The sequence below is a fragment of the Mucilaginibacter terrenus genome (genome assembly GCF_003432065.1).
GTDB classification, from domain to species: domain Bacteria; phylum Bacteroidota; class Bacteroidia; order Sphingobacteriales; family Sphingobacteriaceae; genus Mucilaginibacter; species Mucilaginibacter terrenus.
The window spans coordinates 230,686-287,564 of the sequence record NZ_QWDE01000004.1 but is presented as its reverse complement, the minus strand read 5'-3'; the positions used below and the strand labels follow the sequence as shown (position 1 = coordinate 287,564).

General features: G+C 44.7%; 58 protein-coding genes and 1 riboswitch (1 of these 59 running past the window's edge). Of the genes, 29 read left to right on the top strand and 29 right to left on the bottom strand.

Annotated elements, in window-relative coordinates; all coding sequences use genetic code 11:
- Positions 1-136: 136 nt before the first annotated feature.
- A complete protein-coding gene (locus DYU05_RS18690; protein ID WP_117384668.1) occupies positions 137-448 on the bottom strand; it encodes a hypothetical protein in 312 nt (103 codons plus the stop codon).
- Positions 449-886: 438 nt separating this feature from the next.
- On the opposite strand from DYU05_RS18690, the gene DYU05_RS18685 reads away from it, so the two are divergent.
- Together DYU05_RS18685 and DYU05_RS18680 are read left to right on the top strand one after the other, a co-directional pair.
- On the top strand, positions 887-1,582 hold the full coding sequence (locus tag DYU05_RS18685; RefSeq protein WP_117384667.1) for a ferritin-like domain-containing protein: 696 nt from the start codon (positions 887-889) through the stop codon (positions 1,580-1,582).
- 7 nt (positions 1,583-1,589) lie between these two features.
- Entirely contained in the window at positions 1,590-2,453 is an 864-nt protein-coding gene (locus DYU05_RS18680) for a ferritin-like domain-containing protein (protein WP_117384666.1), read from the top strand.
- 190 nt (positions 2,454-2,643) lie between these two features.
- On the opposite strand, the gene DYU05_RS18675 is transcribed toward DYU05_RS18680, so the two are convergent.
- From DYU05_RS18675 to DYU05_RS18660, 4 genes are all read right to left on the bottom strand, one after another.
- A complete protein-coding gene (locus DYU05_RS18675) occupies positions 2,644-3,309 on the bottom strand; it encodes a hypothetical protein (protein WP_117384665.1) in 666 nt (221 codons plus the stop codon).
- A 271-nt stretch (positions 3,310-3,580) separates the two neighbouring features.
- Positions 3,581-4,174: a YciE/YciF ferroxidase family protein gene (locus DYU05_RS18670; RefSeq protein WP_117384664.1), complete on the bottom strand. Its 594-nt coding sequence runs from the start codon at positions 4,172-4,174 to the stop codon at positions 3,581-3,583.
- A 145-nt stretch (positions 4,175-4,319) separates the two neighbouring features.
- The gene (ku, locus tag DYU05_RS18665; RefSeq protein ID WP_117384663.1) at positions 4,320-5,090 is read right to left on the bottom strand and encodes a non-homologous end joining protein Ku; all 771 of its coding nucleotides are present in this window, start codon (positions 5,088-5,090) and stop codon (positions 4,320-4,322) included.
- Between the two features lie 65 nt (positions 5,091-5,155).
- Positions 5,156-6,496, bottom strand: coding sequence for an APC family permease (locus tag DYU05_RS18660; RefSeq protein ID WP_117384662.1), 1,341 nt, complete (start codon positions 6,494-6,496; stop codon positions 5,156-5,158).
- Positions 6,497-6,663: 167 nt separating this feature from the next.
- Here DYU05_RS18660 and DYU05_RS18655 point away from each other — a divergent pair, with 167 nt between their 5' ends.
- Positions 6,664-7,956: an HAD-IB family phosphatase gene (locus DYU05_RS18655; RefSeq protein WP_117384696.1), complete on the top strand. Its 1,293-nt coding sequence runs from the start codon at positions 6,664-6,666 to the stop codon at positions 7,954-7,956.
- Positions 7,957-7,978: 22 nt separating this feature from the next.
- Here DYU05_RS18655 and DYU05_RS18650 read toward each other — a convergent pair whose 3' ends face one another.
- Positions 7,979-8,491 (bottom strand): universal stress protein, encoded by a 513-nt coding sequence (locus DYU05_RS18650; RefSeq protein WP_117384661.1) that lies wholly within the window; start codon positions 8,489-8,491, stop codon positions 7,979-7,981.
- A 68-nt stretch (positions 8,492-8,559) separates the two neighbouring features.
- Positions 8,560-9,882, bottom strand: coding sequence for a voltage-gated chloride channel family protein (locus tag DYU05_RS18645; RefSeq protein WP_117384660.1), 1,323 nt, complete (start codon positions 9,880-9,882; stop codon positions 8,560-8,562).
- Between the two features lie 27 nt (positions 9,883-9,909).
- A riboswitch (Fluoride riboswitch) is annotated at positions 9,910-9,976 on the bottom strand.
- Positions 9,977-10,133: 157 nt separating this feature from the next.
- Between DYU05_RS18645 and DYU05_RS18640 the strand changes: the two genes are divergently transcribed.
- The gene (locus DYU05_RS18640) at positions 10,134-11,651 is read left to right on the top strand and encodes an ArnT family glycosyltransferase (protein WP_117384659.1); all 1,518 of its coding nucleotides are present in this window, start codon (positions 10,134-10,136) and stop codon (positions 11,649-11,651) included.
- A gap of 13 nt (positions 11,652-11,664) precedes the next feature.
- Here DYU05_RS18640 and DYU05_RS18635 read toward each other — a convergent pair whose 3' ends face one another.
- The 3 genes from DYU05_RS18635 to DYU05_RS18625 are packed head-to-tail and all read right to left on the bottom strand — an operon-like array spanning position 11,665 to position 12,854.
- Complete coding sequence (locus DYU05_RS18635) at positions 11,665-12,027, bottom strand: nuclear transport factor 2 family protein (protein ID WP_117384658.1); 363 nt, start codon at positions 12,025-12,027, stop codon at positions 11,665-11,667.
- Between the two features lie 34 nt (positions 12,028-12,061).
- Positions 12,062-12,331 (bottom strand): hypothetical protein, encoded by a 270-nt coding sequence (locus DYU05_RS18630; RefSeq protein ID WP_133300262.1) that lies wholly within the window; start codon positions 12,329-12,331, stop codon positions 12,062-12,064.
- Positions 12,312-12,854, bottom strand: a complete 543-nt coding sequence (locus tag DYU05_RS18625; protein ID WP_117384656.1) for an RNA polymerase sigma factor — start codon at positions 12,852-12,854, stop codon at positions 12,312-12,314. The genes DYU05_RS18630 and DYU05_RS18625 overlap by 20 nt, the downstream gene beginning before the upstream one ends.
- A 180-nt stretch (positions 12,855-13,034) precedes the next feature.
- On the opposite strand from DYU05_RS18625, the gene DYU05_RS18620 reads away from it, so the two are divergent.
- Complete coding sequence (locus tag DYU05_RS18620) at positions 13,035-13,889, top strand: SDR family NAD(P)-dependent oxidoreductase (protein WP_117384655.1); 855 nt, start codon at positions 13,035-13,037, stop codon at positions 13,887-13,889.
- 71 nt (positions 13,890-13,960) lie between these two features.
- Entirely contained in the window at positions 13,961-14,884 is a 924-nt protein-coding gene (locus DYU05_RS18615; protein ID WP_117384654.1) for a helix-turn-helix domain-containing protein, read from the top strand.
- Here the strand turns inward: DYU05_RS18615 and DYU05_RS18610 are convergent.
- On the bottom strand, positions 14,881-15,489 hold the full coding sequence (locus DYU05_RS18610) for a Crp/Fnr family transcriptional regulator (RefSeq protein WP_117384653.1): 609 nt from the start codon (positions 15,487-15,489) through the stop codon (positions 14,881-14,883). The genes DYU05_RS18615 and DYU05_RS18610 overlap by 4 nt on opposite strands.
- A 166-nt stretch (positions 15,490-15,655) precedes the next feature.
- On the opposite strand from DYU05_RS18610, the gene DYU05_RS18605 reads away from it, so the two are divergent.
- The gene (locus DYU05_RS18605; RefSeq protein WP_117384652.1) at positions 15,656-16,240 is read left to right on the top strand and encodes a hypothetical protein; all 585 of its coding nucleotides are present in this window, start codon (positions 15,656-15,658) and stop codon (positions 16,238-16,240) included.
- Positions 16,241-16,301: 61 nt separating this feature from the next.
- Here DYU05_RS18605 and DYU05_RS18600 read toward each other — a convergent pair whose 3' ends face one another.
- The gene (locus tag DYU05_RS18600) at positions 16,302-17,396 is read right to left on the bottom strand and encodes a S41 family peptidase (RefSeq protein WP_117384651.1); all 1,095 of its coding nucleotides are present in this window, start codon (positions 17,394-17,396) and stop codon (positions 16,302-16,304) included.
- A 219-nt stretch (positions 17,397-17,615) separates the two neighbouring features.
- On the opposite strand from DYU05_RS18600, the gene DYU05_RS18595 reads away from it, so the two are divergent.
- Complete coding sequence (locus DYU05_RS18595) at positions 17,616-18,038, top strand: hypothetical protein (protein WP_117384650.1); 423 nt, start codon at positions 17,616-17,618, stop codon at positions 18,036-18,038.
- Between the two features lie 10 nt (positions 18,039-18,048).
- Here DYU05_RS18595 and DYU05_RS18590 read toward each other — a convergent pair whose 3' ends face one another.
- The gene (locus DYU05_RS18590) at positions 18,049-19,215 is read right to left on the bottom strand and encodes an FAD-dependent oxidoreductase (RefSeq protein ID WP_117384695.1); all 1,167 of its coding nucleotides are present in this window, start codon (positions 19,213-19,215) and stop codon (positions 18,049-18,051) included.
- 88 nt (positions 19,216-19,303) lie between these two features.
- Here DYU05_RS18590 and DYU05_RS18585 point away from each other — a divergent pair, with 88 nt between their 5' ends.
- From DYU05_RS18585 to DYU05_RS18555, 7 genes are all read left to right on the top strand, one after another.
- Entirely contained in the window at positions 19,304-20,263 is a 960-nt protein-coding gene (locus DYU05_RS18585) for a helix-turn-helix transcriptional regulator (RefSeq protein WP_117384649.1), read from the top strand.
- Positions 20,264-20,365: 102 nt separating this feature from the next.
- Entirely contained in the window at positions 20,366-20,794 is a 429-nt protein-coding gene (locus DYU05_RS18580; RefSeq protein ID WP_117384694.1) for a thioredoxin family protein, read from the top strand.
- Positions 20,784-21,740 carry an FAD:protein FMN transferase gene (locus DYU05_RS18575; protein ID WP_235854060.1) on the top strand — a complete coding sequence of 319 codons (957 nt, stop codon included), beginning with the start codon at positions 20,784-20,786 and terminating at the stop codon, positions 21,738-21,740. The genes DYU05_RS18580 and DYU05_RS18575 overlap by 11 nt, the downstream gene beginning before the upstream one ends.
- Positions 21,741-21,744: 4 nt before the next feature.
- A complete protein-coding gene (locus tag DYU05_RS18570) occupies positions 21,745-21,975 on the top strand; it encodes a DUF4266 domain-containing protein (protein WP_117384648.1) in 231 nt (76 codons plus the stop codon).
- Between the two features lie 13 nt (positions 21,976-21,988).
- Complete coding sequence (locus DYU05_RS18565; RefSeq protein WP_117384647.1) at positions 21,989-23,218, top strand: DUF3570 domain-containing protein; 1,230 nt, start codon at positions 21,989-21,991, stop codon at positions 23,216-23,218.
- Positions 23,219-23,426: 208 nt separating this feature from the next.
- A complete protein-coding gene (locus tag DYU05_RS18560) occupies positions 23,427-23,837 on the top strand; it encodes a hypothetical protein (RefSeq protein WP_117384646.1) in 411 nt (136 codons plus the stop codon).
- 192 nt (positions 23,838-24,029) lie between these two features.
- On the top strand, positions 24,030-26,411 hold the full coding sequence (locus DYU05_RS18555) for an ABC transporter permease (RefSeq protein ID WP_117384645.1): 2,382 nt from the start codon (positions 24,030-24,032) through the stop codon (positions 26,409-26,411).
- Positions 26,412-26,571: 160 nt separating this feature from the next.
- Here the strand turns inward: DYU05_RS18555 and DYU05_RS18550 are convergent, their stop codons facing one another.
- Both DYU05_RS18550 and DYU05_RS18545 read right to left on the bottom strand, forming a co-directional pair.
- Positions 26,572-27,108, bottom strand: a complete 537-nt coding sequence (locus DYU05_RS18550; protein ID WP_117384644.1) for a hypothetical protein — start codon at positions 27,106-27,108, stop codon at positions 26,572-26,574.
- Positions 27,109-27,217: 109 nt separating this feature from the next.
- On the bottom strand, positions 27,218-27,649 hold the full coding sequence (locus DYU05_RS18545; RefSeq protein WP_117384643.1) for a DUF1801 domain-containing protein: 432 nt from the start codon (positions 27,647-27,649) through the stop codon (positions 27,218-27,220).
- Positions 27,650-27,775: 126 nt separating this feature from the next.
- Here DYU05_RS18545 and DYU05_RS18540 point away from each other — a divergent pair, with 126 nt between their 5' ends.
- Positions 27,776-28,729, top strand: a complete 954-nt coding sequence (locus DYU05_RS18540) for a tryptophan 2,3-dioxygenase family protein (RefSeq protein ID WP_117384642.1) — start codon at positions 27,776-27,778, stop codon at positions 28,727-28,729.
- 369 nt (positions 28,730-29,098) lie between these two features.
- Positions 29,099-30,163, top strand: a complete 1,065-nt coding sequence (locus DYU05_RS18535; protein WP_117384641.1) for a branched-chain amino acid aminotransferase — start codon at positions 29,099-29,101, stop codon at positions 30,161-30,163.
- Between the two features lie 70 nt (positions 30,164-30,233).
- Here the strand turns inward: DYU05_RS18535 and DYU05_RS18530 are convergent, their stop codons facing one another.
- The 3 genes from DYU05_RS18530 to DYU05_RS18520 form a co-directional block, all read right to left on the bottom strand.
- Entirely contained in the window at positions 30,234-30,926 is a 693-nt protein-coding gene (locus DYU05_RS18530) for a PAS domain-containing protein (protein WP_117384640.1), read from the bottom strand.
- Positions 30,927-31,018: 92 nt separating this feature from the next.
- Positions 31,019-31,174, bottom strand: a complete 156-nt coding sequence (locus DYU05_RS18525) for a lmo0937 family membrane protein (protein WP_117384639.1) — start codon at positions 31,172-31,174, stop codon at positions 31,019-31,021.
- Positions 31,175-31,346: 172 nt separating this feature from the next.
- Complete coding sequence (locus DYU05_RS18520; protein ID WP_235854059.1) at positions 31,347-33,101, bottom strand: M61 family metallopeptidase; 1,755 nt, start codon at positions 33,099-33,101, stop codon at positions 31,347-31,349.
- A 312-nt stretch (positions 33,102-33,413) separates the two neighbouring features.
- Between DYU05_RS18520 and DYU05_RS18515 the strand changes: the two genes are divergently transcribed.
- From DYU05_RS18515 to DYU05_RS18495, 5 genes are read left to right on the top strand one after another with little or no spacing between them, the layout of a single operon-like run.
- Positions 33,414-34,547 (top strand): efflux RND transporter periplasmic adaptor subunit, encoded by a 1,134-nt coding sequence (locus tag DYU05_RS18515; protein ID WP_117384637.1) that lies wholly within the window; start codon positions 33,414-33,416, stop codon positions 34,545-34,547.
- Between the two features lie 5 nt (positions 34,548-34,552).
- Positions 34,553-37,681 carry an efflux RND transporter permease subunit gene (locus tag DYU05_RS18510; RefSeq protein ID WP_117384636.1) on the top strand — a complete coding sequence of 1,043 codons (3,129 nt, stop codon included), beginning with the start codon at positions 34,553-34,555 and terminating at the stop codon, positions 37,679-37,681.
- A 3-nt stretch (positions 37,682-37,684) separates the two neighbouring features.
- Entirely contained in the window at positions 37,685-38,998 is a 1,314-nt protein-coding gene (locus DYU05_RS18505; RefSeq protein ID WP_117384635.1) for a TolC family protein, read from the top strand.
- Positions 38,999-39,035: 37 nt separating this feature from the next.
- Entirely contained in the window at positions 39,036-39,419 is a 384-nt protein-coding gene (locus DYU05_RS18500; protein WP_117384634.1) for a response regulator, read from the top strand.
- Positions 39,416-40,267 (top strand): N-acetylglucosamine kinase, encoded by an 852-nt coding sequence (locus tag DYU05_RS18495; RefSeq protein ID WP_117384633.1) that lies wholly within the window; start codon positions 39,416-39,418, stop codon positions 40,265-40,267. Before DYU05_RS18500 ends, DYU05_RS18495 begins: the two co-directional genes overlap by 4 nt.
- Positions 40,268-40,355: 88 nt before the next feature.
- On the opposite strand, the gene DYU05_RS18490 is transcribed toward DYU05_RS18495, so the two are convergent.
- From DYU05_RS18490 to rsmI, 4 genes are all read right to left on the bottom strand, one after another.
- Positions 40,356-40,799 carry a hypothetical protein gene (locus DYU05_RS18490; protein ID WP_117384632.1) on the bottom strand — a complete coding sequence of 148 codons (444 nt, stop codon included), beginning with the start codon at positions 40,797-40,799 and terminating at the stop codon, positions 40,356-40,358.
- A 63-nt stretch (positions 40,800-40,862) separates the two neighbouring features.
- Positions 40,863-42,479, bottom strand: a complete 1,617-nt coding sequence (gene lnt, locus DYU05_RS18485) for an apolipoprotein N-acyltransferase (protein WP_117384631.1) — start codon at positions 42,477-42,479, stop codon at positions 40,863-40,865.
- A complete protein-coding gene (locus DYU05_RS18480) occupies positions 42,479-43,015 on the bottom strand; it encodes a DUF1572 family protein (RefSeq protein ID WP_117384630.1) in 537 nt (178 codons plus the stop codon). Before DYU05_RS18480 ends, lnt begins: the two co-directional genes overlap by 1 nt.
- A gap of 12 nt (positions 43,016-43,027) precedes the next feature.
- Positions 43,028-43,738 (bottom strand): 16S rRNA (cytidine(1402)-2'-O)-methyltransferase, encoded by a 711-nt coding sequence (gene rsmI, locus DYU05_RS18475; protein ID WP_117384629.1) that lies wholly within the window; start codon positions 43,736-43,738, stop codon positions 43,028-43,030.
- 116 nt (positions 43,739-43,854) lie between these two features.
- Between rsmI and serS the strand changes: the two genes are divergently transcribed.
- Positions 43,855-45,126, top strand: coding sequence for a serine--tRNA ligase (gene serS, locus DYU05_RS18470; RefSeq protein ID WP_117384628.1), 1,272 nt, complete (start codon positions 43,855-43,857; stop codon positions 45,124-45,126).
- Positions 45,127-45,432: 306 nt separating this feature from the next.
- Here the strand turns inward: serS and DYU05_RS18465 are convergent, their stop codons facing one another.
- The 7 genes from DYU05_RS18465 to uvrB form a co-directional block, all read right to left on the bottom strand.
- The gene (locus DYU05_RS18465; RefSeq protein WP_117384627.1) at positions 45,433-47,928 is read right to left on the bottom strand and encodes a YfhO family protein; all 2,496 of its coding nucleotides are present in this window, start codon (positions 47,926-47,928) and stop codon (positions 45,433-45,435) included.
- Positions 47,929-48,014: 86 nt separating this feature from the next.
- A complete protein-coding gene (locus DYU05_RS18460) occupies positions 48,015-48,311 on the bottom strand; it encodes a hypothetical protein (RefSeq protein WP_117384626.1) in 297 nt (98 codons plus the stop codon).
- A gap of 3 nt (positions 48,312-48,314) precedes the next feature.
- Positions 48,315-48,569, bottom strand: coding sequence for a DUF4834 family protein (locus DYU05_RS18455; RefSeq protein ID WP_117384625.1), 255 nt, complete (start codon positions 48,567-48,569; stop codon positions 48,315-48,317).
- A gap of 88 nt (positions 48,570-48,657) precedes the next feature.
- On the bottom strand, positions 48,658-49,257 hold the full coding sequence (locus DYU05_RS18450) for a Uma2 family endonuclease (protein ID WP_117384624.1): 600 nt from the start codon (positions 49,255-49,257) through the stop codon (positions 48,658-48,660).
- Positions 49,258-49,290: 33 nt separating this feature from the next.
- Positions 49,291-49,554, bottom strand: coding sequence for a Txe/YoeB family addiction module toxin (locus DYU05_RS18445; protein WP_117384623.1), 264 nt, complete (start codon positions 49,552-49,554; stop codon positions 49,291-49,293).
- A complete protein-coding gene (locus DYU05_RS18440; RefSeq protein WP_117384622.1) occupies positions 49,539-49,745 on the bottom strand; it encodes a DUF2683 family protein in 207 nt (68 codons plus the stop codon). Before DYU05_RS18440 ends, DYU05_RS18445 begins: the two co-directional genes overlap by 16 nt.
- A gap of 52 nt (positions 49,746-49,797) precedes the next feature.
- Positions 49,798-51,825 carry an excinuclease ABC subunit UvrB gene (uvrB, locus tag DYU05_RS18435; protein ID WP_117384621.1) on the bottom strand — a complete coding sequence of 676 codons (2,028 nt, stop codon included), beginning with the start codon at positions 51,823-51,825 and terminating at the stop codon, positions 49,798-49,800.
- Between the two features lie 234 nt (positions 51,826-52,059).
- Between uvrB and upp the strand changes: the two genes are divergently transcribed.
- The 6 genes from upp to DYU05_RS18405 all read left to right on the top strand — a co-directional run.
- Entirely contained in the window at positions 52,060-52,704 is a 645-nt protein-coding gene (upp, locus tag DYU05_RS18430) for a uracil phosphoribosyltransferase (RefSeq protein ID WP_117384620.1), read from the top strand.
- Positions 52,705-52,784: 80 nt separating this feature from the next.
- Positions 52,785-53,519 (top strand): YjjG family noncanonical pyrimidine nucleotidase, encoded by a 735-nt coding sequence (locus DYU05_RS18425; protein ID WP_117384619.1) that lies wholly within the window; start codon positions 52,785-52,787, stop codon positions 53,517-53,519.
- The gene (locus DYU05_RS18420; RefSeq protein ID WP_117384618.1) at positions 53,516-54,049 is read left to right on the top strand and encodes a DinB family protein; all 534 of its coding nucleotides are present in this window, start codon (positions 53,516-53,518) and stop codon (positions 54,047-54,049) included. The genes DYU05_RS18425 and DYU05_RS18420 overlap by 4 nt, the downstream gene beginning before the upstream one ends.
- A gap of 348 nt (positions 54,050-54,397) precedes the next feature.
- On the top strand, positions 54,398-55,252 hold the full coding sequence (locus DYU05_RS18415) for a UDP-2,3-diacylglucosamine diphosphatase (RefSeq protein WP_117384617.1): 855 nt from the start codon (positions 54,398-54,400) through the stop codon (positions 55,250-55,252).
- 81 nt (positions 55,253-55,333) lie between these two features.
- A complete protein-coding gene (locus DYU05_RS18410) occupies positions 55,334-56,323 on the top strand; it encodes a glycosyltransferase family protein (RefSeq protein WP_117384616.1) in 990 nt (329 codons plus the stop codon).
- 55 nt (positions 56,324-56,378) lie between these two features.
- A protein-coding gene (locus DYU05_RS18405) for a DUF6427 family protein (protein WP_117384615.1) crosses the window boundary here: on the top strand, positions 56,379-56,879 show its 5' portion. It continues 486 nt past the right edge of the window; 501 of the gene's 987 nt are visible here — the first part of the coding sequence; it begins with the start codon at positions 56,379-56,381; its stop codon lies beyond the right edge, outside the window.

Here is a 56,879-nt window from a genome sequence, read left to right as displayed (position 1 = left end):
CCAAATAGATGCTATTTAGCGGATTTTTTGACCAGTTACGTTGTATGGGCCTGCAGGTGTTCAAATCCTTTGGGCTCAAAAAACGCTGAACACTTTAATACAAATGGGGGCTTTTTGTTAATGTTCCGAGACGGTGTTACATGGCTATTTCGTGGCCGGGGCGCGGGTCCTCCGGCAGGATTTCCATATCCGGAAATTCTATATAGTCTGCATACCATTGTATAGCGCCAACTACGTCAAGCGCATCCTCGGCAGCTATGTTTATAGTCTCGAAAGCGTATAATTTATCGTGAGCGTACCCATACAACTGGATCTCGCCGTCGTTAGGGGTAAATTGATCATAGTTTAAGCAATAAACCCTGATCTTCAGATTAGTATCTCTGGAGTGGATTACGTCCCTGCACGGATCATTAGGATCGGTAGCCAATAAATATACATTGTAATCCATACTGCTATAATATTGGGAGTTATTAATTTACGAATATCTTATTGATAACTAATTACACGCTATTGTGTTTTGGATATTATTATTTTGCCCATGGGGAAAACTTCCCCATGTATTGAGAATGTTTCTCTACATAAATAAACTAATGGTTGAGAAAAAGAGCGTTCTGCATCAAAATACAGCTGTTTTCGTTTTCGGCACAGCAATTGAATTAAACTTAATACCCTTCTCAAAGGGTGTTTTTCATAGGTAGATGTAGGGCCGAACGACTGCGAGAGTTTTTCGGCCTTTTTTGTTTTAAAAAGCCTACTCTTATTAAGCTTACTCCTGTTATTGCTACTCTGATTACAGCTAACAACTTTACTGGTTAGCTCAATCCTTTTACTTCCATTGTTCGTTAGTTCATGTAATTAACACCTATAAGCTAATAACTTACTAACTATGGAAACAAACATTAACCCTACAACAGGCGGAGCAAACATGGCCAGACGGTCGTTCTTGCGTTATGCTGGTGCCGGGGCAGCTGCAGTAGCCGTTTTTGGCGCAGCGTCATGCGGTAAAGATTATATTAAAAACCCTGATGGCACTTACATTGATATTGGTGCCGGCGACGTGGGTATCCTTAACTATGCCTATGCGCTTGAGCAACTAGAGGCGGCGTTTTACCTGCAGGTTGTTGCAACACCATACAGCGGCATTAGTATAGCAGAAACTGCTTACCTGACTGACATTAAGGATCATGAGGTATTACATCGCGACTTCTTTAAAACGGCGTTAGGTTCGGCTGCAATCCCTGCACTTGAGGTAGATTTTAGTTCTATCAACTTTAGTGACCGTACTGCTGTACTTGCTGCTGCTAAAACTTTTGAAGACACAGGCGTAAAAGCTTATGATGGTGCCGGATACCTTATCCAGAGTGCTGATTACCTGACTATAGCTGGTAAAATTGTTTCTGTAGAGGCAAGACATGCAGCTTTGATTGCCAATCTTATTAGCCCGGGAAGCTTTGCAAATCCCGATCAGGTAGATGAGAATGGTATAAACCGCTCAGCAACTATTGCAGAGGTACTGGCAGCTGTAAACCCTCTCTTAAAGAAGAAAGTGTATGCAGCCAATTTTAATTACCCTATAGCTTAACATCACCATGAATTTATTTAACATAATAGACGAAATACAAAAAGTAGATCCGGAAATAAACGACAGGTTTAATCCTCGCCGTGCCGCGATCAAAAATATAACCAGCTTCGGCTCTAAAGTTGCTGTTGCTGCATTACCTTTTGCTTTGGGTACAATGTTTAAAAAGGCTTATGGCGCCGCAACAACTCCGGTTGTAGATGTGCTTAACTTTGCATTGACACTGGAGCACCTGGAAGCTGGCTTTTATAACAAGGGCTTATCTATAGGGGGCTTTGTACCCGCTGGTGGTATCGATGCAAAGTTTGTAAGTCAGATTGCTGCGGACGAGAATAAGCACGTAGCGTTTTTGAAAACAGTGATAACTCAATTGGGTGGTACGCCGGTAGCCCCACCTACAGTTGACTACACAGGTGGTAATAACAAAGGGAATGGTCCTTTTAAGGATGTATTTACCAATTACACTACTTTTCTTACGGTAGGTGCTGCATTTGAAGATACAGGTGTACGCGCTTATAAGGGCCAGGCTCCCAATTTGTTGGGTAACCAGGTAGTACTTACTGCAGCCCTTGGTATTCACGCTGTAGAAGGTCGCCACGCATCGGCTTTGCGTTACCTGATTAATTCTCATAAGGTAGGTACCACAGCGACACCGGCTATAAAGCCATATATTGTAAGCTCTGCATCAAAAGGCAACGATACCGGAGCTGGTGCAGCAGATGGTAACTATGCTGGTGAAGAAAACACTACGCAAGGAGGGGTAAATCTAAGTTCTTTAGCTTCTATCGGCGTTGTAACAGCTTCGTTTGACGAGCCGCTATCTAAAGATGAAGTACTGAAATTATTGGTAGGATCATTTATTGTTACTCCGTAATCTGTACTTACTATAACAAAAAAGCCACCGTTCAAGGTGGCTTTTTTGTTATAGTAATATTCCGGCCTTAACACCTCCTGTTTCTGATCTGTTCTATATCGTGCCTGCCTGTTTTGGTAATGCAATATAAGTAAAGGGTATTTCATACAAATAAATATATAAAAATACCTCAGCATAACGCCAGGCTTAATTACTTGATCGCGTAGCTTAATAATTTAAGCTTCCCTAAGTCGGTTCCATCTGCCTGCACTCCATCGTTCTCAATGACGCCGACTCCCATGTTTATATAATAATCATAGGTGGCTACAGTTGTAAACCCTGCTCCGTGATCTTGCTGGATTTGTATACGGGTATGTTTCACCCTCGGATAGGTAATTCCGTTAACAGTTCGTGTAATACTGTCGGCAACTGCTGTTCCAATCATCCTTGCCGGAACACCCTGCAGCAAACCATTGTCAGTTACATTAGCTGTCCAGCTTTGGCCTACCTTAACTGTATCATTTACATACTGCAGCTCCAAAAGCTCATTGTATATTAGCGAATTTGTCCTTATAGAAATAATATGATCTGCGTTATAGATATATCCTGGGCCAGCCACCGTTTTAGATGCACTGTAAACAGTATGGTAAACTTTATTATTAATAACCGGTTCCTCGCCGGTAACCGTAAGTGTGGCAGTATCTGGTGCGTGCCCTTCTGCATCGATAGAATACTTCCAAAAGCTGCCGGGACTAAGTGGCTGATAACTTCGCGACCAATCTGCCTTTGGCGGAGGTCCATAAATAGGGGGGTCAAGCTTACAAGCCTGTGTAAACAGCGCAACTATAGCAACTATATAAAGTAAGGATCTGTTCATTGTCGTATAGATTGATATACGTTAGATGTACAAAGTAGGTTGCAAACTTGCTAATTATTTGTAAATTTTTATTGCTAGTTACTTAATTACTTTAAATAAATGCATTAAATACATGTAAAAAGCTATAATTAATAAGTATTTTTCTGCAAAATAAGTGCCAAAAATAAATACTATGAGGTGATTGAATAGCTATTGCCAGACGGCTATCATATTTTAACACACAAAAAAAGGGCAGCTTTAAAGCTGCCCTTTTCAAAAGATTAAAAGAGAATTATTCTTTTTCGCTTTTAGCGGGTTGGTTAATGGCGCTTACCGCTATTTGAGTTAGCAATTCATCTGTTTGTTTCTCTTCCTGCAGTGTTGCGTCAAGAAGTTCAACAGCTTCGGTGTAACCCAACACACCAGCAAGGGTTTTCAAAGTACCATATGAAGCTATTTCATAATGTTCTACCTTCTGACAAGCAGATATGATACCTGCATCACGGGTAATGCTGCCATCTTCAGTGTCGCTTACAATCTCTTCTGATTCTTTGATCAACCCAGCCATTGCTTCACATTTTTTAGCTGATGCTTTTTCTTCAATAGAATCAAAAACGCTCTCCAGGCGGGTAACCTGATTTTCGGTTTGTTCTATATGTGTTTCAATTGCCTGGCGCAGTTCATCGGTAGTTGCTTTTTTAGCAAGTTTAGCCAAAGCTTTTACCAGGTGAGTTTCTGCCCAATAGATATCTTTTAATTCGTCGATGAATAATTCGTTCAAAGCAGACTCTTCTACGTTTTCCGTAGTCTCAGGTGCTTTTTTAGTTTTTGATGCCGATTTACTGGCGGTTGATGCCGTTTTTGCGGCTGTTTTAGTAGTTGCCATGATAGTAGATGTTTTAAATTTTCTATTATATCAACACTACCATATCTAAGAAGTTTTAATTTTAGTAGATAAATTTAATTTAAACGACCGTTTTCTGACATGGGTAAAAATGAACGGAAATAAAGTTTCGTATAAATACTTTATACTAAGCGCCCTTTTTCACCTTCAGGCTGCTCATTAGTTGCTCGTACAAATCGTCGCTCTTGGCTTTTTGCGGTTTAAGTTTCTTTATGGTAGCGCGTTTACCCTTAGATTTTGCTTCTATTATTTTAAGTAGTTCGGCATGATACTCATCCTTGTATTTTGAAACATCAAATTTCTCTGCATACTGGTTAATAAGTGCAAGCCCTACATCAAGTTCTTTCTTGCTTACGTTTACATCTTCGGCAATATTCAATTCTTCTGTGTCGCGTATTTGCTGACCAAAGCGTATGCGAGTAACCACAAGTACATTGCCTTGAGGATGCACAATACAAAGGCTTTCGGTACTGCGCAGTACAAAGCGGGCTAATCCCGCTTTTTTAGATTGCTGCAAGGCTTTTAGCAGCAGAGCGTAAGCCTTATTATTCTTGGTATCAGGTTCGGTGTAATAAGATGTTTCGTAAAACATCGGGTTTACATCCGCAATGTCAACAAAGCTTTCAATTTCAATTACCTTGCTTTTTTCAGGAGCGGCATCTTCGTAATCTTTGTCGTCAAGAATAACGTAGTCGTTATCCAATTTATAACCTTTTACAATTTTATCGTAAGGGACCTCCTTTTTCGTATTCTCGTTTACCCTTTGAAAACGTATGCGGGCATGATCGCGGGAATCAAGCATGTCCATGTCAAGTGAGGTGGTTTGCACCGCCGAATAAAGTTTTACCGGTATACTTACAAGCCCGAAACCGAGCGAGCCTTTCCAAATGGATCTCATAAATAAAATATTGCAGGGATGAGTATAACCACCGGCTACGCCAAACGGTTTTAAAGTACAGGTATTTAACTATTTGCTTTTAGCCTAAGATGTGGTTTTCTCCAGCTGACAAGCAGCCACATACCTTCGGCAGTTGATAAAACAATAATGGCAAACAATGCGGCAATTATACCTCCGCCCTCAGAAGCCAAGGCGCCGGAGAGCGCGAGGAAATAAATACCAAACGGTATAATAGCGGCAATTATTAGCCCGGTTGTACCAAGCCGTATTTTAAATGGCCGCTCGGTATTGGGATGGCTGATGCGGAGCTTGATAAGAGAAATATACTCCAGCGACAAACCTGCGCCATAAACGGTTACATCAATAACTAATAGCTCGGCCAAAGGCCAAAGAATCATGAAACTAACTACAACCGAACATAGCAATATAGAAACATAAGGTGTTCGAAACCTGGAATGTAGTATGTTAAGTCTGCGTGGCAGTAGTTCATCATCGGCCATTGCTTTGGGTACCCGCGATACGGATAGAAGTATCGCCGCGTAAAGGCCCAGCGAACTAGCCATTCCGCCGGCAGCCAACGCTGCTCCCAGCCAGCGCCCGGCAATTAATTCGCCCAGAGCCGGGAAGCCACCTTCGCTAAATAGCTGCTGGTTTATGCCAGTGTTTATTGCCACCGTAATCACTAAAAAGTAAATTACCATTACCAGCGCGAATGCCGTGAAAACCGAAACAAGGTAAGAGCGTATAGGTTTTTCTACCTCGTCTGCATAGGTGGTTACGTTGTCCCAGCCGAGGCAGTTCCACATAATTGTATAAAGGGCCATCCCAAACGAAGAATGAGTTAGGCCATGGATGGTTTGATTCGGTACGTTTATACCACCATTATACTTAGCCAGAGCCATCACAAACATTACTATCAATGGCGCCAGTACGGCAGCACTTAAAAAAAGTGCAACCTTGCCTACGGGCACAATACCCAAAATGTTAAGCCCGGCAGATAACCATACAATAACCAGGCATACAAGTATGCGGTATTCTTCTATCCCCGGGAAAAAGTAAGATGCATAGCCGACAAAAAGTACCGGATAAATCGCAAGGTCTACAAAGGTGTATATCCAGGTCCACCAGCCTTCGTAAAAGCCCCAGCGGTTACCAAGCGCATATTTTACCCAACGGTAATAGCCGCCGTTTACGGGCATCATGCTGTTAAGTTCAAGCACGGTAAATATTGCAGGAACATCCCAAAGCAAAGGCACTACTAACAACAGTAAAACTGCCGAGTGTTCACCAGCGTAGGCTAGTAGCGGCTCCAGACCGTACGGCCCGCCGGATACCGTAAAGAAGATAAGCGCAACCAGCTGATAAGGTTTTATTTTACGGTTAGCGGCAGGCTGGTGCATCGCCATAAAAATATCAGAAATTATGAGATGGTGAAAGGGGAATGTTTCGCGAAGGGGTAGTGCCGCAATCCATCCTTTTGGACTTGGAATGTTTGATATATGATAAAGCAACCTTTATCATGAACACTTCAGCCAAAATTTGCACATTTGCGGATAAGCATTCCGCACATACTATGCAGCAGTACTTCATAATAGATTTCGACAGCACGTTTACACAAGTAGAAGCCCTGGATGAACTTGCCCGCATTTCTTTAAAAAATCATCCAGACAGAGAAGCTATCTACAAGAAAATAGAGGACCTCACCAATGCTTCTATGGAAGGCCGCCTTTCTTTTACCGAAAGTCTGCAGCAACGCGTAAAACTGCTTTGTGCCAATCGTGATCATCTTAAACAGCTGATTACACACCTCAAGAAAAAAGTATCTGTCTCTTTCTCCCGTAATACTGCGTTTTTTAAAGATCACCAGGAAGAGGTGCTGATCGTATCAGGCGGTTTCAAGGAGTTTATCATTCCAGTGGTTACCGAGTATCACATCAAAAGAGAAAATATATACGCCAACACGTTTGAGTTCGACGAAGAAGGTAACATAGTTGGCTACGACAAAACCAACCCTTTATCGCAGGAGGGCGGCAAAGTAAAACTTTTGCGCGAAATGAACCTGCAAGGCGATATCTACGGCATAGGCGATGGGTATTCCGACTTTCAGTTGAAAGAATCCGGTCTGATTAAGAAGTTTTTTGCTTTCACTGAAAACATCGAACGTAAATCAGTTGCTGAAAAAGCTGACCACATTACTCCGAGTTTCGACGAATTCCTGTACATCAACAAGCTGCCGCGGGCTATTTCATACCCCAAAAACAGGATTAAGTGCCTGGTAGTTGGAGATATTGACGACGAAGCGTTGGCATTGGTAAAGAAGGAAGGCTATAATATCCGCCATCGAGATAGCATAGAAGATAAGTACTTGCAGGAAGCAGGTGTTTTGTTCTGCGACGAGGATAATCAACCGACGCCGGAACAGGTGCAGCAGGCGGGTAAGCTAAAGGTAATCGGCTGTTTTGGCCGGGTGGGTAGCCGCAAACTTGCGGAAGCTGCCTGTGCGAATGGTATTATTATATTCGACGACCCCAAGGATAACCCCCGAAATTCGGACTTTATACCGCGCCGAGTAACGGCTTTTATGAATGAAGGGCGCACGCACACCAGCTGCAATTTCCCCGACCTGCAACCCCCAAGGAACAATCATGCGCATCGTTTAATACACATTCACCGTAACGTGCCCGGGATACTGGCTAAAATAAATGATGTATTCGCGCGGCATAACATCAACATTGTTGGCGAATTTTTGGTAACCAACGCGCAAATAGGTTATGTAATAACAGATGTTGATGCCGGCTACGATCCGCAGGTATTAAACGAGTTGAAAGCTATAGAACAAACTATAAAGTTCAGGCTGCTATACTAGCCACACCGGTATCAGTTTACCGTTATTTTGGTTCCCTGGAATCAAAATTTGGATGCCAATCCCTGTTCTCCTCTGCCAATGGTACCACCAGCACCGGTATATGCGATGTACGTATCACGGTTTCGGCAACGTTGCCCATCAGTAAACGGTCTATACCTGTACGGCTATGCGTGCCCATTACAATCAGGTCGGCACCAAACTCTTTACTGCAGCTAATAATGCCATCGGCAGTCGCGCCAAACTCGTTAAAGTGGGTCACCTGCAGCTCACCGGCATATTTCTTTATGGTGCGGTCCACAATATTGTCCGAAAGTTCGTTCTGTATATTTATAACTTCCATCTCTTCTAACCCTGTTCCTGCAAAGGGAAGGCCAGTCATAGAGTCAACAGTTGAGACTGGCATAACCGTTGGTTCCACAATATGTACCAGCCCTACATGGGCGTTAAAAGATTTAGCTAAATCGAAACCATAGGAAGCGGCGTACTCAGCGTATTTACTGTCGTCTATGGCAATGAGTATTTTACTGATCTTCATGTGTAGAGGGTTGTTGGTGATCAATTACTATAACAATATCGGTGCAATATGTTTTTAAAAGATAACACTTAAGGTTTGTACCTGTTGAAGAGTTTGCCTGTGTACTTACCCAGGCTAAGCTTACCTTCTATGTTTCGTTGTGCCGAATAAATGCCGCTTGCTCCGCTGAAAAAATATGCCGTAAAGCAGGCAATAGCAAAGAAAATGGCGTACTCGCCGCCGAAAAGTTCGACCCCCATTATTGTGCAAGCCAGGGGAGTATTAGTTGCACCTGCAAACACCGCTATAAAACCTAATGCTGCAAATAAACTTACAGGGGCATTCAGTAAACCGGCCAAGGTATTACCAAGTGTGGAGCCAATGTAGAATAACGGAGTAACCTCGCCGCCTTTAAAACCGGTCCCTAGCGTTATAGCTGTATAGATTAGCTTCCACGCCCAGCTAAAAAGATCTGCGCCACTTTGCTGAAAAGCTGATACGATAGTAACAGCGCCAGGGTGCTCCGCTTGTACGCCGAGGCTCAGGTAATCGGGCTTGCCAAGCATAAATGTTAGCCCTATAATAACAATGCCCCCCATAAAGGGAATAAGCCAACTCTTTTTAACCCACTTTAATGCTGTAGCCTTAACAATGTGCACAGTTTGCGCAAATAGCATACTCACCAGCCCGAATATTGCTGACGATAAAAGTACTTTAGCTAGTAGTAATAAACTTACAGGTAAGTGAACACTGTAAAAATCTTGCCCGGTGTTCACCACATCAATGTGATAGGGTGTATGATGAACGCCCCAAACAGATACAGTAATATCTCCTATTAGACCCGCGATAAGGCAGGGAAACAATGCGGTGTATTTGAGTTGGCCAATGGTAAGCACTTCAAGCGCGAAAATAGTACCCGTAAGCGGCGTGCCAAACACTGCGCCAAAGCCTGCGGCAACCCCGGCAGTGAGCATGGTTTTTTTGTCAGCCTCATCCAGCTTAAACCATGCTGCAAAAAGATGCGCTATGCTGCCGCCGATTTGTACAGCAGTGCCCTCACGTCCGGCAGAGCCGCCAAACAAATGCGTGATAACCGTAGTGAAGAGTATGAGTGGTGCCATTCTTTTAGGTACGCCGGCACCGGGCTCATGTATTTCATCGATGATTAAGTTGTTACCCCGCTCGGCAGAGGTGCCATAAAGTTTATATAAAAAATAAATAAGAACACCAGCAGCGGGAAGTAAGTATAGTAGCCAACTATGCGCGAACCGGAACAAAATAGCCCAGTTGAGGAGCCAAAGGAAAAATGCTACCATGCTGCCAATAGCAACGGCTACAGGAGATACAATTACAATCCACCGGAGTAAATATTTAGAAAGAAGAAGAGTGTTGCTAAGCGCGTTTTTAAACATAACCTACATGCAAATAAATGAAAACTTATTTGAGTAGGCGCCATCAGCTTTTTAGGGCGGTTCAATTAGGCGGAGCACCATCGCCTGTGTTGTATGATGTAAATATAACATCCTGCGTTGATATTAACAATAGTACGCAGCCTATCATCAACAGTATAAAAGTTTTTAATACATCAACCATTTTGTAATTGGCGGGTTCATTTATTGAACGAATGCTAACGACAACTATAGCATGAGAATCGCTTTAGAGCATGCCAAAAAATTTAATTCTGCTTGTTGTTACTTTTTCCGTAGCTAAGATTTGCATACACCTGGTTGCTAATTGCAATTACGGATTACACGCGGATGAGCTGTACTATATTGCTTTAAGCAAACACCTGCAATGGGGATATCTGGATACTTCACCGTTAATAGCGTTTGTTGCGAGGTTTTCCAGCGTGTGCTTCGGCGATTCTGCATTCGCTTTCAGGATTATCCCAACCTTGGTATCTGGATGTACCGTGTTCATGACTGGCCTTACAGCCTACCATCTTGGGGGCAAAAGGCTGGCAATAACTATAGCCTGTATGGCAGTTATTTGTTCGCCAGCGCTGCTGGCTACATCTTACTTTCTTCAGCCTGTTGTTTTCGAGCACTTTTTCTGGACTTTAGGTGCCTTCCTCATCATTCGCTATATGCAGACATCACGGCCCGTGTTCTTGTTTGCTTTTGCGGTGGTAATTGCGTTCGGCATATTAAACAAGTACACTATCCTGATCTACTTTTTTGCAATAATACTGGGCATCATCATTTCAGGTCGCCTAAAAGGTATATTGAATAAAGAAGTCATTCTGTCGGCATTGCTTTGCTTGCTGATAATAGCTCCAAATTTGCTCTGGCAGATCATGAATCACTTCCCGGCAGTTCAATATATAGGTATTGTAAAGGAGAGCGTCATGAACAACGGGTTAAAGATATCCTTAATTCCGTTTCTCTTTTTCAATGGCGGGGGACTGGCAGTATGGCTAGCGGGCATCGGCTTTTTCCTTTTTAGTAAACCACATAAAAGCTACAGCTTTATCGCCTGGACGTTAGTGATTACCACAGTCTTGCTAATTGTTTTGCAGGGCAAAATATACTATGTATTAGGTGCATTTCCGGCCGTATTTGCAGCGGGTGGGATTTGCTGGGAAAAGATATTAAAAGGCAGGAACTTTGCCTGGCGAGTTGGTTTAGCGGCATCGCTCATTTTACCGGCTGTGATTGCCTTGCCTGCCGTTATCCCGGTTTTACCTTTTAAAACTGCACTGCGATATTTCAGGTTGATGCGCACCTATTCTGACGTGACAGCACCATTAACATGGGACGACGGCAGGGTTCATGATATACCGCAGACCTATGCCGATATGCTGGGCTGGGAAGATGTAGCTGCAAAAGTAAAGCAGGCTGCTTTGTTGCTGAACCCACAGCAACAGCGGGGCGCTGTGATACTCACCGAAGATTACGGCCTTACGGGTGCACTTGCATTTTATAACAGGAGTGGAGTACCAGTCATATCCCCAAACAATAGTTTTATGTTATGGTCGCCAGGAACTTTGAATGCTGAAAACATAATTTATGTTACAGACAAGCCAATTAGCGAAGTCAGCTTACCGGCAAATGAAGTTACGCTGATAGGAAAGTTAAACAACCGCTTTGCCCATCATTACGGTTGTGGCATATATCTGTTAAGAAAACCATCAGCTTTGTTTAAACTCAGCTATCGTCGGCAGCGGGAGAAGTTTCTTTGAGTTTTGTTAAAGCTTACTTTTCAATGTTCATCTGCTGTATCAGTCCGTTGCTTATTGTGTATAGGTGCTTTACTTTACCCTCAAACAGAGTATTCCCGGCCAGGCCCTTCACCAGCTGATCAACATCAGCCTCTAAAGTGCCGTTCTCTCTTTCGCGAAACCCCACAGGTGTTACCTTCGGGTTAATCTCAGTCCATTGCCGTTGCCAATATGCTCTAACCTCAGCGTGCCCGTGTGCATAGTCGCCTTCCCATGCCCTGAGCCATTTAACTTCCGGATGCATCACCTGTAATATACTGTCAATATCCCTAGCGTTAAAGGCGGTGTAAGCATGTTTAATCAATTCCTGGTTCTCATTTATGTCTTTCTGGTCCATTGTTTTATACGTAGCGGTAAGTTATAATGGCCTGTTATTTTTTAAACAGGTGAGCAATGCGCTGCATAAAGTTTCGGTGCTGCGGCGCTTCAGCCAAGGTTTTTTGTACGGCTATAATTTCTGCCTTTATGGCTTGCCGGCCATATTCCCGTACCATTGAATGTGTATTTTGCTGATGCTTTACATCTGCAGCCAGATCGACGTTCAAAAGGGTGTTTGCTTCAAACAAGAGCGCGTCTGCAGGAGCTAGACGATTTAATAGATAATCGTCAATTGCTTTGATGTTATTCAACGAAGTCCGCATAGCTTAGTGATTTTTGTTTAACCGTTTCTCTTACTTTCTCCAGGCATTTGTACTTTGCCACCGTTACCGAATGTGTACCCGAGTAGCCAAACAGCGCAGCTACGTCGCCGGCCTGCAAACCATCGTAGTAATAAGCTTTAAGCAAGTCCATGCATTTTTTACCGGCAGTTGCAAGGTAGTGCAGTAATTTGCCGGTCGCCGCTTGTTCATCGGTTACATCTTTCTGGTCGATGTCGTGCAAAGGCTCATTTTTACTGCTGACCTTATAGTGCTGAAGCCACAACTTTTTAGCAATACCAGCCAGGTAAGTTTTCTCATTAACAATTACCTCGTGCTTTGCCGATGTAAGCTTTTCATAATAGATCACCAAAGCATCCTGGAAAATGTCTTGCGCTTCTTCCAGGCTGCCGCCCATCCGCGCCACCTGGCGCGCTACGTTGGGGAAACCCTTTTTATAAAGATTTAGGAAGAACGCCTCCCGCAGTTCTGCCGTTTGCAATCTGTTGTTATCGTTGTTTTCCATCGCTGTTTTATACTATGTGTAATGTAGGCGCGAAATATCACCCGTGAAAATTGAAATTTTTTTACGGGTCGTAAGGTCCTTAAATACGGTACCTCATTTTGGCTACAAATGTCCTCATTTGAGCTACATTAGGCTAATGTTGCCTGCCGATATTTGCTACTATAATTAAAAGCAAAAAACATGACACAACAAGTTAATACCGCCGGTACACAAAAAGTTTGGTTTATAACCGGCAGCTCCAGGGGATTTGGAAGAGTTTGGGCCGAAGCAGCGTTGAAACGTGGCGATAAAGTAGCTGCAACGGCGAGACAATTGGACAGCATTGCCGGGCTTAAAGAACAATATGGTGAAAACGTGCTTACGCTGGAGCTGGATGTAACCCGGCCCGACCAGGTGAAGGCAGCCGTTGAGCAGGCCCACGCTCGTTTTGGCAGGCTGGACGTTGTATTAAACAACGCCGGATATTCTTTAGTAGGTACGGTAGAAGAAGCCAGCATTGACGATGTAAAGGCAATGTACGATACCAACATATTTGGTGCTATCTCTGTGATACAGGCGGCTTTGCCGTTACTGCGTGAGCAAGGCAGCGGCCACATCCTGGGTACATCCAGCAACCTGGGCCATGTTACCCTTCCGGTAATTGGTTATTATTGCTCCTCCAAGTGGGCATTCGAGGCTATTCACGAGAGCCTGGCCCAGGAGGTTAAACAGTTCGGGATTAAAGTGACCATTATAGAGCCGGGAGCTTATGCTACCGAGTTTGGTAGCCCGGAGTCGTTAAAGTTTGCAGAAGGCCTCGATGTTTACAAGGATTATAAGGATGAGTTTTTTGTCGGTTTACGCAATTCTGAAAGAGGTGACCCTAATGCAACACCCGACGCTGTTTTAAAAATAGTGGATGCCGAGAACCCACCATTGCGAATTAACTTAGGCAGCAACAATTTAGCCTCGACCAAAGCGGCGTATAACGAGAGAATAGCAGTTTGGGAGGAGTGGGATGAAGTAGCTGCGTTGGCCCAGGGCACAACAAAATAATTATCTTGTAAAATTTAATTATAGCCGGCGAAGTAGCTGCTTACCGGTTATAATTACTTTATTTTTATTAAATGAAAAAGGAAGAGTTAGCCGCTAAACCAATAGAATCGCTGGTGGACATGCACCGGGCCTTTGGATTACCGGCACCAGCACACCCGCTTATCAGCCTGGTAGACGGAGCCACTAACCGTATCATCACATCTAAATTGCCGCAACCGCATGTGCTTACTTTTTACAAGATAGCCTACAAACCAAGTATTGGCGGCAAGCTAAAGTATGGACAGCACTACTACGACTTTGATGAAGGCGGCTTGTTATTTGCCGCTCCCGGTCAGGTTATTGGTAACCATGGCAACAACGAAGGTGAAATATGTTCGCAATACACCCTGCTGATACATCCTGATTTTTTGTGGAACTATCCGCTGGCAAAAAAGATAAAACAGTACGGCTTCTTTTCCTATTCGGCTAATGAGGCTCTTCACCTGTCTGACAAGGAGAAGGCGACGATTATGTCTATTTTCGGGATTATTGAAGAGGAATTAAACAGCAGGATAGATGATTTTAGCCAGGATGTTATAATCTCGCAAATTGAGTTGTTGCTAAATTACGCCAATCGCTTTTACAAAAGGCAGTTTATCACGCGTAAAGTGGTCAACAATACCTTGCTGGAGAAGCTGGAAGAACTTTTAGACGAGTACTTTGCCAGCAGCAGATCGTTAAGTAATGGCATACCCACTGTACAGTATCTGTCAGAAAAGCTCAATGTATCTCCAAGTTACCTGAGCGATATGCTGAGGTCACTTACAGGGCAAAATACCCAGCATCTTATTCATACAAAGATTATTGAAAAGGCTAAAGAGAAGCTATCTGCCACAACACTGTCGGTAAGTGAGGTGGCGTACGAGCTGGGGTTTGAGCACCCGCAATCGTTCAATAAGTTGTTTAAGGCAAAAACTAACTTTTCTCCTTTAGCGTTCAGGAGATCTTTCAATTAAGTATCCTTATTTACCTTTTTGCTCTCGACACGTTTCCTGATCCTGCTTAAAGAAGGGTTGGTAATACCCAGGTACGACGAAATGTGGTAAGCCGCTATACGCTCAATAATTTGAGGGTGTTCGTCCAGCAGCCTTAAATAGCGTTGTTCATGCGAAAAGAAAATAAACTCCTCGGTACGGGTTTGTGCAACAGAAAAAAAGTGTTCGGCCAATAGCCGTCCAAATTTCCCCCAATTAGGGTGTGTCTCGTAAAGACTGTTAAGGTCATGATATGAGATAAAGAAAATCTCAGAGTCTTCCATTGCCTCTATAAAGTACCAGCATGCGTGGCGGGAAACAAAACTCCTGAACGATACAACAAACTGGTTTTCCGAAAAAAAGAAGAGGTTCTTGTCCTCCTTCGTGTCCGGGTTGCGGTAATAGATCCGGAATATACCCTTTACGATCAGCCCCAAATCATTGCAAACCATGCTCTGCATATTAAAGAAATCTCCTTTATTAATCTTCCGGGGTTTCCAATACGGTTGACTGTCAGTAAGGTCTTTATCGTTTAGTTGAGCAAAATCTTTCAGATGTTGGTATACAGCGTCGTTCCTGTTGGTCATAACGTCCTCAATTTAAAGCTAAGACAAGGTGCTTATTCAATGCTAAGTAAGAACTTTCAATGGTAATAGAACTGCAATATTTACATTCCCTTTTAACTTAAGTTAAAATCACGCCAGGCAATCTCCCGCAAATTTGCAGCAACAAAGACACTTAAATTTTTACATCATGACATCAAGTACTTCAATCAATGCAGCAGCTGCCGGGCAGGCAGTTATAACTGCAAAATCATTACGCAAGCTCTATTTCATTCGGGCTGCATTTTCTATAACATGGGTTATCCTGGTAGCTCTCCTGGCAAAAACGTCAGCAACAGCAGCCAGCGTTTTACTGGTGATTTATCCTGTGTGGGACATAGTTGGCACCTTCCTGGATATCCGCGCAAACCAAGGCAATTCTTCTTCTAAATTACCACAGTATATCAACGCCGCAATCAGCACCGTTACAGCCGTAGCAGCAGGCATTGCTTTGCAAAAAGGTGTCCCTGAGGCGTTGATAGTTTTTGGTGTATGGGCAATCGCCACCGGTTTGATACAATTTATTCTTGGTTTACACCGAAGAAAAGTATTAGGCGGACAATGGCCGATGATCATCAGCGGAGCCCAATCTGTACTGGCAGGCGCGTCTTTCATCATTCTGGCGCATGACCCTACAAAAGGGATTGCCAGTTTGGGAGGGTACGCCGCTTTCGGTGCTTTTTATTACCTGCTTGCCGCCTTCCGGCTTTCTAAAACTGCAAACACGGGTGCATAATATTAGCGATGCAGCAGGTTGCGACTATCTGCTTACGGCGGCGGTAAGGGCTTCGTGGTCTTTACCGCTGCTTTTTAAGCGCAGTTTGCAAAACAGGATCTTCACTTTTTACAAGATCTTTCCGAGTGTTTTTAACATTGATATTTACAGGTGTACCAGCTCCTTCATAACAAACCATCTGGTTGTTGTAGTAACGCTGATGTGAAAGTGATACCAGCCACCCGTTGGGTAAAGTAAAGCCGTACATATCTGAGTAAATACCACGGGTATTTTCACCTACTATTTTTACGCCCGGCAGCTCTTTCATGATCATGGCAAAAACATCTCCGGCACTTACGGTTTTATCATTTGTAAGAACAAATACATCAGCTACCCTTTTATTTGTCCCTTTTGGCTCTATGTACCAAGTTTCTTTATTGCCGAAATCTTCATAGCCGCCTTGCCGGGTGCGTTTGTACATCCCGATTATCTTTTTGCTTGCAAACCTTCCCGCAACTTCAAAAGCAAATTCATCATTCCCGCCAATGTTGTCCCTAACATCTATAATAATGTGGTTTTTGTTTTTAAATGCGGCAAAAACGGTATCTAGTATGTGTGAGCATTGTTTAGCATCCGGGATGTTGTCTGCTTCCTGTGATACAAAACAGCGGTTAAAACGCAGGTAGGCGGTTTTTACAGATGTAGTGTACGCGAACAGTGGTCTTCCGTTGAACGATGGCCCGGCGTACCTGACAGGCCCAAAACCTTGTCTCAACAGGGTCCGATCCACCATTTTCCAGAACATACTTATCAACGAATCGGTGCCGAACTCTGCCTGGAACCGCGACGGCTTTATAGATCTAAATTGCTTTACAGAAGGAACTATCAGGTTGATGTGATTATCATGAAATGGGGCCAGCATTTTAGTAAAAACGCTGTAAAGCGTGTCGTTAGACGTGCTGGAGTTGATTGCAGGGCGATACTGCTTATAAACCGAATGCCAGTCTATTCCCCTTAGCTTAAAAAAAGCGTAATGGTCTTCAAAGGTCAACCACAATGCTTCGAAGTTCTCTTCCGGTGACGACAAGGTAGTATCCTTAGGAAGCGACACAGGATTTTGCGCGTTTGCACAGGCAAAATACAAAAGTGCAACAATCAAAAATAAAAGCTTCTTCATGGGCAATGTAGTGGCTGTATCTTCTTTAAAGATATAAATATATCCCGAGTGATGACAGCTGACATCTCTGCAGCCACAGATTAGTTTGAGTTGACCCTGAAACACAACTTTGTACAAATAGTTAAACTGTTTAGCAGCAGAAGTTGTTAAGGGTCTTAAGTCATCGTAAACGGTCAACTAAACAAACTGATCCACCGAGCACATTTATAAGAACATAGCATGTTAAAGATAGTAGCCTACTTTATTTACTTTACCATTTTTACCTATTGCTATTATGTTCTTAATAGAAAGCTGGCAAACAAGTGGATCTTCATCTTATACCCGGCTATCTTCTGCGCATCTATATACCCCATTAAAATATGGTTTGATTACATACGGCCAAGATACGGTGACGCTTTTGCCGGCACCTGGCTTAAGATAATCCTGATGATGTTTGCCAGCCTTTGCTTGTTCAATGTCGGATACGAGATTGTTAATTTTACAGTAAACAAACAGGTGAGGTTTCAGCAAAACTATGGTCAGCCAAATGTTGGCTTTGTAAAATCCTTTGTAGACAATGCTTCGAACATTAAAGCCATGGCACACTTCTTTTTTTACGTTGGAGGTGTTGTATTAATGTATATCGCCGTTACTAAATATTGAGATTTGTTGCTTATAGTTCGTTTTTGGTGTGAAAGAAATCTACCATGAATTGGAGGTTGTTTTCGGCGGTCATTGCGTTTACAAGCTGCATGGCTTCTTTGGTTACTACAGATGCCCTGGCGAGCATTTTGCTTTCGTAGAAGGCAATAGCTTCAGGTACCGTGGCATGACCTTCCGTACAAAGCGACTCATACAGATCAACCGCGTCCAGCATGGCCTGGTTCACACCATCTCCCGACGGCGGCGTTTGATGCGCTGCATCGCCCAGTAGGGTTAAGTTAGCAAGTGGCTGCCAGCTTTGGTTTGCCGGGCAATAATACTGCGGACGATGAACAAAGTACGATTCATCACCAGCAAATATCTCATGCCAGTCGTTGCTCCAATTGTTAAAGCGCTGCTTGAACCAGCCAAATACCTCGTCTTTCTGGTTAAAGTTAATACCCGGCGACTTTATCCAGCTCTCAGGTTCTTTGGTAATAGTATAAAAAGACAGTGAGCCCTCGCCCTTTGCACTTAGTACAATGGTTTTACTGTTCCAGTGGGCAAACACTTTGCCACCGTTGGTTAACTCCCATAAGCGGGGCGCATTGGTAGCAGCGTTATACACATTACCTTCAACTATGGTAAGACCCGAGTAAACGCGCGCTATATCGGTAACGTATTTTCTCACGCGGGAATTTGCTCCGTCGGCAGCAATCACCAGGTCAGCGTAGGCGATGGTGCCGTTGTCAAAAACCAGTGTCCAGCCAATGCCGCTTTCCTTTAGCTCCAAAAACTTCGAGTTCCATACTACAGTATCGGCCTGCAGCGATGCAATAAGCATGTCACGCAAGGGGCCACGGTCAATCTCGGGACGGGCATATACATCGTCCAGGTTGGAAACCGGCTCAGCATCGCGCTCGGTGTAACGCACCTTGGCGTTATTATCTGTAATGGTCACCCTTTCGGCACCCGGGCGATAGGCGTTCTTGAACTCCCCCATCAACCCGGCCGCGCGCAGCGCTTTTAGCCCGCTATCGTAATGCAGGTCCAGCGTGGCACCCTGCTGGCGGTAATACTGGTCGGCATCGCGCTCGTATACCTTTACGTTTACACCCTTTTGCTGTAAGAGCCTGGCGAGGGTTAATCCGCCGGGGCCGCCGCCTATTATGGCTACTTGTTTATCTTTTAATAACATGTCTTTTTTGTTGAAGTGAATTAATAGTCCAAAGCTCTGCCTATATTCGTGATTAAAATAGCCCGGTTTGCTCATAAAATAGTCCTGAATGAAAATATCCCTTACCGACACAGGCTCCGGCATTGCGCAAAAGTTTGCCCAGGCAATAGGCGCAACCGTTAAGGGCCGCTTCATCTACATCCCCGAAGGTAAGGGCGGCGGTTACCTTACCGGCTTTGCCTGGGGAAAGGACCTGCGCATGATGATCAGGAACTACTACCTCAAGGAGGACGTTCACATAGAGCGCACCAACGAACTGGCCGAGGGACAGGAAGATGTTGTTTTTATGCTGCGCGGAATTTTACCGGTACAGCACCAGCCTGCGCAGGCCCTGCTGCCCGAGCAGGCCAACCTGTTCATCTGCCGGCATGCGGTGTCGTCCGTGATGACCATGCCGCGCGATACCACCTTTGGCAGCGTAACCATAGCGGTATCCAGGCAGCGCCTTAACAGTATGTTCGGGCATATAGAGCACCCGGTGGTGGCCAGCGTGCTGCAAGCCGGCAACAACCTGGTATTTGAGACCGGCATCTCTGCCGAAATTGTAAATACCGCCGGCGAAATGCTGTTGCGCACGGTTCCGGAAACCATGGAGAGCTATTACTACAAACTAAAGTGCGAAGAGCTGCTGTGCTTTATTTTTGCCATACTGATGCAGCGGGATGCCGTGCCCACCGGCGCCATGCACATAAACGACATTAAGGCTATATACGCTATAAAAGCGCAGCTACAACAGCAATTGGACCAACCGCCCAACATTGCCGCGCTGGCGAAAGAAGCCGGCATGAGCGAGCCCAAGCTGCGGAAGCTTTTTAAACAAACCTTTGGTAAGGGCGTGTTTGAGTACTATCAATCCGTGCGGATGCTTAAAGCAGCGCAGCTGTTGAGGGAAAAGCACCTGAGCGTGTCGGAAGTTGGCTATCAGCTGGGCTTTACCAACCTGAGCCACTTTGCCCGGGTGTTTGAACAGCACCACGGCATCAAACCGAAGAAGTATTCGGTTTGCTAAGAAAATACATAAACTCTTATACTATAAAATATTATAACAAGATATTTCGTTTACACAAAGGCAATCTCCACGTAAGTGACGCTACGGTATATAACAGATATTATGAAACTATTATTAATCAGCTTTTTTCTTTTTGCGCAGGTCATCTGGTCTGGCAACTTTGATGAGGCACAGCAGCAGGCCCATCAAAGCCATAAAATGATAATGGTGAACTTTTCGGGGTCTGATTGGTGCGGGCCGTGTATCCGTTTGCGTAAGGAAATACTGGAAACCTCGGCTTTTAATGACTATGCCCAGGATCATTTGGTGCTGGTACGCGCGGATTTCCCCCGGTTGAAGAAAAACCAGCTCAGTAAAGAGCAGGTGAAACGAAACGAGGCTCTGGCAGAAAAGTATAATGCCGAAGGAAAGTTTCCGTTTACTTTACTGCTTGATGAAAACGGAAAAGTGTTAAAAACCTGGGACGGCTACCCGGACCTTACCACCCCGCAGTTTGTAGCGCAAATTCAGGCGTTTGAACATGGTAAATAACCGGGAGGCCATAGCTGCACCTGTTGCTGTTAAACGGGGCATGCGCTTAATGGGCAACCACTTCGAGATAAGCGTAGTAAGCGATGATGAAACGTGGGCGCAAAGCCGTATTAACGACGCGGTTGCAGAAATAAAGCGTATAGAGGCCTTGCTTACTACCTTTAGCGATGATAGCCAAACCAACCAGGTTAATCAAAATGCAGGTATTGCCCCGGTAAAGGTAGACCAGGAAGTGTTCGACCTGATAGAACGGTCGGTGAAGATCTCGCAGCTTACCCAGGGAGCGTTTGATATTACCTATGGTTCTATAGATAAAAGTCTTTGGAACTTTGATGTGAATATGAAGCAATTGCCTCGGGCTGATATCGCTATGGCATCGGTACGCCTGATAAATTACCAAAACATTGTTTTAGACAGGCCGAATAGCACGGTGTTTTTAAAAGAGCCCGGTATGCGAATTGGCTTCGGCGGGATTGGCAAGGGATATGCCGCTGATAAGGCTAAAATGCTGCTCCAAAAAGCCGGTGTGGAAAGTGGCATAGTGAATGCCTCCGGCGACCTTGTAACTTGGGGCACACAGCCCAACGGTAAACCATGGACCGTTGCCATTGCCGACCCAAACCGCGAGGTTCCTTATTTTTCGAAGCTTAATATCAGTAACACTGCCATTGCAACATCTGGTAATTATGAAAAATATGCTATTATTGACGGTAAACGATATTCGCACACTATTAACCCTAAAACGGGCCTGCCGGTAACCGGTATTAAAAGCGTAAGCATTATATGCCCAAGCGCCGAACTGGCCGATGCGCTGGCCACCCCGGTAACCGTAATGGGCGTAAAGGTGGGGTTAAACTTAATTAACCAGCTTAAAGGGGTAGCATGCCTTATTATAGATGATCACGACCGATTGTACACATCAAAAAATATTAATCTGCACCAGTAAATACATGAAAGTGAAATATCAAACCTTTGCATTGCTGGCTCTGGCCATTGTGTGCAGCAGCACGTTTGCCTCGTGCGTGTCGGTAAAACCTTACCAGAAAAACAGGCTGAACGATTCGGAAATGGAATTGCGCGCGCGTACGGCTCAAAAGTTCGAACAAAGCTTTCAGCTATACCGCGAGGGTGCATCAGGAGCTAACGGGGGCAAAAGTGGCGGCGGTTGCGGCTGTAATTAATAAAAGAGACTAAATGAGAAAATTATACTTACACGTCGCCTTTTTTTACCTGGGCATTTTAGCATCACATGCGCAGGTTACGCCTGCAGTACCCGCCAAGGCCGATAGCACCGGCTATCACGCTCAAAAACTTACAATAGACGAGGTCAATTTTGTTTCGGCCTATTATCATCAGGATGGCAATCACTCGGCGGTAACGGGCGGTATCGGCACCGAACGGTTAACCGATTTTGCCAACACTTTTGATATACAACTATCTAACTACAACAAGCGCGGGCGCAAAAACACCTTTCTTTTTGAGTTGGGTATTGATCATTACTCGTCGGCCTCGTCAGATAAGATCGATCCTTTCAGTGTGTCGTCAGCATCAAAATCAGATAACCGCATTTACCCGTCACTTAACTGGACCCGCAGTAACGAAACTACCGGCAATGCCTATGGTTTTACCGCCTCGTACTCTCACGAGTATGATTACCAGTCGGTAGGGGGTGCGTTTAACCTTACCCTGTTATCAAAAAACAAGAACACGCAGTTTGATATGCGCTTACAGGCATTTTTAGATACCTGGAAGGTTATTTTACCGGTAGAGCTTCGCCCGGGGTACACGCCGGGCCAAAGTTACGACCGCGACCACTCTGCCGACGGATCGGCGCCGCGTAACTCGTTCAGCGCCGCGTTTTCTGTATCGCAGGTGATCAACCCGCGCCTGCAGGCGTTATTTACCGTAGAACCTGCCTATCAGCATGGCCTGCTCTCTACCCGTTACCAACGCGATTACTTTACCGACGGCAGCCTGCGTGCCGAAAACCTGCCAGGCAACAGGTACAAGTTACCTATATCGGCCCGCTTGAATTACTTCCTGGACGACCGCTTTATCATTCGTACTTATTACCGCTACTACATGGACAACTGGGGCATCAGGGCGCACACTGCCGAACTGGAAGTACCGGTAAAGCTTACCCCTTTTGTATCGGTGAGCCCGTACTACCGGTACAACACGCAGCAAGGCACGCGGTATTTTGCACCGTATGGCCAGCACGACCCTGGGGCTGCCTATTACACCAGCGATTATGACCTGGCCGACCTGCACAGCAGTTTCTTTGGTGCCGGGTTCCGCATCAGTCCGCCTAAAGGTGTTTTTGGCTGGCAGCGTTTAAAAATGCTGGAGCTGCGTTACGGGCATTACGTACGTTCAACCAATCTCACGTCTAACATTGTTACGCTGAACATGAAGTTTAAGTAGGTTAATTACCACACTACAATAAAGCTTTTAAGCTGAAAACCTTGCAGCGCACGCCGTACGCGTGCGCTGCAGGGTTTCCTGAACAGCACCACGGCATCAAACCGAAGAAGTATTCGGCGTTGTAGGTTTTTAAAGCAGGTAGAGCCGGTTTCTGTAAATGAATTTAGCTACCTTATCTCCCGAAATTTCCTACTGAACACCTATCTATATGACTGAAGACCTACTGCTGCAGGGTACCGTAAAGTGGAGCTACAGCCACGAACTGGCCGAATTTACCGGGGAGTATAAAAGGATGTCAGCTATGTTGTCGTTTAGTCCGCCGTTGCACAGGCATAGCGGGAATATTGCCCTAACCACTACCGAACTAATTATTGAAGGCGCGGAAGGTGACGAGGACCTCACTCTGAAACTTAGCGCCATAAAGCAGCTGTACCTCGGCTTTGATGATATCTTCCCTGCCCACTCGGTACGCAGCAGGGGAATACTCTGGCAGCCCCTGCGGATAGAATATTATACCTCCACGCTAACTACCGAATGTATTTACCTGGTTATAGATTTTAATGGCCTGTACACGCATGACAAAGCTTGGTATAATGCGTTGCGGGAGTTGTTGGAGTAATTACCGCAAGTTTAATGACAGTCTTGATGTAAAGGTGCACAGGGCGTACTTAACGTTAAGAATCAGAAGAAACTGTCAATTATCGAGGCAAATAGCTGATAAGTACAAGCAATTGTAACATTATTGTTAATTCTCTTAAAAGTTTAGTTTACAATCAGGAATTGGTATTTTAGGGATAACTATCTATCACCTATGAATAATCTTGATCTTAAAATAGCACTACGAACCTTTATCAAAGGCAAATGGTACAACTTTTTGAATATTGCCGGTTTAGCAGTTGGTTTGGCGGCATTTATTTTCGTGATGCTTTATGTTGATAATGAGATCAGCTACGACAAATGGAATAATAATGTAGACCGGATTTTTCTTGTAGAGCGGGAAATGCCAAATGGATCCTCGCCTTATACACCTGCAAAACTTGCGGCAGCTATAAAAAGCGAGTGCCCCGAAGTGGAAGAAGCGGGACGTACAAATACAGCCTTATTTCAGCTGCCTTTCTTTACACCATCCGGAAGATTCCTGATTAAGAATTGGGTTGGGGCCGATTATTCAATTGCTAAGATTTTAGGTGTAAAAGGCAAGGGCTTCAATTTAGAGCCAAAAGGCGCGTTGCCAACTATTTTGTTATCGAAGGAAACGGCGAGTGCTTTATTCCCTAACGATAATGAGGTGCAAAATAAAACAGTGAACATGCTATCCAAATCGGGCATGCCTCTTACCGTTGCGGGCGTGGCAGAAGAAGCGCCCGGAAACACCAATTTTAATTTTGACTGCATTGGCTTTAGCGACGATATTACCCAGGGGAAAGACCAAAGCTATGCTAACCCAATTTATAAAACCTATTTGCTTGTAAAGCCAAATACAAACGTAAACAGGCTTTCAAAAAAAATTGATAAGATTTACAGGGACGCCGCTATGGCAGATACCAGCCGGGCTGCAAAGGAGGCACTTAGTTTATCCACTTCTTCAACTATTTATCTCGATCCTTTATCAAACCTGCATCTGAAACCACATTACGGTTCTCAAGTGAACAATCAGATCGTTAAGTCGCTGATAGTACTTGCAATCATTATCCTGATCGTTACTGGTGTAAACTTTACTAATCTGTACATATCACAGGCTAAAAAGCGGTCTAAAGAAGTGGGTATTAAAAAGGTAAACGGGATTATCAAAAGGCAGATCATACTACAATTCTTAACTGAAATATTCCTGCAATGCCTGCTGGCGTTGCTTATCGCGTTTGGGATAGTCATTCTTTGGCTACCTTATTTCAATCAACTCTTAGGGGTTAACCTTTTGCTTTCAGGTATCAACTTAACCATAATAGTACAACTGGTATTTACCCTGTTGGTACTTACGTTGCTTGCCGGTGTTTACCCGTCACTCATTATGGCCGGATTCAAGCCTATTGAGGTATTAAGAGGCACCCAGTTTAACAGCGGGCCGGCGTTCTCCTGGATACGCGGATCAATAACTGTATTGCAATTTACATTCGCTATAGGGTTTTTAATAACCCTGGTTGTTATTAATCAGCAGGTTACTTTCATGAAGTCTGCGGATCCGGGCTTTAAAGCCAAGCAGGTTGTTTATATAGATAACCAGGGAATTTATAATACTCCTGACAAGTTCGACGCTGTAAAAACACGGATAGAAGCCATACCCGGTGTGAAAAACGTTACTGTTGCTACTAACGTGCCTGGTGGTATAATTCCGGCAACAAATGAGTACACCGTTCAGAACAAGCCCTATGTAATGCACACCATTGGTGTAGGGTATGGCTACTTCGAAACCCTGAATATTGGTATTAAGGAGGGACAGGTCTTCTCTTCTTCATTCATGGTAGATTCTGCAAATGCAGTAATCAACGAGACAGCCGCCAAAGCATTAGGTTTAAAGAGCGCCATAGGTGCCACAGTAAGGGGCTGCAGCGGGAACTACCGCGTAATAGGGGTAATTAAAGACGTAAAGGCTTACGGGTTTGAACAAAATGTACAGCCTACCATTTACCTGATGAATGCCGGCTGCGGACTGACCAAAACACAGATCATGATAAGCGCCAACGGCAACGCTATGCATGGAATACTGAATACCCTTGGCGCGCAGTGGAACACGATTAACAAGATGGACGGAGATAATTTTAATTACCACTTTCTTGATGAACTGTACGGCCGCCAGTTTGTAAAGCAGGAACAGCTACAGTCGGTACTTACCTTTTTTTCAGTATTGTCAATTTGTATTGCTTCGCTGGGTTTCTTTGGCTCGGCTGCCCAGGCTATAAACCTGCGCATGAAAGAGATAGTCGTCAGGAAAATATTAGGTGCAAACGGTGGGCAGTTATTAGCAACGTTAAGCAAGCCGTTCTTCTACATTGTTTTAACAGCAAATGTTATAGCCTGGCCGCTGGCGTTTATAACCTCATACAATTGGTTACAAACCTTTGCGTACCGTATACATATTTCGTTCGTCCCGTTTGTGCTTGCCGTAATCATATCGTTATTGATAGTAGTTGTTACTGTCTGCCTGCAAATTTTAAGAGCCATTTCATTCAATCCAGCTATTAAGCTTAGGGCTTGATAAAAAAGTACTTTATAGTCTCGCAAATGATGGCTTATGGTTCAGTGACAAATTGCAATGCATATTTAATTAATGATGGACTTACTCGCAAAAAGAACCGTAATATTTTTCATTTAATAAATTGGCATCTGTTGAAGACGCTTGATGATGGCCGTAATCGTTAATATTTCAATCCGAGCTCTAAAACAATTTTTGCAGGGTCAATAGGCTTCCGTAAAGGATTGTGGCGCTCATTAATAACATGTACTGGATAATTAAGATATCGAAAGACTTCTATCAAAACAGCTTCTTCAAACGTAAATTTACCAGCAGACTTAATAATAGAGATGTCTTTTGGTGGAACTCCGTCAATCATCAAACGTCCTCTAGGTACAATCTTCCATCCTGCAGACGTGAACAAGTTGATTAGCTCATCGCCAAATCTTTCTGATTCTAGATCCGCACCGATGCTGACTATTTGAATTGGAGTTGCTTGACAGCGCGCTAATTCTAATTTTAGCAACTTTTTATCTACAAAACTGGATTCAAGTGTTCTTGATGCTGAAGCGAAATTATTCAGATTATCTTTTTGGTCACCAAAATAAAATAACCCAATAGATGAAAATACCGCGAGCAATCCCCCAATAATAGAGATAATTGTACACCATTTTATTCCGCTATTAAGAGACGTCAAATCATGAGTAAAAGGAATTTCCATTAAAGAGACTTTTGTTAAGTATGTTACTAAGTTATTGTATTTAAATTATTTGTACTCCCGCAAGCGTGCCGCGTGTGTCTTTTATCTCGTAGACGTTGTTTCTCATCGCCTAATTCTCTCCTGTCATTCCCACCCCATCCTTTACCGCCGCTTCCAGCACCTCCACATCAATATCGGCCAATTTCTTGAACTTTATACAATAGCCGGTTACGGTGGCTTTGCCGAGGGTTTTACCGTAGGTTTCGGCCAGGTAGGCCTTATCGGCAATGCCCAGTATGTATACCGAAATGCCGCTGGTGTTGGCGCTTAAGCCTGCCTGGTAGTATTCTTTGGTTTTGCCGTCGGCATAGGTAGTGGTGCGGGTACCGTAACCAATGCTGGGGTTGCTTACCACTTTGCCTTCGCTGTTCTTTCCATCCTCAAACCATAGTTTCCCTCCAGGTATGGCCTGCAGCATAAGGGCATGCAGCGCGCGCAGGTCGGTACGTTTTGCCTGTGGCTGGCTGGTTAGGTATGCTTCTATCTGTTCGGGTATGGTCATGGGAATAAGGTTTGTTTGGTTTACCTAATCTCGGTTTATTTTCGCTGAAATGCAATTAATTAAAGCGGGGTGCTGTGGTTATAGCCGTACAGGGTAAAATACGGCAAATTGCTACCTTTGCCCCTGATGAGCATCTCTCCCGAAATTGAACAGAAACTGGCCCTGCTGCAGGAAAAGTACGAGGCCATGGGGCAGGATATGGCCAGCTACCTGGATGGCCTGCTGCATGCCGATTTCCTGACCTATTGGGATTACATTCACCTGGATACGCTGCTGAGCCTGCAAAGCCCTAAAACGCCGTTCCCGGATGAAGAGATCTTCATCATGTACCACCAGATTACGGAGCTGTACTTTAAGCTGAGCCTGCACGAGTGCAGGCAGATTGCTGCTGCTGCGCCGCTTACGGCGGAGTTTTTTACGGCGAGGCTTAAAAGGATAAACCGCTACTTTGAGGCGCTCACCAACAGCTTTGAGATAATGGTGGATGGTATGGAGAAGGAGCAGTTTTTGCAGTTTCGGATGTCGTTACTCCCGGCAAGCGGTTTCCAGAGCGGACAGTACCGCATGATAGAGATATACGCCACCGACTTTATTAACCTGGTAGCGGCCGACCAGCGCCAGGCCCTGCGCAGCGCTACTATAGAGGAACAGTTTGCGCAGATCTACTGGAAGTTTGGCGCTACCGAACTTTCTACCGGTAAGCAAACGCTCACGCTGAAACAGTTCGAGAAGAAATACGCTAAAACGTTTATTGACCTGGGCAAGAGCGTTACCACCACTAACTTTAACGCCCTGCTGCAGCTGCTGAAATATAACGGACAAAGCACTGCTGCTGCCGAGGAGCAGCTGCGCCAGCTGGATGTGAACGTAAACGTGAACTGGCCGTTGTCGCACTATAAATCGGCCGTGCGCTACCTGCACCGCGAACCGGAGGAGATAAGGGCTACGGGCGGCACCAACTGGCAAAAGTACCTTCCTCCGCGTTTCCAGAAAAGGATCTTCTACCCCTCGTTATGGTCTGCCGATGAAGTTGAGAACTGGGGCAGGGGATGGGTGGAGTCCGTAGTAAAGGAGTTGTAGTGACAGTGACAGTGGCAGTTTGCGGTTGGCAGTTTGCAGTTGCAGTTTAGAGTGGCGGTTGCAGTAGCGGTAGCATTTAGCAATGGGTAATTGCAGTTGCAGTTTCCACTCACCATTCACTACTCACCGCTCACCCAAAAACTGTATCACCACGCCAAAATTGCCAAAAAACTGTATCATGGTTTCAAAAACTGTAACACGGGTTTTTGTTAAGTTGCTGTTAGTGAGAGAAATGGCTGTTTTTTGGCCCGGAAAAGTGTATCAGGTGTAACACCTTCTCGTGTTACAGTTTACAGCATAGCGAAACGAAATGCTGTATTTGGCTAAAAAATTTTCTAACTTGCCATTTTCCTATCAATACGTACTATAATGACCGACACACTGGACATAAAGATCACCAAAAGCGCGCAGTCGCGCTTGCAGGAGACCGACTTTGACAACCTGCCGTTTGGCAAAACCTTCACCGACCACATGCTGGTAGCCGACTACGCCGACGGTGAGTGGAAGAACTTTGAGATACTTCCCTACGGCCCAATTGAGCTGAGCCCGGCGATTAGTGCCCTGCACTACGGCCAGGCCTTTTTTGAAGGTATTAAAGCATACAAACATGCAGATGGTACGGTAAGTATCTTCCGCCCGGATAAGAACGCCAGAAGGTTTAACAAATCTGCCGAGCGCCTGTGCATGCCAACATTGCCCGAAGAGGTATTTGTGCAAAGCATAGCAGCCCTGGTAGACCTTGACCGTGACTGGATTCCATCTAAAGCCAACCATGCCCTGTATATCCGTCCGTTCATGTTCGCTACGGATCCGTTCCTGGGTGTAACGCCTTCGGCCACGTACAAGTACATGGTGATTATTGGTCCGGTAGGTCCGTATTTTTCTAAACCATTGCGTGTTAAAATAGAGACGCAATACACCCGCGCCGCTGAGGGTGGCATGGGTTACGCTAAAGCTGCCGGCAACTACGGTTCGTCTATGCTGCCCGCCCGCAAAGCCGCAGAGGAGGGCTTTGATCAGTTGATATGGACCGATGCTAAAGAACATAAGTATGTTGAAGAAATGGGCGCTGCAAACGCCATGTTCCTGCTGGATGGCGTGCTAATTACTGCCGAAACTAAAGATACCATACTTGATGGTGTTACCCGTGATACCGTAATTGCCCTTGCAAAAGAGTGGGGTATACCTGTAGAGGAGCGCAAGGTATCCGTTGCTGAACTGATTGAGGGTGCTAAAAACGGCAAGCTAACCGATGCCTTTGGTGCCGGTACCGCTGCTACTATAGCTTCGGTAGCTTCTATAAGCTACGAGGGTGAGGAGTACTTCTTAAGTGACCCGCAAACCCGCGAGTTCTCGCAAAAGGTATTCAAAACGCTAGACGCTATCAAGTATGGTCAGGCCGAGGATACCCACGGCTGGAACTATATTGTATAACTACAAATAGCATAAAACGAAAGCCCCGTTACCAAAAGTGACGGGGCTTTTATATGAATGTGACTGTGCTTTAAAGAGATTGCCGTCCGGCTTGTTGCTCAGCTTCTTCCCGTTCGCGCAGGTTGCGCATCACCTTGGTAAAACCGCGGTGCTGCTGTTCTTCATCATATAGAGGGAACACCAGGCCACTGCCCCAAAACTTAGAGCCATCTTTACGTACGTGGTAGCGCTCGTCTATAGCGCGGCCTTCTTTTAATGCTGTTTCAAGCTCTCTTTCATGCGCCTGCTTTATTTGATCTTCAGTAGTGAAAAACACACTGGCAGGAGCACCTATAATCTCCACTTCCGTATAGCCTAAAACCTTTTCGGCACCTGAGTTCCAACTATTGACATCGCCGTTTTTATCAGTTGTGAATACCGCGTAATCCTCCAGGCTTTCTAGTACTTGCTTGAAGAAATCCTCACTCATTCTGAAGTAACTGTCATTGAAGATGTCCTCAGAGGTAATGTCATTATTAAGGGTTTCGTACTCTATCGAAATGGTGGTGCCATCAATACCGCACACCATCATCATAGGCTCACGCGTAATCGCGTAAAATATTTCATAACCGTCGGGCAGGTTGTCAAGATCAGGCTTTTGACGAACGGGTTTAAGAACAATTTCTTCACCAGTTGATGACTCGGTTGATGTACTAACAAGTACGTGTGTGTATCCTTTTTCTATAAGGTCGCCAAGCAATTGAGGAGTAAATGGGATCTTCATATACTTCGTTTTGAGATATGTTGAGGTTTAGGATGATGAGATAAAATGCAAAAAGGCCGGACTATAGCCCGGCCTTGTATGTTCTGTTATGGTTATACCGCAGTTGGCCGGCGGATGATACCTAATATAAATGCGATAACAGCAATTACAAGTAATACGTGAATTAAGCTGCCTGCCGCAGTGAAAAATACGCCTATAGCCCATCCAATGATAAGGATAACGGCGATGGTATAAAGTAGTGAGTTCATGGTAGATGTTTTTAGTGTGTTTACATAGTGAATTATCAGTATAATAAATAAACACAACTAAATGTTTTCTAAAATTTCGTTTGGAGAAACAACAGGGTGTCTCAACTGGGTAGTTTTACAACAAAAAAGCCCCTTCATTTATTTGAAGGGGCTCGATTTTAAAAGTTTATATCTACAATTTCAGCCATTTAGCACGAACAGCTAATTGCTGTGCTGTAGGGCTTGGTACTTCTTCAATTTTGTATTGTATCCGCGGGTTACGCTGTAAAACAACCGGGATGTTGTACGCTTTACCATCACGGCTTACGGTAACAACAATTTTGTCACCAACCTTTTTACCATTTAATATCGTAGTATAATCTGTTACCGGAGTGCCGTCAACAGATACAAGCTCATCTCCTACGTTTAAACCGCTCACCCATCCTGCGCCACCGCGTAACACCATGCTGATAACGCGCTTGTTGCCTTGTGCTGCGGTAGAAATACCTAACGATGGATCATTACCTTGTGCCAGCTGATCTGTGATCTTGTAACCGGCAAAACCAAGATATTTGTTATAGTCGATAGGGTCTAAACCATTGATATACTTGGCGTAAAAGTCGTCCAGGTTTTTACCGGCAAATTTCTCAAAGCCTGCCTTAAATTCTGCATCTGTGTAACCACGCTTTTTGCCTTTGTAGTAAGTGGTGTACATGTACTTCATTACATCATTCAGCGAGCTTTTGCCCTTGGTAGCATTTATTATATCAAGGTCTAGCAGCATGCCAATCACGGCGCCTTTGTCGTAATAAGATATCTGCGTGTTGTAAGAGTTCTCGTTAGGGCGGTATGATTTTATCCAAGCGTCAAAGCTTGCTTCAGCCAGAGGCTGTACTTTTGTGCCTGGTTGGTTTTCTACAATGTTGATGTCGCCAACGGCATCAGCAAGATAGTCTTCTGTTGATGCGATTCCCGCATGCCTAAGGATGATATTCTGATAGTAAGCTGTAAAGCCTTCTGCTATCCACAAGTTAGTGGTATAATTCTCGTTTTCGTAATCAAACGGCCCCAATGCAATCGGGCGTAAACGCTTCACATTCCAAAGGTGAAAGTGCTCGTGCGCTACAAGGCTCAAAAAGCCTTGGTAGCCGCGTTCACTGCCATACTGATCACGTGATGCGCCTAATACGGTAGAGCTCAGGTGCTCTAACCCACCGCCGCCGCGCTGACGGTTGTGAACGATAAAAGTGTAATGTTTATTAGGGTTTTCTCCAAATACATTAGCTTCAGCTGTTATAATTTTCGACATATCGGTTTCAAGGCGCTCTTTGTCGTAGTTGCCACCACCGTACATAGCCACATCATATTTAACACCTGCAACGTCAAAGCTAAAAACATCCTGGTAGCCTACTTCAATAGGTGAATCATAAAGGATATCATAATTTGGAGCGCTGCGGGTGAACTGGTCTCCGCCAACCATTTCCAGGCTGGTAGATACGGTTGTCCAGTCTTTGTACGGAACGATCTTGATAGTAGATGGCTGGTCTAACATTCCTTTAGGGAACAACAGCACACCTGATGTAGATACAAAACCATGGGTGATGTCTACGAAAGCGGTACGTACCGATACTTCAAAAGCATAAAGTTTATATTTTACAACCACAGTAGAAACACCTGCAGTGCTTATACGCCAGGTATTTTTACTCACCTTAGGTGCTGTAACAGTCTTGCCGTTTGCAGTGGCTGTTAGCGACTCAACATTCTTCGCAAACTCTCTTACCAGGTAGGATCCGGGTGTCCAAACAGGCATTTTAAGATCAAGTGTTGGCTGTTTTAACCCGGTCAAAGTCATTTCAACATCAATGTAATGCGCCTGTGCTTCGGGGAAGGTTAACGTATAAGATATTTTTACTGGAGATACAGCGGCGCCGGCTGGGGAAAGTTTCATAACAAGAATAATTAAGGCCAGGGCAACAAGTCTAGACATTTTCATGGGTGCAAGTTAAAAAAATTTCGCTTTTACTTTTTGTGCACGAAAATAGCATATGTTGTAAAATGGTTGATACATCCAATCAAAATAAAATCACAGCGGTTAGCTTTGCGTTTGCTGGTAAATGGTGTATGATAAGTACTTATGCATTTAAGTTTAAATTACATCGTATTTTTAACAGCAGCCGTTGATTATATTAAAATGAACGGTGGCTGGAGCTATTGCAAACCTGAAAACAAAACCGATCAAACGCTATCTATCGCACGTTGAATGAAAACAAAGTACATTATTTATACCCTTCTGGCACTATTGGTTGCTTTTCTGATCTATAATAAATTCTTTAGCCAAAGAGCTAAAGAACGCGACGCAGCAGTTGCCGGTGGCGCTGGTGGCGGTGGCGGTTCAGGCAAAGGCGGCGGTGAAAAAGGTGGCAAGGGCGGCAAAGGCGGCGGTAAAGGAGGACCTGTTGCTGTTAACATCATGATAGTGAAGGATACTGCTGTAAACAACCAGATAGATATTACCGGTACCATTGATGCTAACGAAAGGGTAAACCTGATCAGTCAAACTGCGGGCAACATTACCGGCATTTACTTTACTGAAGGAAGTAAGGTAAGCAAAGGGCAGCTGCTTGTAAAGGTTTACAACCAGGACCTGCAGGCATCGTTACAGCAAATTAACGCGCAAATGGTGCTGGCACGGGAGATTAACAACCGAAACAAATTGCTTTACCAAAAGGAAGCTGTTAGTAAGGAGGAGTATGAAACCTCACAATCCTCTTACAATGCCATGAAGGCCCAGGCCGACGTTATACGCGCGCAAATAGCGCGGACAGAAATACGGGCGCCATTTTCAGGTACAATTGGTTTACGTAATGTAAGCCCGGGCGGCTATCTTTCCCCATCAACCCCTATCGCAACATTGGTGAACATCAATCCGGCAAAGGTTACATTTTCTGTACCGGAGCGATACCTGCCGCTAATTGGCAAAGGCAGCAAAGTGAACTTCACGGTAGAGAGCTCTCAAAGAAAATTCGATGCGACAGTTTACGCGGTTGAACCGGCGCTGGAAGCTACATCGCGAACAATTACCGTGCGTGCAAAAGCGCCAAACGAGAACAACACGCTCACAGCCGGTTCATTCGCAAAAATAAACCTGACGTTAGACCAGATACCAAAAACTATTATGGTACCAACCGAGTGTGTTATACCGGATATTAAAAGCAGCAAGGTTTACGTGTTGCATAATGGTGTGGCAACAGCAAAGGACGTAAAGACCGACCTGCGCACCGATACCAAAATACAGATAGTAGAAGGTTTAAACCAAGGGGATAGCCTTGTAGTGTCTGGATTGATACAAATACGTCCAAAATCGCCATTAAAAGTTCTCAAAGTTATTAAGTAAGCAAGATGAGTTTATCCTCAATAAGCATAAAACGCCCGGTACTGGCTACGGTAATGTCTGTCGTTATTGTAGTATTCGGTGTTATGGGTTATTCTTTTTTAGGTGTCAGGGATTTCCCATCTGTCGATCCACCTATTATCTCTGTTTCTACCAGCTATTCCGGCGCTAACGCAGATGTTATTGAATCGCAGATAACGGAGCCACTGGAGAAAGCTATCAACGGCGTACCGGGTATTCGTAATATATCCTCTACAAGCTCTGTAGGTTCCAGTAACATAACGGTTGAATTTAACCTGGATGCAGACCTTGAGACCGCAGCTAATGACGTGCGCGACAAAGTAAGCCAGGCACAGCGCCAGCTGCCGCAAGATATTAACGCCCCGCCTGTAGTGACAAAAGCTGACGCCAGTGCCGACAATATTATTACGATGACGGTGAGCAGTGATAAGCGGAACATTATGCAGGTGAACGACTTTGCTGAAAACGTGCTGCAGGAAGGCTTGCAAACTATCCCTGGGGTAAGTGCAATTAACATTCAGGGGCAGCGGCAGTATGCAATGCGCCTGTGGATAGATCCTTCAAAATTATCTGCTCTTGGCCTAACTGCAACTGATATAGGCGATGCCCTCAACCGGGAAAACGTGGAGCTGCCCGCCGGTAAACTGGAAGGAAATAATACTGAAATTACCATACGTGCGCTGGGAAAATTGACTACAGAAAAAGAGTTCAACAACCTGATCATACGTGCGGACAGCAACCGGGTAATTCGCCTGAATGATGTTGGATACGCGGTATTAGGTTCGTCTAACGAGGAAACTGCCTTGAAGGAATCCTTTGTGCCAATGGTGAGCCTTAATGTGGTACCTCAGCCGGGGGCTAACTACGTACAAATAGCAAAAGACTTTTATGTGCGACTCGCACAGATACAAAAGGACCTGCCACCTGATATAAAGGTAAAAGTGGCGCTGGATAATACCCGTTTCATAAATAACTCAATTGAGGAGGTAAAGGAAACGCTTATAATATCCTTTGTGCTCGTGGTGATCATCATCTATTTGTTCTTTAGGGACTGGCTTATCGCGTTCCGCCCGCTGATAGATATTCCGGTGTCGTTGATCGGAGCGTTTTTCATCATGTACGTGTTTGGTTACTCCATTAACATTCTTACGTTGTTGGGTATAGTGTTAGCGACGGGTTTGGTGGTGGATGATGGTATTGTAGTAACAGAGAACATCTACAAAAAGGTAGAAGGGGGCATGCCTATACGGCAGGCTGCATTTGCCGGATCAGCAGAAATATTCTTTGCGGTAATATCTACGTCCGTTACGCTTGCCGCGGTGTTCCTCCCAATTATGTTCCTGCAGGGTTTTACCGGCAGGTTATTCCGTGAGTTTGCGGTTGTTGTAGCAGGATCGGTATTGATTTCAGCTTTTGTATCACTATCGTTAACACCGATGCTGAACGTAAAGCTTATCCGTAAGGATCAAAAGAAATCAAAGTTTTACGAGAAAACCGAGCCGTTTTTCGAGAACATGACAAACTCCTACACCGAATCGCTTCAAAGATTCATGAAGAAACGTTGGGTATCGTTTGTTATTTTGATTGGATCGCTTGCTGTCACATGGATTTTGTTTAAGGTAACCCCATCGGAGTTGGCCCCGCTGGACGATCGCAGTTTGCTGCGCTACTCTGTTACAGGATCCGAAGGCGCTACTTACGAGTTCATGACGCGCTATATGGATAAGGTTGCTCAATTGGTTGCAGATTCGGTACCTGAAGCGAATGTTAACCTCGAGATCGTGTCGCCATCCTTTGGCGGAGGTGGGTCTGCTAACTCCGGATTTGGACGTATCGGCTTGGTTCCGCCTGACGAACGTACGCGAACGCAGCAGCAAATTGCTGATTTCATGAACCGTAAGCTGAAGCAAATGCCGGATGCCCGCGCGATTGTGGTACAGGAACAAACCATAAGTGGTGGCGGCAGCGGTGCACGTACATCGTTACCGGTACAGTATGTTATCCAAAACCAGGATTTTGATAAGCTGCGCAAAGTTTTACCGGAGTTTTTTGCCGAGGTGGCCAAGAGCCCGGTATTCTCAAGTTCGGACATAAACCTCAAGTTTACCAAGCCGGAATTGCGCGTGATAACTGATCGCGACCGTGCACGGGATTTAGGAGTAGCTGTACAAGATATTGCCCAGACCCTGCAGCTATACTATAGTGGAGGCAGGTTGAGTTACTTTCTGATAAATGGTAAGCAGTACCAGGTTATAGCCCAGGTTGACCGTGCAAACCGCGACCAGCCGCTTGACCTAAAATCTGTTTACGTACGGAGCAGCAATGGCAGCCTCGTGCAACTGGACAACGTGGTGAAGATACAGGAGAGCGCAACGCCACCTTCGATATACCACTTTAACAGGTTTAAATCGGCTACCGTACAAGCAGGGCTTGCGCCCGGCAAAACAGTAGGGGATGGCATTGCGGAAATGGACAGGATATCAAAAAGGTTGCTCGACGAGACCTTCAGCACAGAATTAAGCGGTCCATCACGCGATTACGCAGAAGGGTCATCAAACATTGCCTTCGCATTTTTATTTGCATTGTTACTTATTTACCTGGTGCTTGCAGCACAGTTTGAGAGCTTTAAGGACCCTATTATTGTTATGCTTACCGTACCGCTGGCTATTGCAGGTGCTTTCATATCATTATGGCTGTTCGACCAAACCTTTAATATTTTCAGCCAGATAGGTGTAATTACCCTTGTAGGGCTAGTGACCAAGAACGGTATATTGATAGTGGAGTTTGCCAATCAGCGTATGGAAGCGGGACTTAATAAGTATGAAGCTGTGATTGAAGCGGCTACATCCCGCCTTCGCCCGATATTGATGACCAGTTTGGCTGTAGTACTGGGCTCGGTTCCTATTGCACTGGCCTTAGGCGCCGGTGCCAAGAGCCGTGTTTCGTTGGGTATTGTTATTATTGGCGGTATGCTGTTCTCGCTGGTGTTAACGCTGTACATTATACCAACCATGTACATGATCATTGCATCTAAAACCCGCATTAACCATGATGCAGAAACGCCTGAAGAGTCGGCAGTAACCCATCCTCAACCCTTAATTATTGAAAAACATTAAGCCATGAACATCAGATATATTACCGGCTTAATTTTAGGATGCTTTGTATTTGTCAATGCATCTGCACAGGATGCCCCTTTACTTACATTAAAGGACGCTATAGATACTGCTTTAAGAAACAATTATAACATTAAGTTATCTCAAAACAACGCCACTATCGCGGGCAATAATGTTACGTTAGGCAATGCCGGTTTCTTGCCGCTGGTAACAGGCGATTATGCCACCAACTATAGCCGGCAAACCGTTAAGCAAACTCGTTCTGATGGTACGGTGAATAACCTGCGAGCTAATAACAGTAACAGCAACTATGGGGTGAACCTTAACTGGACCATTTTTGATGGGTTTGCCATGTTTGCCAATTACGACCAATTAAAACAACTGGATCAGCTTGGTGATATACGATTGCGCGACACCATACAAAGCACAGTAGCCGGCGTTATAAATACCTACTACAACCTTATTAGCCAGAACGAACAAATTAAAGCGTTGCGTGGGGCAATAGAAATCTCCCGTACGCAATTGCGGTACTCTAATGATAAGTTCCAGGTAGGACGTGTATCGCGACTTGACGTGTACAATGCCCAGGTAAACCTGAACACAGACACCGCCGCATTAATTTCACAGCTGCAGTCTTTCAGGCAAACTAAGGTGCAAATGAACCAGCTGCTGGTGCGCAACCTGCAAACTGATTTCTCTGTTGGTGATACCATAGTTGTAGACCGGGCGCTGGTATTGGGGGACATTATTGCGAAGGCACAAACACAAAACCCTGCTATCTTGTCCTCGCAAATAAATAAGCGCCTGGCAGATATTAATTTAAGACAAGTACGCTCTGCCCGTTTTCCGGTGGTTGGTGTAACGTCTGGTTACACATTCGGGCGAAGTACCACACCGGCAGGCTTTACCCTGCAACAAAATACTCATGGGTTAAACTACGGCCTAACTGCATCTATCAATATTTTCGACGGGTTTAACCAATGGCGTCGGGAACGTAATGCCAAGCTCCAGATAGACAATGCTCAGTTGAGTTACAAACGGACTATGCTGGATGTAGAAGCGCAGATAAGCAACTTTTATGTTGCTTATCTATCCGGATTGGACCTGATTAAGGTTGGCCAAAGTAATGTAGAGCTTTCGCGTAAAAACCTGCAAATAACACTGGATAAATACCGTTTAGGCAACATTACACCGTTGGAAGTACGGGAAGCGCAGCGTAACTATCTCGATGCTCAATCTACCTTCTTTAATGCCCAATATCAGGCGAAAATGGCGGAGGTTACCCTAAAGCAAATTACCAATAGCATAAATATTCAATAAAGTATTTATAATTGCTGTAAAAGATTATTTTTGGAGAATGCCGATCCGCTATAAAACTTGTCTGCTTGTTGACGATAATTATATCGACAACTTTGTTACGCGCAAAATTTTAGAAAGCGGCAACTTTGCAGAAGAGATTATTGTGCAGCAATCGCCTCAGGATGCCCTCGAATCATTAAGGGACGGCTCGGTGAAGCCTGATGTTATTTTTCTTGATATCAGGATGCCTACTATGAGTGGTTTCGAGTTTTTAGAAGCTTATGATGCCATGAATCTGGACAACAGTGACAAAGTGAAAATCTTCATGCTCTCTTCGTCCCTTGATCCTACTGATATTGCAAACTCCGGTAAAAGCAGGCATGTAGCACGATTTATTCATAAACCACTTACTTACGAAGTACTGGAAGAACTTAATACATGATTTTAGTTGCAGACAGTGGATCTTCCAAAACAGACTGGCTGCTTTCTGTTCCTGACGGGCCGCCAAAAGCATTCAGATCTGTAGGATTAAACCCCTATTTCCTCACCGAAAAAGAGATCACCAAAGTTTTACAAGATCAAATCCCGGACCTTATCGCGTTAGCGTCACAAGTGGAAGAGATATACTTTTTTGGGGCAGGTTGCTCCAGTCCCGACAGACACGAGATCATCTCCAACGCGTTGAGTGCCTATTTCACCCAGTCTTACATTAGTGTGGATAGTGACCTCCTTGCGTCTGCTTTTGCCACCTGCGGGCACGAGAAAGGCTTTTGCTGCATTTTAGGTACAGGGTCTAATATATCGTTCTTCGATGGTGAAGACATTCACGATGGTAAACATGGCCTTGGCTATGTACTTGGCGATGAAGGTGCTGGTACAATGATTGGCAAAACCCTTGTTACTGATTTTCTTTATGGCAACATGCCAGGCGATATTCATACCCTATTTAACAACGAATATCATTTAGATAAGGAGGTTGTGATAAAGAACGTTTACCAGAAGCCGGCGGCAAATTCCTGGTTAGCATCTTTTTCAAAGTTCATGTATGGTATCAGGCAAACTCAATACGCACAAGACTTGCTCAGGACTATATTTCAGGACTTTGTTGATAGTAATATTAAGTCTTACTCCCAGTACAACAAGTTTAAATGCCACTTTGTAGGGTCTATAGCTTTTGTATTTGCTGATGAGTTAAAGCAGGTGTGTGATGAGAATGGCGTCCACGTAGGTAAGATCATCCGCCAGCCTATAAATGATCTGCTGGAGTTTATGCTGAAGAGGAATAGCTGAACACTTTCTTAGTTGGAATAATTGTATCTCAAAGTGAAGTTAACAACCGACAGCCCGAAGACGCCTTGTTCTTTGTAAAAGAAATTCCTTATTGTGATGTTGTGCCATTATAAGCTACTACCCAGTTATTCTTTATTAAATCTTCTTCAGAGTATTTGAGTACCGCCAGATATTCATGTGCTCTGATGATATCCGGCATAACCTGGCCACCGTAAAGTTTAATCTTGTCTACCGAAAAAATGTATATGAATAAAGCCTTTCTGGGGGTTTGCTCGATATACTGATGCCAGGCATCATTTTTCCCCGGTATATCAAATGCCTTGGTGTAGTCGGGCGGTATACTGTTATAATCGTCTATATAAAATTCGACATTATTAACGTTCTCAGGATTTTCTCTGTTAGAATATAAAACTGCTATTCTTTCTTTTGATTTGTTGTGAACTTTTAACAAGTTGCTATAGTAATCGCATCTGCTAAATGAAACCGTTGTCAAGAAAAGCATTGCGGCAACGACGAAAGGCTTATTTTTCATGATGTTTTACCTTAATACCACGTAAGGATAAAAAGGTAACCCGCGATGTAAGTGTAGACAAATTTATATTTTGATTCTCTTTCTAAAAATGCCTTTCATTATAACAAATGCTATACCCAATAGGGCAAGAAATGTACCGGCCTTGGGCAAATAATCGCCATATTCCACATAGAATGTAATGTCAGAATTTAGGTTGATGTCTTGCTTCAAAGCGGATCTTACCCACCAGCTGCTATGCTTTACTACATCTCCGCGCTGGTTGATGAATGCTGAGATACCGGTATTAGCCGACCGGCACACCCAGCGCCGTGTTTCAATGGCACGGAGCTTCGCGTAATCCATATGCTGGTCTTTACCGGATGTGTTCTCCCACCAGCCGTCGTTAGTGATAATAGCTATAAATTGCGCCCCGCTTTTAACCGACTTAGCAACCCATTCGCCCCATATCGATTCATAACATATTACCGGCGCAGCGCCAATCCCGCTTTGAGAGTAAAATACACCCGGTTCAGCTTGCATAGTATAATTGCCTGTAGCGCCCCCCAAATGGGCAAATACCGGTTTAAGAAAAAATAACGCGTTTTGAAAAGGCAATGACTCCGCGCCAGGCACCAACCTCGATTTATGATAAAATTGTACTTTTTGGGAGTTTTCTATGTTGATAGCTGTACTATAATTATCCCAAAAACCACCGTTTGGCATGGGGCTCGCAGTTTCGTTAACGAGCTTGTCGTATACGCGATAGGTCTCGCCGCCAGTAATAACGTTCCCATTTTTATACTTATTAAGGAATTGTCTTACCTGTAGGTAATGGTTGCTGTTGAGAATACGGTCCTCATCAATGTATTCAGATATAGCAGTTTCGGGCCAGATGAAAAATTCAGTATTTGGCTGTGCGACGGAGTCGCTTAAATGCGTAAGCTCTTCTATCTGCTTTGTTGCCGGTATGTCCTGTTTTAAATAGGGGTCTATATTAGGCTGCACAACAACCACGTTAGATGGATTTACCTGTTCTTCGTAACTATAGTAGCGATACAATGATATACCCTGTGGCAATAAAAAAGCCAGCGCAGCTGCAATTGCCGGCTTCACCCAGGTTTGTTTCTGTTGTGATTGCTTGTGTTTTAAATAAGCCAGAAAAACCAGAATGTTAACCGCCCACACCCATATAGTGCCGCCGTACACACCCGTAAACTCATACCATTGTACCCATTGGTGCGATACGGCAAAGCCGTTGCCTAGTGTCATCCACGGAAAGTTGAGATCCCAGCTTTGGTGTAGATATTCGTAGGCTATCCAAAAACATACCAGCCCAATAAGGCCGATGGTTCGGGTTGTTCTAAGCCGTAGGCGGTAATATAACCAACATGCGGTTGACATCAATAAAGGGCCGAGTGCATAGGGAATAAGAGAGATTGGAATTGCGATAATAGCACCAACAATTTTTAAAGAGTTGTATACCCAATAAATACACAGAACATTCCAGATGAAGAAACCTAAAAAAGTCTTATTAAAAATCTGCTTTCCTTTTTTCGGGACATCAGAGTTGATAATATCTTCCATCACCACCAGCATTGGCACAAGGCCAATAAAGAGCAGGATGGTGGTGTACGGAGTTGGCGGCCAGGCGAGCCAAAGCAATAAACCCGATATAACTGGCAGGATAGTATTTCTTTTCATTAAACTTCTTTGTTATCTGTACTGCCAAATTTCTCTTTGTTGAATTCGTCAGTATTACCACGGGGGATTGTAAGCGATGTCCACGCTTCTGCTTTCAGCATCTTAGCAATAAAAACAATCTGACCAACATGGTATGGATAATGGGCCAGTTGACGGTTGATAGCGTCTGTTATGGTGTGTCTTTCGTTTCTGATATAAACATCAGTTTGCCAATTATCTTGGTTGATGGTATCCAGTGCATTAAACAAGCATTGCCAGCCTTCGTTCCATTTAATTAGTAGTTCGGCTCTGTCTTTTATGTCGTTGTCAAACTCTGCCTCACGTTCCCGCCATGGTTTTTCACCATCAGTAGTTAAAAAATCTGTCCACCGAGACAGCATATTTCCCCAAAGGTGTTTTACAATCGTTGCAATGCTATTGCTATCTTCATTGTATTTCCAAAATAGCTCATTATCGGTCAACTGATCCATTGTCCGTTCACCAACAGATTTATAGTACTCAAACTGTTTACGTACGCTTTGCAGGTAGCCATCCATATTAGTACGACATTAGTCTTCGTCTTTGTACTTTTTTTTAGCGGGCTTTTCCGGTGCACCTGCCACACACATTACAAACTCTCCCTTTAGCGGGTGTGTTTCGAAATACGTTTTTACTTCGGTCACCGTGCCGCGAACCGTTTCTTCAAACATCTTGGTAAGCTCGCGAGATACAGAGATTTGTCTTTCCGGGCCGAACCATGTAATCATCTCTTCCAACGTTTTCAATAAACGGTGAGGCGATTCATAAAGTATGATGGTGCGCTCTTCTTCAGCAAGAAATTTGTAGCGTGTTTGCCGCCCCTTTTTCAACGGGAGAAATCCTTCAAAACAAAATTTATCTGTCGGAAAGCCGGAGTTCACCAAAGCCGGCACAAAGGCGGTGGCACCGGGCAAACACTCCACCGGAATATCATACTTTAATGCTTCGCGGACAAGGTAAAAGCCGGGGTCGGAGATAGCGGGTGTGCCTGCGTCGGATATCAATGCTACTTTCTGACCTTCAAGCAAGAACTTTACGACTTGCCCCGATGATTGGTGTTCGTTATGCTGATGGTGCGAGAAGACCTTCTGCTGTATACCAAAATGCTTCAGCATCGGCGCGGATGTACGGGTGTCCTCAGCCAATATTAGGTCGGCTTCCTTAAGCACGCGAATGGCGCGAAAGGTCATATCCTCGAGGTTACCTATTGGGGTGGGTACTAAAAAGAGTTTACCGCTCATTAGTTTGCAGGTGTCGGTTAGCTTCTACTGGTAATGTTTAAGTTCCTGAAAGAAAACTGCAAACTGCTACTGTAAACCGCCAACTGTTATATCTTTGCCTTTTAAAAATTCAAATAATGCTGCAAGTTAGTTATATCCGTGATAACAGGGAACAGGTTCTGGAACGTTTAGCTGTAAAAAATTTCAAACAGCTGGATCTGGTAGATGAAGTGATAGCGCTGGATGAGAAACGCCGGTCGACTCAAAACCAGCTGGACACTGTATCCTCACAGGCTAACACCGCCGCCAAGCAGATTGGCGAATTGATGCGCGCCGGCAAAAAAGAAGAAGCCGAAGCCATTAAAGCTAACACCGGTAAGTGGAAAGAAGAAAGCAAACAGCTGGCTGAGCAACTAAGTGCGGTAGAGCAGGAGTTACAGGATAAGTTGGTACTATTACCTAATCTTCCGCATTCATCTGTGCCGAAGGGCTTAACACCTGAGGATAACGAGGTAGTGCTGGAGAACGGTGACAAACCACAGCTACCCGCAGGTGCCCTACCGCATTGGGAACTCGCAGCTAAATACAACCTGATAGATTTTGAACTGGGCGTGAAAATCGCCGGTGCAGGTTTTCCTGTTTATAAGAACAAGGGTGCTAAGCTACAACGCGCGTTAATTAACTTTTTTATAGATGAGGCAGAAAAGGCTGGCTATAGTGAAGTGAGCGTGCCGTTGATGGTGAATGAAGCATCTGGTTTTGGTACCAGCCAACTGCCTGATAAAGAAGGACAGATGTACTTTGTAGGACTCGATAACTTATATCTGATACCAACTGCCGAGGTGCCTATTACCAACATGTACCGGGATGTAATCCTGAAAGGTGAGGAGTTGCCATTGAGGAACTGTGGCCACACGCCATGTTTCCGCAGGGAAGCTGGCTCTTATGGAGCGCATGTACGCGGGTTGAACAGGCTGCATCAGTTTGATAAAGTAGAAATTGTACAGGTAGTGCATCCGGACAGATCTTACGAGACTATTGAAGAAATGAGCGCGCATGTGCAGGGCCTGTTACAAAAGCTTGGCCTGCCTTACCGTGTGCTGCGCCTTTGCGGCGGCGATATGGGTTTTGGAAGCGCGCTTACTTACGATATGGAGACCTGGAGTGCGGCGCAGCAGCGCTGGCTTGAGGTTTCATCCGTGTCCAACTTTGAGACCTTCCAGGCGAACCGGTTAAAGCTGCGTTTCCGCAATGCTGAGGGTAAGACGCAACTAGCACACACCCTTAATGGAAGTGCCCTTGCTTTGCCCCGGATAGTAGCCACTTTACTGGAGAATAACCAGACCGAAAACGGCATTAAAATACCCGAGGTATTGGTGCCTTATACCCGTTTTGAGTTTATCGATTAATTGACCCTGGTGTTCAAAAGTGTTCAGCTTTTTTTGTGTTGACGCTAAAAAGGACAAAGTTGAACACTTGTGCAATTAGGCAATAAAAAGTGCGTTAAACGCACCAATTTGGCTGTTTTTGACACAATGTAGCCGCGTGATTCTTTAAAAACCACACCAAAAAAGCGGGCTGTTTTAAAGTTTATTTGCAAGTAATAGGATAAAATACAGGTGTAAAAGGGCGGTGAAATAGCCCCTAAGTTTTCCCCTAAAAAGAAGAGGCTGCACGTTAAGGAGCAGCCTCTTCTTTTTATCATATGCCAGGTGTTAAGCTTTCATAACTTCCGGGGTTTTCTTTTTGCGTAATTCGGTGAATGCTGCACCGCCAAGGGCCAGCACCATCAGGATAGAGCCTGCCATTGAGATACCTTCGCCGGTGTAGTAAGATGCGGGGTGGAAATCAAACACTACTTTATGGTTACCTACCGGGATGGTTGCCGCACGCAGCAGGTAATCTGCCCGGTAGTAAGGCTGCTCAACACCATCTATAAACATCTTCCAGCCTTTGCTGTAGTATATCTCTGAAAAAACTGCTACCTGGTTGGCCGCTGAACTGGTTTGATAAACCAAATGCTGCGGGTTGTAGCTTACCAGTTTGATGGTAGCGTTGGGGTCAGCAGATAGTGGCTTAGCCTCTACAACGCTTTTATATTGCTTGTCTATCATCGCCTCGTCTTTAGGTGCAAAGCTGCTTATCGCTTTCATTTCCTCGTCGGCGCTTTCTACATATTTTACACTTTTAACAAACCACGCGTGCCCGCAAGCGGTTGAATTTGCCTGCATGCTGGCCGTGCCTGTCTTAGGGTCGGTAGTGATGATGTATTTAGTGTTCAGCATATCCAGTACATCCTGGTTTATGCTTTTGGTGAACTGGTTGTCAATCAACTCTTCGTACCGTTTAAGCCTTGCTGCTGAGTAGCCGCTTACGCTTTTGTGGAAGAAGGGATTGAACAGGTCATATTTCATGGCTGCGCTGTTGTCATACACGCGGAAATCCGGATCGGTATCCTTCATTATAAAGTTGTCTACCTCGCGTGGTTGTACAGCCTGCGCTGCTTCTACCTTGTCCTGGAAACTAGCGTCCTTAAGGTAACGCTTGTCTACCTGCCATAGGTCAACCAATATCACTACCAGGAACGCTACCGACATTACAGTGGCGTTTATCTTTTGCTTTACAAATGCCCAAAGCAAGCCAAAAGTAATTAATATTAACACAAGGGAACGTATTGCATCGGCTCGTTCCAGGTTCGTGCGGTCTTTAACCAGCGCGTTGGAGAAAGCGTTTGCGGTAGCACTATCGCCTTTCATAGCCTGCGTCAAAGCATTTACACCATCTACCTGGTCAAATGCTCTAAAACTGAGCAAAACTGTAGGTACAGCTACTAATATTAAGGTTAGGCCACCAACAATGTACAGGGCGATCTTAAGTTTTTTAAACAGGTCGGCTTTGTCCGGATTGTCAATAAATTCTTTAACTGCCAACAGCGCGAGTATTGGGAAACAAAGCCCGGTAACCGCGAGGATGGATTCTACCGCGCGGAACTTGTTATATAGCGGTACGTAGTTAAAGAAAATATCTGAAAGGAACGGGAAGTTGCCCCCAAATGAAAGCAGCATGGTGAGTACAACCGTAGCCAGCAACCACCACTTTAAGCGGCTGCGCACCACAATAAGCCCCAGCACGAATAAGAAGCAGATAACCGCCCCAAAATAATACGGCCCAAACGTAGAAGGGCGTTTTGGACCCCAGTACATAGACATACCCGGGAAGTTGGATATTTGCCCGGCAATGTTAACGGCTTGCTCTACAGGTGCACTCTTATCTGTAAATACTTTAACTACTTCGGAGTTAGAATCCAGGGTTTCTGTACCTGAACCACCGCCTGCGGCATTCGGTACCAAAAACGTAACCGACTCGGCAACGCCCTGGCTATACTGATAAGCGTAGTCCCTGTCCAAGCCTTCATTTGGCTCTTTATCACTTGCCTTCAGGTTAGATTTACCGCGGATGGTTTCCGTACCGTAATCGGCAGTGCTCCATAATAACGAAGCATTTACTGACACGGCTAAGATTGTAGATATGGCCAGCAAACCGATCGCCTTAAAGAACGGTGCTGTAGTTTTTGCCTTCACCGCATGGTAAAGCTCGATGCCTATCAAAATAAAGATAGCCAGCATTAGATAATACGTCATCTGCACGTGGTTAGAACGTATCTCCATAGCCAGGAAGAATGCCGTTAAGGCAGCGCCTGTAATGTAGTTACCCCTCAACGTTAACAGGATGCTTGCCAGTAAAGGTGCAAACAGCGCTATGGCAAAGGCTTGATTGGAGTGCCCCGCCACCAGCAATATCATATTGTACGACGAGAAGGTGAATGCCACAGCTCCCGCAGCAGCCAGCCAGGGGTTCATTTTCAGTACGTTAAATAAAAAGTAGGTGCCCAGCAGCAAAATAAGTACAGTATCAACCGGGTTAGGGAAGGTTGCTTTTACAGCACTTACTACATGGGTGGTAATATTATTGGGGTATGGTGCCCATATCTGGAAGGTGGGCATACCACCAAAGATCTGGTTAGTCCACAATATGGTGGTATCCTTTGCACGGTAATCGTTAATTTCTTTTTGGGTAGATTGTGCACCAAGCACATCGCTTTGTCCTAATGTTTTGCCCTGGAATGCGGGTGTAAGAAAGAAGAAGCAAATTGCCAGGAAAATGCCGGTAACAGCCAAATGTATGCCATTACGTTTGAACCAGTTATTCATTTAAATTATTTAAAGGGACAGTTTATTAATCCTCAAAAATAGGAAATTGAACGACAATAGGAACGATAACTTTAAAGCGGATTTAATTAACAGTTATGCGGCTGCCGGCTCATGAAGTAAAAAGTTACGATCATGCCAATAATGCTGGCCGAGTAGATAATGATGTTAAGCCGGTTGTGCTCGTCGGGGTTGCGGCGTATGGTGTACAGGTTGTAAAAGGCAAGTACGGCTAAAGCGGCCCAAAAAAAGTTGTTCACTTTATCGCAAGCGGCAAAAAACTGTATCAATAAAGCAAATACAATACAGTTGGTCAATATAAGCAGCACCAGCGGAGGGGTGTTGTTATGGTTACGGCGCCGTTTGTATAAATTTTCGGGAAGCATTGGTTATTTTATTTCCTCGTAATCTACAAACTCACCTTCGTTATCGGGCACCTTGCCTTTATTTACACCCTCGGGTATATGGTCTATTTGCACCTTGCCTTCGGGGCGTTTGTACTGCTGATAATTTTGCTGACCGCGCGCTTGCTCCTGAGCCTTGTTCACTACGCTTTGGAAAAGCATAGGGATAAATATACGGGCAAGGCTGCGCAGGATGTACAGCACACAAATTGAAATAATTAAGAACCTGATGAGAAGCATTTGGTTAAAATTAGCTTACAAATATAAGTACTATAACGTAAGTTTTGTTTGCTTATGATGTTAGCCCCACCTGATGATAAATGGATGACTATAGATTATCGTCGTTTATGCCTGCAAAAACCGTTTCAAGGTCTAGCTCAAAGCCTGGTAGTACCGGTGTTGTAATAACATCACCTATTGTCATGAGCTTAGACGGCTGGAATTTACCGTCAGCCATAACATATTTAAAGAAGGTTTTATCCTGAGGTGAAACAATCCAATACTCCAGCACGCCAGATTCTTCATAAACTTCGTACTTGTTGCGTAATTCCTTTTGGTTGTTCCCGGGAGAAAGGATCTCCACAACAATGTCCGGCGCACCTGTGCAGCCTTTGGAGTCCACTTTAGTCGGATCGCATATCACACAAATGTCGGGTTGAACTACTGTGTATATTTTATTAGCAGCGTTCTCTTCAATCCGCGGAAGCTTAACATCAAAAGGAGCAGAATACGCCTGGCAAGATTTACCTTTCAAATAATTGTAAAGCTCACCAGAAATCACCCATGATATTCGCTGATGTGATGACGCTGGCGCAGGCGTCATCTTAAATATCTTACCTTTAATAAGTTCCAGCCGCTCTTCAAAGGTCCAATGAAGGTAATCGGCGTAGCTGTACGTTTTATCAAGATCAAGATCAGAGAACTGCATAATCAAATTTACACTATTTCTGGTTGTAGAAAGCTATTTGTTGTAATGCCCCTTTAAGGAATGAATGAAGATAACATCTTCAACAACCTCATAGATTATCCTGTGTTCACGATCAATCCGTCTGGACCACATACCAGTCAAATTATATTTAAGAGCTTCAGGTTTGCCAATGCCGGTAAAGGGATGTTCTTCTATTTCTGAAAGGAGGTGTTCTATTTTCTTCAGAACCTGTTTTTGCCCGGACTTCAGAAAAAAACGGATGTCTTCTTTAGCCGTTTCGGTTAGTCTAAGTTCCATATATCTGAAGGCTTCACAGCAGTTGTTTTACCTCCTACAACCTCAGCTCTACTTTTTTTTATTTTTGCTACGAACTTTGCATCGTAGGGGCTATCTCCCTCTTTTTCAAAAGCTACATCTAAAGCATTTAAAACCGCTACAATAGCATCCAACTGTTTTTTATTTTTAGGATGTACACTTAATGTTTCCATATCCAAATTTAATCAAAATACTTTTAGCGCTGCTTGCTGAGTAAGTACTTAGTTACGAAAACTTCTCTTCCATCATTTTCTCCAGCGCAAACATTTCATCGCGCAGTTTAGCAGCAAGTAAAAAGTCCATGTTTTTGGCAGCAGCAAGCATATCCTTACGGGTGTTATCAATAGATTTTTTCAGGTCGGCCTTAGTCATGTATTGCACAATAGGGTCGGCCGCGAGGGTAGCAACCTCATTCTCAACATAAGCCTGTTGTACGCCACCTTTAAAGTCGACCACGGATGTTTGCTCCATGATCTCCTCTTTAGATTTGCCAACGGTTCTTGGTACAATGCCGTGCTCCTCGTTATACTTAATCTGTAATTCACGGCGGCGGTTGGTCTCCGTCATCGTTATCTCCATAGAGTCAGTTATCGTATCGGCATACATGATTACCCTGCCACGGTCATTACGCGCAGCGCGTCCGATGGTTTGTATAAGCGAACGTTCTGATCGTAAGAAACCCTCTTTATCAGCATCCAAAATGGCAACCAGCGAAACTTCGGGCAGGTCCAGGCCTTCCCGCAGCAGGTTTATACCTATCAGCACATCAAACTCACCTAAGCGAAGGCCGCGTAGTATCTCCACACGTTGTAATGTTTTTACCTCAGAGTGGATGTACCGGCATTTTATTCCAAGACGGTCCATGTACTTGGCCAGTTCTTCGGCCATACGTTTAGTAAGGGTGGTTACCAATACACGGTCGCCCATCTTAATGGTTTTATCAACCTCGTCCAGCAGGTCGTCCACCTGGTTAATTACCGGTCGTACATCTATCAGCGGGTCCAGCAACCCGGTAGGGCGTATTACCTGCTCTACCACAACGCCGCCCGATTTTTCTAATTCAAAATCAGCCGGGGTGGCACTTACGTAAATAGTTTGTGGCGCAAGGCGTTCAAACTCCTGAAAGTTTAAGGGCCTGTTATCCATAGCCGCAGGCAAACGGAAGCCGTAATCAACAAGTGAGATCTTCCGGGACCTGTCGCCGCCGTACATTGCGCGTATTTGCGGCACAGTCACGTGGCTTTCATCAATCACCATCAGGTAATCATCAGGGAAATAGTCCAGCAGGCAGAAGGGGCGCATGCCGGGCAGACGGCCATCAAAAAAGCGTGAATAGTTTTCTATACCGCTGCAGTAACCCAGTTCACGTATCATCTCCAGGTCGTAGTTGACCCTTTCTTCTAACCGCTTGGCTTCTAAAAAGCGTTGATCATCAATAAACTGTTTTTTACGCGCTTCCAACTCTTCCTGAATAGCCCAGATAGATTGCTGAAAGCGTTCGCGCGGCGCAACATACAAGTTGGCAGGGTAAACCACCATGTGCGTCATCTTCTCGATGGTCTTGCCGGAGGAAATATCGAACGCGCTCAGTTCTTCTATATCGTCACCAAAGAAAGTAACGCGGTAAGCATGGTCCATATATGGCGGAAAAATATCCACCGTATCACCTTTTACCCTGAAGGTTCCGCGTTTAAAATCGGCAGTGGTGCGGGCATATAAAATCTCTACCAAACGGTGCAGGAAAGCATTGCGGCTAATGCGGGTACCTACAGCAAACTTAAATACCGATGCCGCGAAATCTTCCGGGTTACCCATACCATAGATGCAGGATATGGACGACACCACAATAACATCGCGCCGGCCGCTCATTAGGGCCGAGGTAGTACGAAGGCGAAGCTTTTCTATTTCCTCATTTATCTGGAGGTCTTTTTCTATATAGGTATTTGACGAAGGGATAAAAGCCTCTGGCTGGTAATAATCGTAATAAGAAACAAAGTAGTTAACGGCGTTATCCGGAAAGAACTGCTTAAACTCGCCGTAAAGCTGTGCCGCAAGGGTTTTATTGTGGCTGAGGATAAGCGTTGGCTTTTGTGTTTGCTCGATAACGTTGGCTATGGTGAACGTTTTGCCCGATCCGGTTACACCTAAAAGTGTTTGGAACGGGTCGCCGTTTTGTACACCTTCTACAAGCTGGCGTATGGCATTCGGCTGATCGCCTGTGGGTTTATATTGAGAAGTTATCTTAAAATCCATTAGTACAAAGTTAACAATAAGCAGCCAGCGATTACGGGTTTGTAACCGATTTTGACTTTGCCGTGTTTGGCAAGCAAAGCAAAGTAAATGAGGGTTGGTGACAACCCTATGTCAGCAGGGCGTACTCAATACTTTTTGTAATTGAATTGCTAATGCCACGTATTTAACAAACTTTATAACGGATTTATACTTGCAGTAAATCCGGGATCGTAAATTAAAAATCTAACATCACCCATGCCCTTCATCCTGAACAAAACCGACAGTATAGCCAACTTGTTTTTAGCCGAACTGCGGGATGCAGCCATTCAGCAGGATAGAGGCCGTTTTCGCCGCAACCAGCAAAAGCTGGGAACTATACTGGCTTATGAGATCAGTAAATCGTTCCGCTACGAGGCAAAGGATGTGCAAACACCACTGGGTACGGCCAGCATAAATGTGCCGACTGCACAACCTGTACTGGCAACTATACTACGGGCAGGTTTGCCATTTCACCAGGGGTTTATGGACGTGTTTGAACAGGCAGATTCTGCATTTATCACTGCGTGCCGCAAAACCAAAAAGAGCGGCAGCTTTACCATCCAGGTAGACCATATTTCAACACCTGATATAAATGGGCGGGCGTTAATCATGATAGACACGATGCTGGCTACCGGGCAAAGTGTGGTAAGGGTTTGCAAGGAACTGATGGCGCAATACAAAATAACCGAGTTACATCTTGCCGCTGTAATAGCCAGTGCGGAAGGCGTTGCCCATGTAAGGGCGAACTTGCCAAAAGCTAAAATATGGGTATGCGCGGTAGACGAGGAGATGACAAGTAAAAGCTACATTGTACCCGGGCTTGGCGATGCCGGGGACCTGGCGTTTGGGGAGAAGGTGTAGCCCCCGGTCCCTGGAGGAGGAACAGAATAGTTGACTTACGTAGGAGGATTTTAGATGTACGAATTGTTAGCTTTGCTTATATGTTTTCTACGCCGCAATCTGACATCGTCAATCTTAATTCCAAATCCTACAAACACATCTTTTTTGATCTTGACCACACCATCTGGGACTTTGACCGCAATGCGGAAGAAACCCTGCTGGAGCTTTATAGCGTTTATAAGTTGGCAGATATTGGCGTGCAGTCGGCAGCGGAGTTCATAGAAATATATACCCGTAATAATCACCAGCTTTGGGCCGAGTACCACCTGGGTAAAATAAGCAAGGATGTTTTACGCGAGACGCGTTTTAAAAAGACCTTTTTGGAAATGGGCGTACACCCCGAAGCTGTACCTGCTGCATTTGAGGACGACTATGTAAGGCTTGGTCCGTATAAAACAAATCTTTTTCCGCACGCGCATGAAACACTGGCTTACCTGCAAAGTAGATACACACTGCACCTAATCTCCAACGGGTTTAAAGAATCTACTGAGATAAAGGTAAGCGGAACCGGGCTGGGAAAATACTTTCAAAATGTGATCATTTCCGAAGTGGTAGGGGTGAATAAACCGGATCCGCTGATCTTTCAGCATGCGGTTGAGCTTGCCGGTACTACTAAAGAAGAAAGCCTGATGATTGGCGACAGCCTGGAGGCGGACGTACGTGGCGCTTTGGGGTTTGGTATGGATGCGATTTATTTTAACCCATTCCGGGTAGAAAAGCCTGCAGACATACCTATGCAGATACATCATTTAAAAGAATTAACTTTAATCCTATGAACCTGGCTAAAGAGCGCCGCGCTATTGACGAGGCTTTAGACCGCTACCGCGAATGGCTGGACACCATACCAGACAGTAGCTTTGATGTTACGCCTGCCAAAGATGGCTGGAGCTATGCAGAGGTGTATGACCACATTATGAAAGCCAGTTTGGGTTCGTCTATTGTCCTGGAGCGGTGTACGCATGATAATTGCCCACCATCAAAAGGCGGAGTTACACTTACAGGCTGGTACATCCTGCTTATGGGAGCTTTCCCACCCTTTAACACAAAAGTGCCTGAAGAAGCTGCCGCCAAAGTAGCTCCGGTGAAAATAGATAAAGAGACTGCCCGTAACCAGATAATTAAAGTACGCAAGCGGGTAGCCACTACCGCTGGGTTGATAACCGCTGCCCCAACCAACGCACGCTGGCAGCATCCGCGGATGGGCATGCTAAATGCAGCCCAATGGTTTAAATTTATACGTGTTCACCTGCAGCATCATTTAAAGCAGCTGGAACGGCTAAGGGCGTCTTTTAACACATCGAAATAAGCCCTAATTTTCATCTGCATTTCACATTTAAGAGGTAGCTTAGTATGAGAGTTAAAAGGGACAAAAAAAACTTCTTCTATTAAAGTAACCTTTTACATTTAATATAGTCTTAACAGTAAAATAACCTGATTACCTGATATTTGCTTAAACAAGGACAGATGAATTTTGAATTTGCTTATTTGTTTGTAGTTGGTTTACTGGTACTGCTTGGCGCCTTTTACCTAAGCCCTTATGAGCTTAAGGTAAATGAGGATGACGACGAGGAATAAAGGCCGCAGCAGTTTGTAACCACTACTCTGATACTGACCGATACCAGGTGCCGGCCTTGTATAATAGCCCCCATTTTTGATGGCGAAAAGAGAAGTTGATATCGTTATTATTTCTGATGTGCACTTAGGCACATATGGCTGTCACGCTAAGGAACTTTTAAAGTACCTCAAGAGCATTAAACCCAAGATGCTCATCCTCAATGGCGACATAATAGATATTTGGCAGTTCAGTAAATCTTATTGGCCCGAGAGCCACATGAAGGTGGTAAGGCGAATACTTAAATTTGTTACAGAAGGTGTCCCAGTGTATTACCTTACCGGTAACCACGACGAGATGCTGCGCAAGTTTACCGACCTCAATCTTGGTTCATTTCAGCTTCTAAATAAAATAGTACTGAACATTGACGGGAAAAAAGCCTGGATATTTCATGGTGATGTTTTCGACGTTACCATGCAGCATTCCAAATGGCTTGCCAAATTAGGAGCTGTTGGGTATGATACACTTATTCTCATCAACAGCTTAACAAACTGGTTTCTTACTGCAATAGGCCGGGAAAAGATGAGCTTTTCCCAAAAGGTAAAAGCTAAGTTTAAGGATGCCGTAAAGTTCATTAACCAATTTGAGCAAACAGCGGCTGATCTTGCGGTTGAGAAGGCCTACAGCTATGTAATTTGCGGACACATTCACCATGCCGAGATAAGGGAAATACAATCAACCGAACAAACGGGTAGCGTGCTGTACCTCAACAGCGGCGATTGGGTGGAAAGCCTTACTTCATTGGAGTACAACAATGGCGACTGGCGGGTGTTCAAGTTTAACCCCGATGATTTTAAATCAGATGCTGACGAGGAGGATGTATCCGATGCCGAGGACCTGAACGCCATGCTGGATGTTAAGGTACTGCTGGAACGTTTTAGGCAGGAAGCGGAGTAAAATAAGATATCTATCCTCGTTTCACCATTTCCTAACCCCTTGTAAACTTTTGTTTGCTAAATTGCCCGCAATTCTATCTCCATGAAAATACTATTTGGCATACAGGGTACCGGCAATGGGCATATCAGTCGTGCCCGCGAAATTGTTCCCCTTCTGCAGCAGTATGGCGAAGTAGACCTGCTGGTAAGCGGCACCGAAGCGGAAGTTAGCCTGAGCCAGCCGCTTAAATACCGTTTTCATGGGTTTAGCTTTGTTTTTGGAAAAAAAGGAGGTGTAGATAATTGGGCTACCTTTAAGATCATGAACCTTCCGCAGCTTTGGCGCGATATGCGAAGCCTGCCGCTTAAACAGTATGACTTAATTATAAACGACTTTGAACCGGTAAGTGCCTGGGCCTGCCGCATTCAGGGTGTGCCCTCGGTTTCGTTAAGTCACCAGTGTTCGTTCGTGTCCAAAAAAACACCCCGTCCCGCAAAGTGGAACTATGCGGAGTGGCTATTTAAGTATTACTCACCAACAACGCATCACATAGGCTTCCATTTTGAACGTTACGCCGATTTTATTCATACTCCCGTTATACGTACCGATATTCGTAAACTGGAAACATCAAACAAGGGGCATTACAGCGTATACCTGCCTGCTTATGGTGATAATACGCTTATAAAAAATCTGGGGCAGGCAAAAGATGCGGAGTGGCACGTATTTAGTAAACGTACCAAGTCAGCATACCGGGAAGGTAACGTTCACATTTTTCCTGTTAATAACGAAGCATTTAATAACAGCCTGGCCAGTAGCGCCGGCCTGCTTACAGGTGGAGGTTTTGAAGGCCCTGCTGAAGCACTGTTTATGGGTAAAAAAGTAATGATGATACCCATGAAGGGGCAGTACGAGCAGCAATGTAATGCACTGGCGGCATCGTACCTGGGGGTAAAGGTTGTAGGTACCATTGGGCACGACTTCTCTACGCACATTAACAACTGGCTTGCCGATGATAAACGCATCAATGTCGATTTCCCCGACGAGACGGCGCAAATTGTAGATGATATGGTAAAGCGGTATGCCCGGCAATAATCCATACCTTCAAATACGCTTTTTCTGCTAATTTTGCCGCCACAAGCAAGCCGCTATGGTCAACTTTTTTAAGCTTTATAATCCGCTCAGCATTCTTTGGCTTGCCATTCTGCTCTACTTGCTGCGTATTGGGTTTATAGTAAGCGCGCCAGACAAGGTGGAGTTTATTTTTGTGGAACCCTTTGCACGGTTGCTGGTACCTGTAACTTACGAATACGCTTTTTCACCTGCCCTTAACGTTTTCCTGGCGGGTATTTTGGTATTGGGGCAGGCAGTGCTGGTAAACTACTTCGTTAATCATTATAACCTGCTGGGCAAGCCCACCTTTCTGCCGGCTTTAATGTACGTAACAATAGCATCGCTTTTTAAGCCGTTCATGATATTAAGTGCGCCGCTTATATGCAACTTCCTGCTTATATGGATGCTATTTAAGCTGGCCAGCTTTTACAAAGGCGATGATGCAAAATCCACCGCTTATGACCTTGGAATAATAGTGGCAATTGGTTCGCTAATCTATCTCCCATTCATATTCATGTTCCTGGCGGTGTGGATCGGC

What these genes read in the sequence shown, in the direction of transcription:
- DYU05_RS18690 (WP_117384668.1), bottom strand. Translation starts at nt 448, where the DNA reads ATGGATTACAATGTATATTTATTGGCTACCGATCCTAATGATCCGTGC.
- DYU05_RS18685 (WP_117384667.1), top strand. Translation starts at nt 887, where the DNA reads ATGGAAACAAACATTAACCCTACAACAGGCGGAGCAAACATGGCCAGA.
- DYU05_RS18680 (WP_117384666.1), top strand. Translation starts at nt 1,590, where the DNA reads ATGAATTTATTTAACATAATAGACGAAATACAAAAAGTAGATCCGGAA.
- DYU05_RS18675 (WP_117384665.1), bottom strand. Translation starts at nt 3,309, where the DNA reads ATGAACAGATCCTTACTTTATATAGTTGCTATAGTTGCGCTGTTTACA.
- DYU05_RS18670 (WP_117384664.1), bottom strand. Translation starts at nt 4,174, where the DNA reads ATGGCAACTACTAAAACAGCCGCAAAAACGGCATCAACCGCCAGTAAA.
- ku (WP_117384663.1), bottom strand. Translation starts at nt 5,090, where the DNA reads ATGAGATCCATTTGGAAAGGCTCGCTCGGTTTCGGGCTTGTAAGTATA.
- DYU05_RS18660 (WP_117384662.1), bottom strand. Translation starts at nt 6,496, where the DNA reads ATGGCGATGCACCAGCCTGCCGCTAACCGTAAAATAAAACCTTATCAG.
- DYU05_RS18655 (WP_117384696.1), top strand. Translation starts at nt 6,664, where the DNA reads ATGCAGCAGTACTTCATAATAGATTTCGACAGCACGTTTACACAAGTA.
- DYU05_RS18650 (WP_117384661.1), bottom strand. Translation starts at nt 8,491, where the DNA reads ATGAAGATCAGTAAAATACTCATTGCCATAGACGACAGTAAATACGCT.
- DYU05_RS18645 (WP_117384660.1), bottom strand. Translation starts at nt 9,882, where the DNA reads ATGTTTAAAAACGCGCTTAGCAACACTCTTCTTCTTTCTAAATATTTA.
- DYU05_RS18640 (WP_117384659.1), top strand. Translation starts at nt 10,134, where the DNA reads ATGCCAAAAAATTTAATTCTGCTTGTTGTTACTTTTTCCGTAGCTAAG.
- DYU05_RS18635 (WP_117384658.1), bottom strand. Translation starts at nt 12,027, where the DNA reads ATGGACCAGAAAGACATAAATGAGAACCAGGAATTGATTAAACATGCT.
- DYU05_RS18630 (WP_133300262.1), bottom strand. Translation starts at nt 12,331, where the DNA reads ATGCGGACTTCGTTGAATAACATCAAAGCAATTGACGATTATCTATTA.
- DYU05_RS18625 (WP_117384656.1), bottom strand. Translation starts at nt 12,854, where the DNA reads ATGGAAAACAACGATAACAACAGATTGCAAACGGCAGAACTGCGGGAG.
- DYU05_RS18620 (WP_117384655.1), top strand. Translation starts at nt 13,035, where the DNA reads ATGACACAACAAGTTAATACCGCCGGTACACAAAAAGTTTGGTTTATA.
- DYU05_RS18615 (WP_117384654.1), top strand. Translation starts at nt 13,961, where the DNA reads ATGAAAAAGGAAGAGTTAGCCGCTAAACCAATAGAATCGCTGGTGGAC.
- DYU05_RS18610 (WP_117384653.1), bottom strand. Translation starts at nt 15,489, where the DNA reads ATGACCAACAGGAACGACGCTGTATACCAACATCTGAAAGATTTTGCT.
- DYU05_RS18605 (WP_117384652.1), top strand. Translation starts at nt 15,656, where the DNA reads ATGACATCAAGTACTTCAATCAATGCAGCAGCTGCCGGGCAGGCAGTT.
- DYU05_RS18600 (WP_117384651.1), bottom strand. Translation starts at nt 17,396, where the DNA reads ATGAAGAAGCTTTTATTTTTGATTGTTGCACTTTTGTATTTTGCCTGT.
- DYU05_RS18595 (WP_117384650.1), top strand. Translation starts at nt 17,616, where the DNA reads ATGTTAAAGATAGTAGCCTACTTTATTTACTTTACCATTTTTACCTAT.
- DYU05_RS18590 (WP_117384695.1), bottom strand. Translation starts at nt 19,215, where the DNA reads ATGTTATTAAAAGATAAACAAGTAGCCATAATAGGCGGCGGCCCCGGC.
- DYU05_RS18585 (WP_117384649.1), top strand. Translation starts at nt 19,304, where the DNA reads ATGAAAATATCCCTTACCGACACAGGCTCCGGCATTGCGCAAAAGTTT.
- DYU05_RS18580 (WP_117384694.1), top strand. Translation starts at nt 20,366, where the DNA reads ATGAAACTATTATTAATCAGCTTTTTTCTTTTTGCGCAGGTCATCTGG.
- DYU05_RS18575 (WP_235854060.1), top strand. Translation starts at nt 20,784, where the DNA reads ATGGTAAATAACCGGGAGGCCATAGCTGCACCTGTTGCTGTTAAACGG.
- DYU05_RS18570 (WP_117384648.1), top strand. Translation starts at nt 21,745, where the DNA reads ATGAAAGTGAAATATCAAACCTTTGCATTGCTGGCTCTGGCCATTGTG.
- DYU05_RS18565 (WP_117384647.1), top strand. Translation starts at nt 21,989, where the DNA reads ATGAGAAAATTATACTTACACGTCGCCTTTTTTTACCTGGGCATTTTA.
- DYU05_RS18560 (WP_117384646.1), top strand. Translation starts at nt 23,427, where the DNA reads ATGACTGAAGACCTACTGCTGCAGGGTACCGTAAAGTGGAGCTACAGC.
- DYU05_RS18555 (WP_117384645.1), top strand. Translation starts at nt 24,030, where the DNA reads ATGAATAATCTTGATCTTAAAATAGCACTACGAACCTTTATCAAAGGC.
- DYU05_RS18550 (WP_117384644.1), bottom strand. Translation starts at nt 27,108, where the DNA reads ATGGAAATTCCTTTTACTCATGATTTGACGTCTCTTAATAGCGGAATA.
- DYU05_RS18545 (WP_117384643.1), bottom strand. Translation starts at nt 27,649, where the DNA reads ATGACCATACCCGAACAGATAGAAGCATACCTAACCAGCCAGCCACAG.
- DYU05_RS18540 (WP_117384642.1), top strand. Translation starts at nt 27,776, where the DNA reads ATGAGCATCTCTCCCGAAATTGAACAGAAACTGGCCCTGCTGCAGGAA.
- DYU05_RS18535 (WP_117384641.1), top strand. Translation starts at nt 29,099, where the DNA reads ATGACCGACACACTGGACATAAAGATCACCAAAAGCGCGCAGTCGCGC.
- DYU05_RS18530 (WP_117384640.1), bottom strand. Translation starts at nt 30,926, where the DNA reads ATGAAGATCCCATTTACTCCTCAATTGCTTGGCGACCTTATAGAAAAA.
- DYU05_RS18525 (WP_117384639.1), bottom strand. Translation starts at nt 31,174, where the DNA reads ATGAACTCACTACTTTATACCATCGCCGTTATCCTTATCATTGGATGG.
- DYU05_RS18520 (WP_235854059.1), bottom strand. Translation starts at nt 33,101, where the DNA reads ATGAAACTTTCCCCAGCCGGCGCCGCTGTATCTCCAGTAAAAATATCT.
- DYU05_RS18515 (WP_117384637.1), top strand. Translation starts at nt 33,414, where the DNA reads ATGAAAACAAAGTACATTATTTATACCCTTCTGGCACTATTGGTTGCT.
- DYU05_RS18510 (WP_117384636.1), top strand. Translation starts at nt 34,553, where the DNA reads ATGAGTTTATCCTCAATAAGCATAAAACGCCCGGTACTGGCTACGGTA.
- DYU05_RS18505 (WP_117384635.1), top strand. Translation starts at nt 37,685, where the DNA reads ATGAACATCAGATATATTACCGGCTTAATTTTAGGATGCTTTGTATTT.
- DYU05_RS18500 (WP_117384634.1), top strand. Translation starts at nt 39,036, where the DNA reads ATGCCGATCCGCTATAAAACTTGTCTGCTTGTTGACGATAATTATATC.
- DYU05_RS18495 (WP_117384633.1), top strand. Translation starts at nt 39,416, where the DNA reads ATGATTTTAGTTGCAGACAGTGGATCTTCCAAAACAGACTGGCTGCTT.
- DYU05_RS18490 (WP_117384632.1), bottom strand. Translation starts at nt 40,799, where the DNA reads ATGAAAAATAAGCCTTTCGTCGTTGCCGCAATGCTTTTCTTGACAACG.
- lnt (WP_117384631.1), bottom strand. Translation starts at nt 42,479, where the DNA reads ATGAAAAGAAATACTATCCTGCCAGTTATATCGGGTTTATTGCTTTGG.
- DYU05_RS18480 (WP_117384630.1), bottom strand. Translation starts at nt 43,015, where the DNA reads ATGGATGGCTACCTGCAAAGCGTACGTAAACAGTTTGAGTACTATAAA.
- rsmI (WP_117384629.1), bottom strand. Translation starts at nt 43,738, where the DNA reads ATGAGCGGTAAACTCTTTTTAGTACCCACCCCAATAGGTAACCTCGAG.
- serS (WP_117384628.1), top strand. Translation starts at nt 43,855, where the DNA reads ATGCTGCAAGTTAGTTATATCCGTGATAACAGGGAACAGGTTCTGGAA.
- DYU05_RS18465 (WP_117384627.1), bottom strand. Translation starts at nt 47,928, where the DNA reads ATGAATAACTGGTTCAAACGTAATGGCATACATTTGGCTGTTACCGGC.
- DYU05_RS18460 (WP_117384626.1), bottom strand. Translation starts at nt 48,311, where the DNA reads ATGCTTCCCGAAAATTTATACAAACGGCGCCGTAACCATAACAACACC.
- DYU05_RS18455 (WP_117384625.1), bottom strand. Translation starts at nt 48,569, where the DNA reads ATGCTTCTCATCAGGTTCTTAATTATTTCAATTTGTGTGCTGTACATC.
- DYU05_RS18450 (WP_117384624.1), bottom strand. Translation starts at nt 49,257, where the DNA reads ATGCAGTTCTCTGATCTTGATCTTGATAAAACGTACAGCTACGCCGAT.
- DYU05_RS18445 (WP_117384623.1), bottom strand. Translation starts at nt 49,554, where the DNA reads ATGGAACTTAGACTAACCGAAACGGCTAAAGAAGACATCCGTTTTTTT.
- DYU05_RS18440 (WP_117384622.1), bottom strand. Translation starts at nt 49,745, where the DNA reads ATGGAAACATTAAGTGTACATCCTAAAAATAAAAAACAGTTGGATGCT.
- uvrB (WP_117384621.1), bottom strand. Translation starts at nt 51,825, where the DNA reads ATGGATTTTAAGATAACTTCTCAATATAAACCCACAGGCGATCAGCCG.
- upp (WP_117384620.1), top strand. Translation starts at nt 52,060, where the DNA reads ATGCCCTTCATCCTGAACAAAACCGACAGTATAGCCAACTTGTTTTTA.
- DYU05_RS18425 (WP_117384619.1), top strand. Translation starts at nt 52,785, where the DNA reads ATGTTTTCTACGCCGCAATCTGACATCGTCAATCTTAATTCCAAATCC.
- DYU05_RS18420 (WP_117384618.1), top strand. Translation starts at nt 53,516, where the DNA reads ATGAACCTGGCTAAAGAGCGCCGCGCTATTGACGAGGCTTTAGACCGC.
- DYU05_RS18415 (WP_117384617.1), top strand. Translation starts at nt 54,398, where the DNA reads ATGGCGAAAAGAGAAGTTGATATCGTTATTATTTCTGATGTGCACTTA.
- DYU05_RS18410 (WP_117384616.1), top strand. Translation starts at nt 55,334, where the DNA reads ATGAAAATACTATTTGGCATACAGGGTACCGGCAATGGGCATATCAGT.